This window comes from Collinsella sp. CLA-ER-H9, assembly GCF_040092295.1.
GTDB lineage: Bacteria > Actinomycetota > Coriobacteriia > Coriobacteriales > Coriobacteriaceae > Collinsella.
On sequence record NZ_JBBNLV010000015.1, the window covers coordinates 1 to 45,975 of the forward strand.

Sequence of the window (45,975 nt, forward strand, 5' to 3'; positions counted from 1 at the left end):
GGGCAGGGGCAGACGGCCATCCGGAGGCGCCCGATCGGCGGCCCCTCGGGGCTTGCCCGTATCGTAGGCAATGCGCCGAATGCTCGCCATCGAAATTTATCGGTGGCCCACTTCAGACTGTAATGGGCGGACACCAACTACGGTGCCCGCCCCCTGTATTTGATATGCTAGGTCCACTAACCCGTCAGGCAATTTCAATCACCTCATCGCATGCCGAAATAAGCACAGGGTCGTGCGTAGCGATGACCGTGATATGTCGCCCCTTTCTTTCCTTAAGGATTTCGATAAACGCCTGCTTGCTCTGACTGTCAAGTGCAGATGTCGGCTCATCAAACATCATCACGTCCGGGTTTTTCAGCAGCTGGCGAATTATCGCTATTTTTTGTTTCTCCCCCCCTGAAATGTTGTTCTGCTTATCGTCCAGCTCGACATCAAGTCCACCACTTGAATCGACCATCTTTTTAAGCCCCATTCTCTCAATGAGGCTCTCAAGGTCACGCTCTTCAGTGCTTCTGCAGCAAAGAGTTAAATTGTCCCGTATCGACCCCTCGGTCAGGGGCGGCTCCTGCTCAGTAATCCCGATATTGCGCTTCCGCAGCGCATAACGGTCCAGAGAGCTCAGGGGCTTGTCGTTAATCCAAATATCACCCTTGCAGTTTTCTGGATCGCAACCGCTTATCACATCCAACAGCGTGCTCTTACCGGAACCGTTCGGCCCAACGATTCCGTATACCTTTCCTTTTTCCAAAGAAGCTCGAATGTCTCTGAACGCGGTTTTTTCAGACCCAGGATAGCTATACGCCAGCTCGGAACAGCTCACCTCGTAAACATCGGCGAGGATAATGGCCCCATTTGAGTCCTCTGGCATGTCCAGCAAGCGCCGCAAACGCTCGTAGGATACTTTTGACGTTTGATAGTCCTTGCCCAGCGCAAGGAAGAATTCAATAGCCGAAGAATAATAGGAGTAATAGCTTAGCGCCGTCATAAGATAGCCGGGCAGCAAATTGCCGTCGAGAACTTCCTTTGCGCCCAGGATCAAGATTCCACCCTGTGCCAAAGATGTGACGACAGTGTTGGCAAACGTAAAGGTCGCATTAATTTGCTGGTTCTGATAAACGCAACGATATAGCTCTGCAAAAGAGTGCTCAAGCCTTTGCTTGAAAACCTCGAATAGAACATGTCTGCGGATAAATTGTGCGTTGCTAAGCTGCTTCTCCAGATCGGAAAAGAATCGAGCCTCCTGCTCTTGAGCCTCGAAACTTCTTGCGAACAAACACTTTTTGAAAAGCGAATAGACCGCGCCACCTATTATGCCAAGAGCCATACACAGCATTGCCAGGTGACCGTTTATGGTCGCCAGGACAACAAACACCACAAGCAACGTCACTATATTGCTCACGCTTTGGACACTTGCGTTTATAACAAATATCACCAAATCGTTAGCGTCATGATTAATCTGTTGGTTGTAATATGAGGCATCAAAATTAGAAAAGAAGGCCCGTGGTAGCCTTTGAACGTGACTTATCACCTCTTCATTCAATGCAAATCCCACATGTGTTTGCAGATCGACATAGACCAGCTCACTGACGCAATTCAAACCGGCTCGCACAATACCCAGCGCTGCTATCTCAGCGCCGATGGCGATTGCGCTTTCCCCATCTCGCGCGACACCGACAAAGTTGTTGACCAGTTGTCCCGTCAGAAAAGGAATTGCGAGACCAACCATAAGCGAGAGCAGGCACATTAGAAGATAGGTTATATACTTTGGATTCTTGATTATTGTTCTTGCGCAGAGATTAAACATGAGCTGAATCCAGTTCCGAAAGCAATCGCTGAGCCTTCTCGGTCAAAATCATTCGTTGGCGCACCTGATACCTTTGAGATACGCACTGTTTTGACCCTCCATGAAGAGCGTGATTAGGGCAACCTCCCATACATGAGGGATAGGCAAAACACTCTTCACACTCATGATCGCTCGGCTCATAGTTTAGCCATTGGACCAGCTGAGCATTCATCCTCGGCCCTTCGGCAAGCGTACCGACGCAGCGTTCACGCATCCCGATTTCGTCCCAACATTTATAAAGATAGCCCTCCGGATCCACTACAAACGACCCTGCACAAACGGCGCCACAAATAGCCGGATTAAAGCGCACCGTCAGGTCAACGTAGAACCCCCTATCAACTGCATGACTATAAAAGTCCAGCTCTTCCCGAGAAAACGCCTCCATCGAAAAACAACTACTGTCACTTGGGCACGTATCGTTAATATTGTCGACAGGCGCCAGATAGAATCCAACCTTGTTTTTAAGGCCCTTTTCCTCGAGTGCATCCAGCAAATCGCCAGCACCGGCAATGTTATGGGCATCGACATTGCACCTGATAGAAATATCCAACAGATGCGTGACTTTAGAAACGTTGTCTAGAATCGCATCGTACGTCGGCTGTCCGTTCCGCAAGAACCGTCGAGAATCGTGGTCCTTTCGAGACCCGTCCAAGGTTATTTGAGCCATCTTGACGTCACAAGCCGCGAGAGTCTCGGCCACTTCTGGCGTCAGAAGATATCCATTTGTAACGATGGATGCCGAATAGGAGCACTCTGGATTAAGGATCGCCTTTATACGCTCCGTAAGCCGCTGAATTTTATCGACTTGCAGCAACGGCTCTCCACCATACCAACCGATCTCAAGCTCGCTCAGCCCCCGTGAACGCTCCTTCACGAATGAGACAAGCCGGTCTTCAACCTCCGGAGTCATTGTCGTTTTGCGTTGTCCTTTTTCATAACAGTATGGGCAACAGAAGTTGCACTCCAATGTCGGGGCTATCGTCATGCCTAGAGAGCGATTGGAAAATCAAAGAAGACGGCCTATCGCCTTCATTTCCTCTTTTTCGTCACGATCATCTTCTAACAGCATTCCTCCTTGAAGCAACGCTTCGCGCAATTCATCTGGCTCCCATTCGGTTCCCGATACCATGCGGCACATACTTTCTGCATGTTGTTTATCCAACGAAAGGATCGCACCGGTCTTCGCATTCATCACCAGCGTTCTTTCGCCGTGGTTTTCAATCAAGTTGTATTGAGACGGCCTCATATGATTATCCCTCACAAACAATCAAAGAAATCTCGACCGCAATTGGTCGACGGTAAAGCAAATGGCAAGAACGCTTGTTACGTTAATCAGGCAGTCAATTAAAATCGAGGTGCATTGACTATCCTCCAACGGGGTCACGCCGCAAATCCACATGAGCATCGAGGACGGAAACGGAAGCATGGAATTGGCTCCGACCTGTATGTAGATCGTTACGACGTTGACAAGCAGCAGCATGCCAATAGGACCGAAGCCGGACCCAAAATAGGAAACAACGATCACGCAAGAGACCACATATGCAAGGCAGACGGCACTCGCCAGAAGAAGTCGATCGCAAAACATATTCAGGTTGAAACACTGTTGAGCATCCAAAACGATTGCACAGTTAAGACAGTACAAAACGACACTTGACAGGACAAACGCGCCCAATAGGGCGAAAGAAGACAGCACCGTTCGCGCAACGGTAACGCACGCCCGCTTCCCTCCCCGAGCCTCCGACAGCCCCCACGGTTCCTCGACAAAGCCCGAACTAACAAAGCGCGGCACAATACAAGCCGCGATGAACGGAAAGAACAATGCATGAGCCAACGGGGCCACGTTGAACAGCAAGCCGCGAAAAACCTCTGCATTACCAAATAGAAGGGCGTCCTCTGCCGACAGTTTAAGCGTCGGGTCTGGGAAAAAGCCCAAGAAACTGCCCTCGCGGAGGCTACAGAACCACATCGGGAAAGAATTAAGCTGCAATATCACCATACACGCATAAATTGCCAGGATTAAGACGTACGTCCATTTGCTCACATGCTTCAATTCTGAATGGAGGAACCTTTTAATCTGACGAGCCATTGAGCACACCTCCGACACGACAGGTCACGAGAGCGTAAATCAATACCGATAGACAGCTGGCTGCCACGCCATAGCCCAGAAGCGCCAGGTGCCCCATATCGCTATACCCAAGGGCACATCCGACCCCTAGGTACGGCCCAGGAAGGAAGAAGATCCATCGCAAGGATGGTATAGGTGCCTGAAGGAAGGTTCCGTAGAGCGTCAAGCTCATGACAAATCCAATTATTATTACAGCCCCGCTCAATACAGCGCTGCCTGTAATCCGATAGATGGTCATCGTCTCCAACGCAACCGATATCACCAATACGGCGTTGATTATCATCGCAGGAAAAAATGCAGCCAGCATGCCGTGCGTGTAGTTTTGCTCCCCACGCATTATGGCTATTGCAAACAAAAGAAGGCAAAGTGCGCTATATGCTGCACCGACTATTAAAGCAGACGAAAGCACATGTGCCAGAGCCCCATTAAAGCGGGCGAGACCTCTTGCTGAAGAAATTCGGTATCCCTCTTTATAGCCATGCTCCTGTAAAAGCACCAAACAAACGATGAGTGGAACGAACAGGGATGTACCGGCAAAAGCGCTGCGCGCAAGGGACTCATCAGGCGCAGAAGGATCGATTGCATTCCAGAGGAAACCAATATCCTCCCCACAAACGCCATAGCCAAAGCCTAGCAACGTTGCTCCGTTATTTAAAAAAACACCGAAGAGAAGACCGCACGCCAACATAAGCGTAAGACCAAACTGCGCCGGAAACATCCTGTGTAGACGCATCATATCTGCCTTTATGGGATGGATCGCCCGCTTCATAGCGAGACCGCGTTCATCAAGCGCCTGTAATATTCTTTTAGGGACGACGCCTCATCCCTTATGACATCCATCGATTCCTTTTTCAGCAGTTCACCGTCATGAATAAACACGCAACTTGTTGCAACCGATGCCAACTCATCCAAATCATGGCTAGAGATGAGCATGGTCTTACCCTGTTCTCGATTCAATCGGCCGATAAGGGCCCATATACTCTCGATGCCCAGCGGGTCCAACCCATTTGCCGGCTCATCGAAAATTAGTACGTCGGTGTCACCCAACAAAGCCGTAGCTATATCCAGTCGCCGTTTCATTCCCAGAGAAAAACTGCTCACGCTCTTTTTCTCATCGACGTCCAGCCCGACTAGGCCCAAGACGCGAGGAACCTCACGTGTCTCATCGAGCCCCCATTCCGCACATCGGATCCGAAGATTCTCCACCGCACTGAGGGATTGGTATGCTCCGCTGGAATCTGGCACATAGCCGACACGCGTCCGCATCAGGCTCAGCTCTTTTTTCGACTTGCCTCCAAAGAGCTCCACGCTCCCCGACGATGGCTCACAGAGGCCCAGCACTATTTTAATAAGCGTGCTTTTGCCCGCCCCGTTTGCACCAACAAGGGCGCAAAGTTCAGACTGATTCACCTCGAAGGAAACGTCATGCAACACACGCCGTTTTCCATAGCGCTTTGACACCTTTGATAGCTTTATCGCTGATGCGCTCATTGGCCTCCTATTCTGCTTGATAACAAAACCGCTGCTGCCAGACTGTCGCCTGGCAGCAGCCGCAACTGCTAGAAATTAACAACACACAAGTTTTTGCTGCAGTTATTGACGCAGACGCGTGCTCCACAGAATGCCTTGCAGTAACCGTTGCACCCACCACCGGGGTCCACATAACTCGGCTTTACAATCCAGCTCATATCGTTCCTCCTTTCTTTTATCGTTCGTTCTTGATGTTATTGTTTGCCGATAACTTATATTTGTCAAGATAATTAATAAACAAAGAACCCGTGTTAGACACGGGTTCCGTTACACTGATATTTCGTTATAGTTGTTCTTTTTATGCTACTCGTCGCTCAAATCTACAGCGAAGACCGATGTCGGAAGCGACACCTCATTGCCTCTGCCATCCCGCATCTGCCTCACGGCATTCTTCGCGCGCTCGACAATAAGTTCCTCGAGCTCCTTCTCGCTCACGCGCTGAATAATATCTCCCGGTTGACAATCAAGCTCATCACAGATTTCAAGAAGCGTCTTAAGACGAATAGCTTTAATTTTTCCGTTTCTTAGCTTAGAAATATTAGCCGGAGTATGCCCCGTGGCACGAATCAGATCAGAGCTGGTCTTTCCGGTCTTAAGCAGCTGCGTCTCAAGCTCGATGATGAGATAGCTCATGTTTCCTCCTACACAAGCTCGTCAGACTGCTCCTGGAGCAGCGAGGCATAGCTCCAGATCACCGAGACAAACAAACAGACGGCCGCGCCGATAAGCGACCCCGCGTCAAAGGCAACGCCCTGGCAAATCGCGATAACGAAGGAATGAGGCACGACGCAAAGCTCCAGCCCACCAATGGTAAGATTGACCGATCCATAGGCACCAACAAGCGAAACCGCGGCGTTAACAGCAAAGGCAAGCGCGAGAACACGGATAAGCCGCACATGCGCCCTGGTAAAGGGCGATACGCCCCGCGAAATGTCACGGCTGATTCCGCACAAAACGACAAGCGAAATACCCATGACAAGCGCCATGCACAGTCCGCTTGGGATAACGATGCACCCGCCATTGAGAAGCGTCACAACACCGAAAGAATCGACAGAAGCAGCGTTTGCAACCGCATACCAGATCACGTAAACAACCAACGCGGCGAAAGCGACGAGCATTCCCGCAAAAACGACCGCCATGCAAAAGCCAAGCTTCCTTACAGTCTCGCCCGCCTTGGCCATACGCTGAACGCTGTTGGACATATACTCACCCTCATCGAATCTATCGTTATCGGAATAGTTTATCGAACAACGATATGGATTGCATGTACAAAGCCCAGCCGGTACGCATAGGTTATTTACTAATCCGAAGGGTGAGAGTGGATTTTTGGACACGTATCGAACGAGAGTGGATAATCTCCCACTTTGAGGCCGGGGACTGCGGACAAAAAGTTGGACCGTCAAGGTCCGGTTTGGAGTCCGCATGACATACAGTAGAGCCGTAGTAGAGAGGGCCGGGGAGCTCCGCCGCTCCGGGCTCTCGTGCAGGGAGATAGCCCGGGAGCTCGACGGGCCGAGCAAGAGCGCCGTCGCGCGCTGGACGAGGTCCGTGGCCGCGGGCGGAACCGTCGGGAGGGCGGTCGCGAAGATGGAGCTGCCGAAGGTCGTCGGGGACGGTCCGGTGTACCCCGACATCGACCCGGACGACAAGGACGCCCTGATAGAGCGCCTCGTCCTGGAGAACGCCGTCCTCAGGGCGGTGAACGACGTTTTAAAAGCCGCGAGCCTCGACGGGATGTCGAACAGGGAGAAGACCCTGGTGATAGACCGCCTGAGGCCTGCGGGGAAGTGGTCCTTGAGAGAACTCACCGCTTTCTTGAGGATATCGAGGAGCTCCTATGACTACCAGCGGCGCGCGATCGCCAGGCCGGACCGCCTGGCGCCGCTGAGGGCCCTCGTGCGGCGCGTGTTCCTGGAGGACGGCGACGGCGCGCGCGGCTACCGCTTCGTGGTGCGCAGGCTCCGCGAGCGCGGCGCGACTTCCGCTCGGCCCTGCCGAACTTCCTGTGGCTCACCGACATCACCGAGTTCAGGCTGCCCTCCGGCAGGAAGGTCTACCTGTCGGCCATCAGGGACTGCTTCGACTCCTCGGTCGTGGCGTGGAGGGCCGGCGAGAGCCCGGACGCCGCGCTCGCCAACTCGACGCTCGAGGACGCCTGCGCGCTGCTCGCGCCCGGCGAGGGCCCCGTCATCCACTCCGACCGCGGCGGGCACTACCGCTGGCCCGGCTGGATCTCGATCTGCGAGGGGCACGGCCTCACCAGGAGCATGTCGGCCAAGGGCTGCAGCCCGGACAACGCGGCGATGGAGGGCTTCTTCGGCCTGCTCAAGAGGGAGTTCTGGCACGGCAGGGACTGGGCGGGCTGGGCCCCCGCCCGCTTCATCGAGGAGCTCGGTGGCTGGATCGGCCGCTACAATACGGAGAGGCGCAGCGATGCGCTCGGCGGCCGCACGCCGGCCGAGTTCCGCGCCGCGCTGGGAAGGGCCGCGTGACGGTCCAGGAAATCGTCCGCAGTTCCCCGTCACCGGGCCTAAAACGGGAAATTATCCACTCTCATAGTCATCAAGGCTCACAGCCTCTTACTCGGCCACCTCGCGCAGGGCCGACATCGTAGCTGCATATTGCTGCTGCAGCGCATGCATTCCCTCGCGAGCGCCGTCAACGGAGCCGGCACCGCGCAGCGCTTCGGTCACCACGACCGCCGGCTCGTACAGATTATCGAATCCCAGGTTCTGGCTCACGCCCTTGAGCGTGTGCGCTGCCATAAACGCACCTTCGGCGTCTCCTGCCGCCATGGCGGCCTCCAGCTTGTCCATGCTCTCGTCATCCAAAAACTTGAGGGCAAAGCGGGCAAGCATTTCCTCGCCCATCAGCCGAGCGCACGCGTCATCATAATTAGCGCCGATCTTCTCATACGCCTCACGCATGGAAATCATGGATTAAAACTCCTTTGGTCAAACTAAATCGTGGGAAACGCGACGACGTCAGCGGGGCGTGCCAACGTCTCGGCAATTTGGTCTTGCACCTCGAGCAGACAATCGAGCAGCAGCGGGTTAAAGGTGCCGCACTTACCGTCCAGGATCATCTGAATTGCCTCCTTGTGCGGGATAGCGTCCTTGTACACGCGCACGCTCGTCAGAGCATCGTACACGTCGGCCACCGAAACCACCTGTGCGGCAATGGGAATTTCGTCGCCCTTAAGGCCATCGGGATAACCCTTGCCGTCCCAGCGCTCGTGATGCCAACGCGCAATCTGGTACGCATATTCCATAAGCGCATTGCCGGCGTGATGGCTACCCAGCTCAAGCAGCATGTCGGCGCCGATTGTGGTATGCGTCTTCATAATCTCGAACTCCTCGGGCGTAAGGCGCCCGGGTTTGTTGAGAATCGCATCGTCAATCGACATCTTGCCGATATCGTGCAGCGCCGAAGCCAGGGCAATCGTGGAGCGCTCCTCATTGTCAAGGGAAATGGTGTCGCTACGCTGGACCAGACAGCCAAGCAGCAGCTCGGTCAGCTTTTCGATGTTCGTAACGTGCCTGCCGCTCTCGCCGTTGCGAAGCTCCATGACGCCAGCCATGATGTCGATGAGCATGCGACTGTTCTTGACACGCTCGTTGTACTGCTGGGACAGCAGGCTCGTCAGGCGGCGCTGTTTGGCGTATAGGCGGATGGTGTTGCTTACACGGCGGCGCACGACACGGGAGTCAAACGGGCGGTTGATATAGTCCGAGGCGCCTAGCTCGTACGCGCGCAGAACCATATCATCGGAGTCTTCGCTCGAAATCATGATGACAGGCAGATTGTCACCAACCGATCGGCGCGACAGACCGGCCAGCACCTCAAAGCCGCTTATGCCCGGCATGACAATGTCCAGCAGCACGAGCGACAACTCATCGCCATAGCGGTCGACAATGTCGAGCGCCGCACGACCGTTATCGGCCTCGAGGATGCAATATTCGTCCTTGAGCATCTCGCTGAGAATGACTCGGTTCATCTCGGAGTCATCGACAATAAGCACCAAAGGCCTTTCGCTTTGGAAGGCCTCGATGGAATCGGCATCGGTCACGACCGTACCGGCTTTTGCCTTAGCGCGGCTCAGTAACTGGACAGCGCGGCCAACGCCCTCATCGACCGTCTCGCCATGAATGCGAACGCCACCAACACATGCCGTCAAGCTCACGTACTCATGGCCCGGAATAATCGTGGAACGAACGGCATCGGACACCTGATGCAGGCGACGGGTGAAGTCATCGGAGGGAATATTGGGCATGACAACCACAAACTTGTCGCAGCCATAGCGCACAAGCTCGTCAGTCGAACGGATTCCGCTGCGCATGGCTGTCGCCACAGCACCGAGCGCAAGGTCGCCGGCATGACGGCCACACGTATCGTTGAAGACCCTAAAATCATCAAGGTCGATCATCGCAACGCCGGCATTCATGCGGGCGCTTCGGAGCTTTTCCTCGTAATACCGGCGATTATGCACGCTCGTCAGCACGTCGGTGTAGACAAGGTCCTCTTCTGCAGCCTCTTGCCCATCGATCGGACGCACCATCAGCAGGACATGAGGCTTGCCCTCGACCTTCAGAGGGCGCAGATGGGCACGGTACTCAACGCCATCGTTGAGCAGTTGCTCCGACACCTCATCGGAATCTGTCAAGGCCTCAAGACTTGCCTGGCGCAAACAAGGGCAGCGATCGCCGGCGAGCAGGCAGTTAGGCTCGCTCTTAATCTGATCGGCCGACAGTAAACGTACCACGGGGTAGGTCTTCGCGACACGGGCGACCTCGGCGGCAGCCTCCTCGTCGGTTAGATTGACCTCGTGATTATTGAGCATATGGGGCCCTTTCGATAGTTTCGCATGGTGGCGGTGGGTTCCAAATGTTACAAGGGTAACACCTTGTCGATGCAGGTAAGCACGTGAATGCTGTTACATTTTTATGAGTTGGCAGACGGCGCGATTAAAGCCGCAGACGTGAGGTTTTGAGCACATTTGTTAACACGGCCGAAACGTTTGCGGGTGAAGTCTGCTTTGGCTATTGCGGGTGTTAGAGCCCCAGGATGCCAAGGACAGTCTGGGCAGCCGCTCCCGGGCGATCGCGCAGGCCGTTGTGCGCGCCGGGAACCATTACGAGCGGACAGTCCAAAAGCTCAGCCGCCACCCTCGTGCCCGCCTCGCGAGGCGTGCCAATCGAGAGCTCGCCCAGGAGCACGGCGGCCACCGTTTTCGACGCACGGACGCTATCCCAATCGGGAACGCAGGTCATAGTAATCCCGTATTCGTTCGCCATGAAACTGCGGCCGTTGCGCAGGGCATGCTTGGCTTCCGCCTCGGTTAACTTGGGGGCCTCAGGGTCCGAATCGCCGATGGCGCCCAGGAAGGCCCGTAATGCCCTGGAGACCTTTCCCGCGGCGATCATCTCGAGCAAAACCGGGGCCGCGCCCAGACCGGCGCCCTCATCCGTCACGGCGGGTTCATGCAGAATCGCACGCGAGATTATGGCGGGGTTTGCACGGAGAAGCTCCAGGGCCACCAACGTACCGGCACTGTGCGCGAGCACGTTTGCCGGAGCGCCAATATGCTCGATAACGACCTGCAGGTCGGCGGCTTGGGCGGCGAGGTCGTAGCGTCCGTCTGCAGCGTCGCCGCTCTCGCCGCAACCGCGGCGGTCGTAGGTAATGACGCGATAGTCACAGGCGAGCTCGCGGGCGATGCCGTCAAAAAAGACACCGTCGACGCACGCACCGTGCACGCAAACCAAGGCGGGTGCATCGGACGATACAACCGGGCCGGCATACTCGCGGCAGGCGATCGTAGTGCCCGCATTCTCGACCGTAAAATCCATACTGTGTTCCCATCATCAACGCCCATCCAGTTGCACGTCAGTACGATTGGATGGACCCGCATTGCCTTACGACTTGTTAACAGATTAACTGTACCCGACCCGAGGCTTTTCATGGCACGGCATAATGAGCGACGTGAAAAAACGAAACTTGTAAAGCAAGAGCCCACACCTTGCTTTGGAGCCGATGCTATGCTTAGGCACAATTGTCTTGAGGAGCATATGCCTATGTCTACGTTTTTGAATGCCGGCCCCATCTTTGGGCCCGTTCGCAGCCGTCGCCTGGGCCTTTCGCTCGGCGTCAACATGATGCCGGCCAGCGGCAAAATCTGCACGTTCGACTGCATTTACTGCGAAAACGGTCTCAACGCTGAGCGCCCCTGCCATGAGCCGTACAACACAGCTGCCGTGGTACTCGACGCGCTCGAGGTAAAGCTGCGCGAGATGGCAGCCGAGGGCAAGCTCCCCGATGTAATCACCTTCGCAGGCAACGGCGAGCCCACCGCCGCACCGGAGTTTCCGCAGGCCATCGCCGGCGCCGTCGCGCTGCGCGACGAGCTGGCCCCAAACACCAAGATTGCCGTGCTTTCCAACGGCACGCGCGCCGACCGTCCCCAGGTACACGATGCGCTCATGATGGTCGACGACAACATCCTCAAGCTCGATACGGTCGACCCGGCTTTTATCCAGCTGCTCGACCAGCCCGTTGGCCCCTACGATGTAGAGCACCAGATCGAGACGTTCGCGAGCTTTAACGGCCGCGTCATTATCCAGACGATCTTTTTGACCGGCGAGCACCGGGGCAAGTCTCTCGATAACACCGGCGAGGAGTACGTCGGCCCTTGGCTCGCGGCGCTCGAGCGCATTCGCCCGCAGGAGACGACCATCTACACGGTGGCGCGCGAGACACCGGTCGCCGGCCTTGCCAAAGCAGCGCCCGAGGCACTCGACACGATCGCCGCACGCGTGCGCGCCCTCGGCATCCCCTGCCAGGTGAGCTACTAGCAAAACCACGCAGCAGCCAGTGCCCGCCATCCCGCCCCATCAGTTGCGGTGATATAGTTCCTATTTGTGCTGTTAAACCGCTTAAATCGGAACTATATCACCGCAACTTTTATAGACGCGTGAGTGGGCTATACTAGCTGCGGATGAAAGGAAGTTAGCCATGTTTGACAAAGGACCCGTGCCCGGCCGCAACGACGCTTGCTGGTGCGGCAGCGGCAAAAAATATAAGAAATGCCATAGCACCTTTGATGAGCGCCTCGAGCGCTTGTGGGAAGAGGGCTGGGAGGTTCTGCCCCGCACGCTCTACAAGACGCCCGCCGATATCGAGGGCATCAAGCGCTCGGCCGCCATCAACGTGGGCGTGCTCGATTACGTAGGCGAGCACATCGCCGCGGGCATGACCACCAACCAGATCGACCAGATGATCTACGACTACACCGTCGAGCACGGCGGCACGCCGGCCGACCTCAACTACGAGGGCTACCCCAAGAGCGTATGCACCTCGATCAACGACGTGGTCTGTCACGGTATCCCCTGCGATACGGACGTGCTGCACGAGGGCGACATCATCAACGTCGACTGCTCCACGATCCTGGACGGCTACTTTAGTGATTCGAGCCGCATGTTCTGCATCGGTGAGGTCTCTGCCGAGCGCCAGCGCCTGGTCGAGGTCACCCGCGCCAGCGTGGAAGCGGGCTTGGCAGCCGTCAAGCCATGGTTGCCGCTCTCCGTTATGGCCGAAGCCGTGCAAAAGACGGTCGAGGACGCCGGCTTTAGCGTGGTGCGCGAGTACGGCGGACACGGCATTGGCAAGGAGTTCCACGAGGACCCGTTTGTGGGCTTTACCACCGAGGCGCCCGATGTGGACACCATCATGGCTCCGGGCATGGTCTTTACCATCGAGCCCATGGTCAACGCCGGGGCGCCCGACATTAAGATTAGCAAGGGTGACGGTTGGTGCGTGCGCACCAAGGACGGCAGCGATTCGGCTCAGTGCGAGGTACAGCTCGTGGTGACCGAGGACGGCTACGAGCTGCTGAGCTGGTAGCCGCAGATGCGCCGGATGCTGACGGGCAAACCCGCTTTGCATCCGGCGTTTTATTTGAACGTTTTGCCTGATAAAACCTGCCAAAATAAACCTGTCCTTTTTTGGCAGGCTGAGCGGAGATGACTGCTTGTGAACATCCTGGTTTTGTTGCCTGTCAACGACCGCCATCGTGCGATCCTCGAGTCGAGCGCTCCAGGCGAGGACTTTATCTACACGAGCGCCGACGCCGCCACACGTGAACAGGTCGCCGATGCCGACGTGATCCTGGGCAACATCGACCCTGGCATGCTCACGGCATGCGAGCATCTCCAGCTGTTGCAATTGCAGACCGCCGGCTATGACGATTACTTGGCCGCCGGCACCGTGCCGGCTGAAGCTAAGCTGTCTTGCTCGATCGGCGCCTACGGTCAGGCCGTGAGCGAGCACATGTTTACCATGGTCCTTTCCATGATGAAGCGCCTGCCCGGCTATCACGATTTGCAGCGCGAGCATCGCTGGGAGGATTTGGGGCCGGTTACCTCGCTCAAAAATGCCAACGTGCTGGTGCTGGGCGCGGGCGACATTGGCGGCCACTTTGCCACGCTCTGCCGCAGCATGGGTGCGCACGTCCGCGGCATCAAGCGCCATCCGCTCGTCTACCCCATTGTGTTTGAGGACATGGACGGCATGGACGCCCTACCTGAGCGCTTGGCGGAGGCCGACATCGTCGCATCCTTTATGCCGAGCACACCCGAGACCCGCGGCCTGGCGAACGCCGAGTTCTTCGCCGCGATGAAGCCGGGCGCCTTCTTTGCCAACGGCGGCCGCGGCGACCTTGTGGTCGCCGACGACTTGGTTGCCGCCTTGGAGTCGGGACATCTCGCCGGCGCCGCGGTCGACGTCACCGACCCCGAGCCCCTGCCCGCGACAAGCCCGCTGTGGGATGCGCCCAACATGCTCATCACACCGCATATCTCGGGCTGGTTCCACTTGGAGGCCACGCTCAACAATGTGGTCGACATTGCCGCGGAGAACTTGCGTCATCTGCAAGCGGGTGAGACGCTCCGCCGTTGGATCGAACACTAAGAATTACGCCGTTTTACAAACGGCGTAATGAGCCGACGCTGCGAGCCCGCCGTTTGGCCAACCTGCGGCGCTTTGCTGGCGCGGCCCTACCTGTGGGCTCTCGCTGACCATTATTCGACCAAAGGGGTCTAGCGCTATTTAAGCGTTGTTAGATAGCTTCTTGCGTCTTCTACGCTCATTGCTGCGACAGGCGCGTGTGAACAGAGTTTGACATCGTTGGTGACCAGTAAATCTGCTTGGGAGCGCATCGCTGCCGCAATGATTAAATCGTCTTCGTAATCGCTATGGAGATTACGCTGCTTGCTCGCCATCCATATGTCACTCAGGTCGCAGGGTACCGGCGTGGCAAGTTGCGACAACACGTCGAGGCAATCCCATGCAAGTGATGTCGCCGCCACGGCGGCATCTTGGGATAGTGAGCCATGCTCGCGCCGATACCATGCCTTATGTTCGCTTGAAATCAAATAGAACAGGTCTTTGGACGATGTCGCCGCATACAGCAAATCCACCTGCGCCGTGCATGCATCGCGTAAAAACTCAATCGCCACCGAACGACCACGTCGTGAGGGAATGAAGTAATCGAGCCACACGTTGGTGTCAACCAAGATACGCCTTGGAGCCTCACTCATACAGCCAGCTCATCTCCTCGCCATAGCGATCCGCATAGGCATTCCGTTTGAGCTCTTCGTCGTCCGATGGCTGAGCCCTGACCATATCGATTCCCGACTCACGGCAAGCGGCAGCGAACAGCTTCGACCCCTGATCCATGAGCTCGAGCTTACGTTTGGCGGCCTTTTCGCGCTCGCGCTGTTCCGCCCGGGCACGACTGGGCAGCAGGATATCCTCGAGCGCGCCGGGCCGATCAGCCAGAGATGCCGCAAGTTGCCAGAGCGCACGCACCGCTTGGCTCGGCGTCATACCGGCCCTGGAGAGAGCGGCGTCCCCACTCCTTTTAAGATCGGCATCGAGACGCACGTTGATCTGAGCGGCTGTTGTGGTCATGACCCCTCCTTAATACTTCAAAACTATCATAAAACTCTATGGTAAATACGTAAAGCATGTATAGCATTTATAAGCATTAGCCGTACTCTGTACACAAAAAGCCGCCGAGGCACACTGCACCTCGGCGGCCACGTATCACAGATCTAACTCGGTTTCACCCTTTGCATTTGCCCAGATAAAACCTGCCGAAATCAACATCCCTCTTTGGCAGGTTTTAGAGCTCCGCGCTTTCGGCTCCGTTGATATGGAGGTCGCGCTCGTAGAAGGCGGTGAGGGCGCGGATGGCGTACATCACGTCGCGTACGCCGCCGGTCTCGTAGCTTGAGTGCATGGCCAGCTGCGGCAGGCCCACGTCCACGGCATGCATGCTCGCCTGCATATTGGACAGGTTGCCGAGTGTGGAGCCTCCGGCCATATCGCTCTTGTTGGCGAAGGCCTGTGTGGGTACGTCGGCGTCATCGCAGATGGCCTGGAACACCGCGCGGCTAAAGGCATCGGTGCAGTAGTGCTGGTTGGCGGCTTCCTTAATGACGATGCCGCCGTTGAGCACAACCTGGTTGCGGGCATCGCACTTCTCGGCGTGGTTGGGATGCACGGCATGCGCGTTGTCGCAGCTCACAAGCATCGAGGCGGCAAGTGCGCGATGGTACGACTCGTCGTCAAAGCCCAGCGATCCGTTGATGCGGCGCAGCGCGTCGGCCAAGAACGTCGACATGGCGCCCTGCTTGGTCTCGGAGCCAACCTCCTCGTTATCAAAGCAGCAGAAGACCGAGATGTCATGCGCATTCTCGGCACCCAAAAATGCCTGCAGCGAGGTATAGGCGCAGGCCAGGTCGTCAAGCTTGGGCGTCGAGATAAACTCGTCGGCCCAGCCCCAAATGCGCGCATCCTGACGATTGACCAGGAACAGGTCGCGACCCAGAATCTGCTCGGGCTCAACGTCCAGTTCGTCAGCGATCAGTGCGTCAAAATCTCCCTGTTTAAGCTCGCCGACGCTGATGAGCGGGCACAGGTCGACGGCTCGGTTGGGAGCAAAGCCCTCGTTAACGCCGCGGTTCATGTGGATGGCAAGGCTCGGAATGATAGCGACCTCGCGCTCGGTAGCAAGCAGGCGGCTCTCGATACGGTCGCCCTCGCGCACCAGTACGCGGCCCGCGAGCGCCAGCGGGCGATCGAACCAAGTGTAGTCGATCATGCCGCCGTAGGCCTCGATGTTCAGACGCAGCGTCTCGCCCGCACCGTCAAGTTCGGGCACGGCCTTGACCTTAAACGTCGGAGAATCGCTGTGCGACGCCGTGAGCTGAAAATGATAGTCACCGGCAACACCGTCCTCGCCCCACGTCGCGGCCAGGTCCTCGCCCACCTTAAAGGCAACAACGCTCGAGGTGTTGCGCTGCGTGTAATAACGCCCGCCCGGCTCGATGTCCCACGCCGCATTCTCGGGCAGGTAGGTAAAGCCCGCCTCGTCGAGCTCGGCCATAATGGTCGCCGCCGTATGGAACATGCTGGGGCATGCCTCGATAAAGTCGATAAGGTCGTTGGCGGCCTCGATATCATCGGCCGTCACATGCGCGCGCTCGGGCGTTTCCTGATCCGTCATGCTCTCCCCTTTCGCTGGGTTGATGGTCCCCTCCAGCATACCCCGCCACGCCAGCGCCGCACTCTTCATTCCGTGCTTAATTCCGCGCCACTCACCAAGTTGAGCCATCATGCCCGCGCTCCTTTTGCGACAATTGCGCTAACAGGACGAGAGGAGCCGTCATGAAGCCACGTAACATTGCCATCACCTGCGGTGTCGCGGGAGTCGCCGTCGGCCTTGCCGCTGCCACCGGTATCGTTTATCACAAGCAAATCAAGTCCGCCGCGTCGCTCAAACGCTTGACCGGCTACGCGGATGGCTATGACCTGTACGCAATCGACATCGCCTACGACTACGATCTCGATCGCATCATCGCCGCTGGCGTGCGCGACGACCAGGCCTACATCGATGCCGTGGTGGCGCAGGTGCTGCCCGGTGTGCCGGCACATGTCCAGGCGCCCCAGTTTGCCTGCAGCGCTTTTGTCGCCGTAGATGCCGAAGGCCGCGTGCGCACCGGTCGCAATTACGACTTTAAGGACGACACCTCGGCGCTGCTGGTGCGCAATCACCCACGCGGCGGCTATGCTTCCATCGGGCTTGCCGCCCTTAACAACCTGGGCGATAACACTCCACTTGACTCCGTCGCCGGACGCGCCGCGGCACTCATGGGCCCGTTTGCCCAGCTCGACGGTGTTAACGAATGCGGCGTGTTCATTGCCGTACTCACCCTGGATTCCAAGCCCTGTGACCAGGACACGCAACGGCCCGTCATCAACACCTCGCTCGCCATCCGTCTGGTGCTCGACCGTGCCGCCACCACGCAAGAAGCTGTCGACCTGCTTTTCGCCTACGACATGCACGCCATGGCAGGACGCGATTACCACTTCTTTATCAACGACGCCGCCGGTGACGCGCGCGTAGTAGAATGGGACCCGCGCGATCCGGACCGCGCTTTCAAAGCGACTCCTGTACGCCAGGTTACGAACTTCTACGCCTGCTATGACGACGAAGTGCTGTCCAACCAAAAGAATGGCGAGCTGGGCCATGGTAAAGAGCGCGCCGTCGCAATCGCCGATGTTCTTGACGCCCATGTCGGTGCCCAGGACGAAACGATTGTCTGGGAAGCCCTGCGTGCCGCAGCGCAAGAACCCAATCCGGAAGACATCACCAGCAATACGCAATGGTCGGTCGTCTTTGACAATACCGAACCCGCCGCCGCTATTACGCTGCGCCGCCACTGGGGCGACGTCGACGCCTTCGCACTGTAAGGAGCCAGGCCCGTCAACCTTACGCCCGCCTGACGTTGTTTACATTTCCATACGCTTGAGCTAACACGTTTTACCCCCGCGTCAACAGTGTGCGGGGGTAAACTTATGCGCATGTTATAACTTGCCCGGAAGGATTCATCATGCTTAGGATCGGTCTTCTTACCAGTGGCGGCGACTGCCAGGCGCTCAACGCCACTATGCGCGGCATCGTCAAAACGCTTATGACAAATAGCGAAGAACCTATCGAGATCTATGGTTTTGAGGACGGCTACCAGGGCCTTATCTACAGCAGATTCCGCGTCATGACGCCCGCCGATTTTAGCGGCATCCTCACCCGCGGCGGCACCATCCTGGGCACGAGCCGTACGCCGTTCAAGCGCCTGAATGTTCCCGAGGCCGATGGCGTCGAGAAGGTGCCCGCAATGGTCCACACCTATCATAAACTGCAGCTCGACTGCCTGTTTATGCTGGGTGGCAACGGATCCACCAAGACCGCCAACCGCCTGCGCGAAGAGGGCCTCAACGTTATCGCGCTGCCCAAGACCATCGATAACGACACCTGGGGCACCGAGTTGACGTTTGGCTTTACGAGCGCCATCGACGTCGCTACCAAGTGCATCGACGACATCCACACCACCGCCTCAAGTCACGGCCGCGTGTTCGTTATCGAGATCATGGGTCACAAGGTTGGCTGGATTCCGCTGTATGCCGGCGTCGCGGGCGGCGCAGATGTCATCTTGATTCCCGAGATTCCCTACGACATGGATAACGTCATCAAGACCATCGAGCATCGCATGGAGACCGGCAGCCGCTTTACTATCGTGGCCGTCGCCGAGGGCGCTATCTCCAAGGAGGACGCGGCGCTGCCCAAGAAGGAGTACAAGAAGAAGCTCGCCGAGCGCACGAGCCCGTCAATCGTGTACGACATCGCCAAGGAGATCGAGGCCAAGACCGGTCGCGAGACCCGCGTCGCCATCCCCGGCCACACGCAGCGCGGCGGCCAGCCCGACGCCCAGGACCGCATCTTTGCGACCCAGTGCGGCGTCGAGGCAGCGCTCGGCTGCCTGCGCGGCGAGTTTGGCTACATGATTGCCCTGCGCGACGGCAAGATGTGCCATATGCCGCTCGAGGATGTCGCCGGCAAGCTCAAGTTTGTCGATCCCCAGAGCGATCTGGTGCGCGAGGCCAAGGCGTTGGGCATCAGCTTCGGCGACGAATAGCCTCGGCTGGAACCGCCCCCATCGGAGGCCCCAGGGCTTACCTCCCAAATCGTCCTCGGACATGTCAGGACCCCGCCGTGCGCTTCGCGCGGCGGGGTCCTTCCGTCCTGCGGAAAGATTTGGGAGGTAAGCCCTGGGGCCTCCTACGGTAACTAAGGAGACCGAGGCTATTCGCCTTCTTGCTGCGGGTGCCTAGGGTGGGGTGCAACGTGCATTTTCGGGAGTTTTCAGCAGCCGTGGGTGCCTGCATACTGGATTTTGGGCGAAAAGCAGGCGCCATGGGCCACGTTCTGTAAAAAATGACCAGCTCTTGAGGCATTGGGGGTCCAGGACCAGGGCATTCAACGCGGTTTTGTGCACCCGTTCCCGTACCCGCGGGCTCCGGGATGCTGAATACTCCGGAATTTGCACGCCGCCCCCGGGGGTACCTGTGGGCAAAAAGCAACCACCCAGCCGAAATATGCATTTTGCGGTGCGGTTTATGCAGTACAGCGGCTGTGGATGCGCATGCCGCCCAGCGTTCTTACCGACCGATGCAACGTCGTGCGTAGCCCTTAATGTCTTCGGTGAAACCGTCAAGGTCGTCGAGCGTGATCACGTTATCGGAAAGCAAGTTGGCAATCTCGTAATGCATGGTGCTGCGGCGAATATCGTTCACAAGCACTCCTGAGGACAGCTTGTCCCTATTGATACGCTCTTCTAACGCCCAAAATCTACTGGACGCTTCACTGCCACCGTTCAGTATCTCGATGTACTGGCCGATGAGCATTTCCATATAGCTTTCTTGCCATTTTGGGAGCAGCTCTTTAAACAGCTTCCAGTCGCTTTCAGCTAGCTCGCCCATGCTTCCTCCACTCGACAAGCGGACTTTGCCAAACGACTCTATTCTATTTGGTATTTTGCTCGCAACCGTGGATCAAGGGACCTTCGTTCTTCGAGTATGAACCTGAATGAACCGTTTGCTACAAAATGCGCCTAATTACTACGATGATTCGAATGCCTTCGACCATGCCGAAAAGGGTGAAAGTAAAACCGCAGGTAGATGGCTTGCCGATTTTCGAAAAAGATAAGTGTGGTCAGCCTCATCGAGTTCATCGTAGTAAATCGGCCTTTTTCTTGGCATGCAGTGAGTTAAATGCCAGTTCCCGTGCTGGAATTGCCCGCCCCATTCGTGAGTTGCGGTGAAATAGGGACTGTTAGACACTCCAAGGTCCTCAACGGTCCGTATTTCACCGCAACTTGGAAGGGGCGAGCGGCGTTGGCCAAGCATTGTTGACGGGTTGGAACGGCTTAGGCTTGTTTGCGGCGCTTCCATTGCTTTCGGCACCAGCACATGAGTGCCTCTATGAAGGGAAGCGTGATGAGGATGACCCATGCGGGATGGGGCTGCGCCAAGCAAAGCCACATATAGAGAAACCAGGCAATGGCGGCTGTTGGATAGACGCTGCCGATTAGCTTAGATAGATGACGTCGGTCGATGAAGTCGCCCATCGCATAGTAGACGGGAATCAGAAAGACCAGAAAGAGCCCCATACCCCACGTGCCGCAGATGATGCCGAGCGCGAGATAGGCGAGGACGACAAGTGCAGGAAAGGGAAACTCGTTCCATGCGCGACCGATCTTGGTGTGGAAATGCTTGCCATGATGGTCGAGCTTGTCGTGTGCCTCTTTCCAGCTGGAAAACGTCTCGCCGTCGATGGTGACGGTGCCGTCGTCATTGGTATGTACACTGTGTCCATCATCCTCTAGCGTATCGATATGCAATCCGCCCGGCCCCACATGGACCTCTTCACCCTTGCGCTCGTTAGCCACGTGGATGCCACTCCAACCAACATGAACCTCTTCGCCTTTGTTGGGATCAATAACATGGATACCGCGTGCGAGAGAAATATCGACAAGTGGCTTGCCGTCAGGATCCACGTGCTCGGTAGAAGACTCGGCGCCTTCAGACTCGTCCAAATTGTCTGCGCCAGAGTCACTGTCTGCCGAGTCATCGGTATCACAAACCGCTTCTCCATACAGCAGTTCATCCAGTGACACGCCATACAGCGCGGCGAGTGCAATAAGGTTATCGGTATCGGGCGAGGATTCGCTGCGTTCCCATTTGCTGACAGCTTGGCGGCTTACGCCCAACTGGGCAGCAAGAGCCTCCTGGGAAAGACCGGCAGCTTTGCGGCAATCGACGAGGCGCTGTGCCATCGCAAGATCCATAGTGGTTCCTTTCATGTGGCGACCGTAATCGAATGAGCCGAGTATGCCGAGAATAACCGGTAGCGACCACCATTTCTAGTTAGAATCTGCCCCAACCCTACCGCAACTACGAGTAGCAACCCCCTAATGGCCTGCCCTTTCATGACAAATGTCAGTACGCATAACAGCCAAGAGCCCTCTCAATATGTTGCGGTGGAATAGTTCCTGTTTCATGGCTCTGCTATGCCAAACAGGAACTATTCCACCGCAACTTACTATCAGGCCACGCACCCGCAGAGTAGCTACGGGTGCCTAGGGTAGGATGCGGCGTGCATTTTTGGGAGTATTCAGCAGCCGAGGGTGCCTGCATACTGGATTTTGGGCGAAAGGCAGGCACCATGGGCCGCATCCTGTAAAAAACGAGCGGCTCTAGAGGCGTTGGGGCTCAGAATCGGGGCTTTCAGCGCAGTTTTGCACTCCCGCCCCCGCGCCCGCGGACTCCGGGATGCTGAATACTCCGGAATTTGCACGCCGCCCCCTGGGGCACCAGTGGGCAAAAAGCAACCGCCCCGTCAAAGTATGCATTTGGCGGGGCGGTTTATACAAAAAGGCGGTTGTGGACGCGTCAACGGCTCGCTAGAACTTGAATCCCAGAACAGGCTACTCGGCACTCTTGAGGGCGCCGACCATGTCGATCTTGTTGAGGGTACGATTGGTGGCGAGGTTGACGATAAACGTAAAGCCAAAGGAAAGCACCACGGCGAGCACGTAGCTTAGCGGCTCGACCTCGACATCAAAGTACAGCGACGGCATCTGCAAAATGTACGTAAAACTCTCGGCCAGCAAGCCGCCCAGCGGCACGCCCAGCGCAGCGCCAATCGCCGTGAGGATCAACGTCTCCTTGTTGACGTAATGGTGCACCTCACCGCGGCGGAAGCCCAGTACCTTGATGGTCGCCAGCTCGCGCTCGCGCTCGGAGATATTCGTGTTGGACAGCGTAAACACCACCACAAACGACAGGCACGCTGCCATGAAGGTCACGAGCACCACAACCGAATTGATGATCGTAAAGTTCGCCTCATAGTTTTCCCAATGCTCGGCCGTACTCGAAATCGTAAGCCAACCGTCACTCTTAAGATTCTTGCTAAACGCAATCTGGTCGGCCGACGAACCCTTAAGCAGCACAAAGACGCCGTTAAGACGTGCGCTTCGACCGAACGCGCGCTCATAGGTGCCCTGCGTCATGTAAAGCGTGTTGCCCAGATAGTTAAGCGAAATGTCGCTGACTTTGACCTTGGCAACATTGAGCGACGAATCCTGGACGTGAGCCGTATCGCCCGGCTGAATCCCCAGCACCAGCTGTGAACTTTTGCTCAGATACACGTCTCCGTCACGCAAAGACAGCGGTTCTTTTGACTCATCCTCCAGACGCACGTAATCGCCCAAGTCACTCGTGCGGTTATCGGGCACCACGATCAGCTGCACGGTCTCGCTCTTGCCGCCAAACGTAAAGGTGACGTTGTCGGTCATAATCGGCAGGGTCGAGGTCACGGTCACGTTGAAATCATTGGCCGCGCTGCGCTCATCCAATGCCGCGCACGTCTGCGAAAAATCGTCGGGATTGGCGACCGCCAGCAGGTCGTAGCGCGTGATATGCCCGTACTGTTTGGGCGAAAGCGCCACCGACGTGTCGCGAATGCCCATACCGCAGATCACGAGCGCCGTGCAGCCGGCGATACCGAAGATGGTCATAAAAGCGCGCTTTTTGTAGCGGAACAGGTTACGTGCTGCCACCTTGTTCAAAAAGCCCATGCGGCGCCAGATAAAGCCGATGCGCTCAAGCAAGATGCGAGAGCCGGCGCGCGGGGCCTTGGGACGCATGAGCGAGGCTGGGGTCTCGGCCATCTCGTGGCGGCAGGCGATAATCGTAGCGCCCACCACGCCCACGGCAAACAGCGCCACCGACACGAGTGAAGACACGATATCGTACGAAAGCAGCATCTGGGGCAGCGAGTACATGTCGTCGAACACCGTAAACAAGAACAGTGGCAGGCCCACAAAGCCGATGATGTTGCCGAGCACGCCGCCGATCAGACATGCCCACAGCGCATAGTCCACGTATTTGGACAGAATACGCCCGCTCGAATAGCCGAGTGCCTTGTACAGGCCGATGAGCGTGCGCTCCTCCTCGACCATGCGCGTGGCGGTGGTAAGACTGATGAGCACAGCAACGACAAAGAAGATAAATGGGAAAACCGTGGCGATGGCCTCGATCGAAGAACTGTCGCTCTCGACGCTCGAGTAGCTTGCGATGTTACCGCGGTCCTGAATGTACCAGGTGCATTCGCCCAGATCGGAAAGCTCGGCGCGGGCATCGGCAAAATGCTGGTCGGCGGCGGCGCGGCGCTGGTCCAACTCGGTCTGAGCCTGGACGCGCTCCTCGCTGCCCTCGGCCATACGGTTGATGTTATCCTGCTCGATCCCAAAGAGCATGGCGGTCTGACGCTCGGCCGCATCCAAGCTTGCCGGCGTGTCGACCGTCAGCTCCTGAGCGCGCGCCTTCTCGCGCTCCTCGCGGATCTTCTCGATATTGCCTTTGACCTCGTTGATCTTTGTCGTGTAGGCATCCGAATAGGAGTTGAGGCTCTTGGCTCCCTCGACGATCACGTGGACCGCGGAGTAGGAAGAAGATGTCGCGGCATCCTCGCTCACATAGAACTTATAGTCCGCCGCCGAAGCAGCGCGAAAGGCGTTGACTGTCGAGTCGGAGCTCACATCAGTGGGATCGAGGACCTCGGCCGTAATGGTGTAATCGCCTGCGGCAAACTGATCCTTGGCGCTTTGGTTCGACGAGCTCGCGTCATTGGCGGCAAAGCTCACCGTATCGCCGAGCTTTTTGCCCGAAGCCTTCAGGAACTTCGAAGTCACCGCGACCTCATCGGCGCTCTCGGGCAAATCGCCGTTCACGAGCACCGGCTGATCGATGTTCTCTTTGGAAAGGCTCTGCACGACCACGCGCTCGCGCGTTGTGCCCACGGCGGTGTAGGCGGTCTCGGTGTAGATGCCCTCGGCCGTCTCGACGCCGTCGACCTCTTGGATAGCCGCAAGATCGTCACGCGTAAGACCATAGGTCGACTGCACGTTAATGTCATAGACATTCTGCTGGTCAAAATAGGCGTCGACCGAATCGCACAGGTCCTCGCAACCCGCCTTAAGGCCGCACATCACGCTCACGCCGAGCGCGGTGATGACCACGATAGATAGGAAGCGCTTAAGACTGCCCCGAATCGTGCGGTAGATGCCACGGCGAAATACCGTCGGCACCATATCGTTTGAGCTTTGAGCGGTGCGGTAGGTCGCGAACTCCCGGTCGCGACCCGCGTGCTCCGTATCGTGGTTTTGGCTGTTTTGGCGATCTTGGTCCATGGGCGCTACCACTCGATCGTCTCGATAGACACGGGATTTTGCTGAACCGTCTCGCTCTCCACGCGACCGTTCTTAAAGCGAATCAAGCGATCGGCCATGGGCGCCAGCGCGGAGTTATGGGTGATGATAATGACCGTGATGCCCTGCTTGCGACAGGTATCCTGCAGTAGCTGCAAGATCTGCTTGCCAGTTTTGTAGTCGAGTGCACCCGTGGGCTCGTCGCACAAAAGCAGCTTGGGATTCTTGGCCAGTGCGCGGGCGATGGACACGCGCTGCTGCTCGCCGCCCGAAAGCTGCGCCGGAAAGTTGGCGAGGCGCTCGCCCAGGCCAACCTGGCGAAGCGTCTGTTCGGCATCGAGCGAATCGGGGCAGATCTGAGCTGCGAGCTCGACGTTTTCGAGCGCCGTCAGGTTGGGGACCAGATTGTAGAACTGGAAGACAAAGCCCACGTCGGCGCGGCGGTATTCCACAAGCTGTGCCTCGTTGGCAGCGCTCACGTCACGCCCGTCCACCGTCACGGTGCCGGAGGTTACCGTATCCATGCCGCCCAGGATGTTGAGCGCCGTGGTCTTGCCGGCACCCGAGGCGCCTAGGATAATGGCGAGCTCACCGCGCTCAACGGTAAAGCTCGCGCCGTCGAGCGCGTGAATGCGGGCATCGCCCTCGCCGTATGCTTTGATGACGTCTTTGAATTCGATATAAGCCATCGATTAATTCCAATCTGGTCGGATAACTCTTTAGTATTACCCATTTCCCACCGACCAAAAAGGGACAGGTTTATTTTGGCAGGTTTTAGAAGCGGACGATGAAGGTAATCTGGTTGCTGTGGCCGCAGACAGAAGCACTCCCGCCATGGGCCTCGGCGATGGCTCGCACCACAGATAGGCCCACGCCCGAGCCGCCCGTCTTGGAGTTACGCGAGACATCTGCGCGGTAGAAGCGGTCAAACAGCCGGTCCAGGTCACCCTCGGGCAGCTCATCAACAGCATTCGATACGACAAGATCGGCCGAGCCTTTGCCCGCACCGCGCGAGTCTGCGCGCAGGCTTAGCTCAATCACGCTGCCCTCGCTTGCGTAGCGTGTGGCGTTGTCCAGCAGCAACTCAACCACCTGCGCTACCGCCGCAGCATCGGCATGGGCCCGCACGCCACTCGCAATCGACGTCGACAGACGCTTGCCGCGCGAAACCGCCACCGACTCAAACGGCGCCGCCGCCTTGTCCACGGCCTCCGAAAGATCGATCGATGTCATGGTAAAGCCGGCCGAACCCTCGTCCATACGCGCCAGGAACACCAGACGCTCCGTCAGCGCCGTCAGCCGCGCGACCTGCTCGTGAATGCTCTGCGTCCATTCGCTCTCGCCGCTCTCGATTTCCTGCACCTCGTTGGCGGCGTCGATCACAGCTAGCGGCGTCTTGATCTCGTGGCTTGCATCGGTAATAAAGCGCTTTTGCTTGCTGTAGCTCTCGACCATCGGCCGAATCACCGCACCCGAGGCGCCCGCCACAATTGCCAGCACTGCCAACCAGCCAATGCAACTGATTGCCACGCTCGCGCTCAAAAACGAATGAAAGCTTGCAAGCTCACGCGAGCAGTCCACGAACACATAGGTGGTCTCACCGTCTTGAACGTCAGTCGTATAGCGATAATTGCCAGAAAAACCCGAGACCCAACCCTTGGAATGCAACTTTGCGGCAATACTGGCGGCGCGCTTGGCACCCACCGCGGCAATGCGGGCCGTGTTGACATCGGCAACCTGTCCGGCGGCAATCGTCACCGTAAAGTAGCGCGTGTCAAAGGGAGCTTCCGCCGTCATGCCTTCAAAACGCCCGTCGCGAACAGCCGCCCGGTTACCAGTAGCAACCTTGCCGGCAACCGCATCCTGGCCGGGATCGGCTTTAGGCTCGTTCCCCCAATCGATACCGTCCTTGCCCGCCAGGATATAGTCCAGGCGAGCGTCGGCCATCTTGCAGACATGCGAATAATTGACGATGTTGATGCCGGCGATGATGAGCGTGAGCACCACGGTCACGGCGCCCATGGCAACCAGGATGAACTTGCGACGCAGGCGGCGGCCCAATGCGTCAGCAGAATTTGCCCGCCCCGTACTACTCGAGGCGGCGTGAAACCGCTCCGTCATGCGTTTACACCACGTGCGCACGCTCACGCCTGCTCGCCTTCCTCGACAACCTCAAGCGAATATCCCTGGTTGCGCGACGCGCGGATGGCCACATTGGCACCCAGCGCCGCCAGCTTTTTGCGCAGGTACGAGATGTAGACCCACACCACGTTGGCGCCTTCGGGCGCGTCCTCACCCCAAACCTCGAGCATCAGACGCTCGGTGGGCATGCGCGTGCCAGCGTTGCGCATAAAGAGTTCCATAAGCTGAAACTCGCGATTGGCTAGGTGTTCCTCGCCCAAGGGACCCACAAGCGTGCAAGCCGCCGTATCGAGGCGCACGTTGCCCACACTGAGCGTCGTGGCATCGATCGCAGTCGCGGCGCGCGTCATGGCGCGAATGCGCGCGAGCAGCTCCTTGGCGGCAAACGGCTTGGTCAGATAGTCATTGGCGCCGGCGTCCAGGCCCTCAACCTTATCGGACACCTCGCTTTTGGCCGTGAGCATGATGATGGGCAGTCGCTTACCGGCGGCGCGTGTGCGCTTGAGCACCTCAATGCCATCCATGCCGGGCATCATGATGTCCAGGATTGCGGCGTCATAGTCGTTGGCGAGCAGATATTCGAGCGCCGTCAGACCGTCGAGGGCGGCATCGACCTCGTAGTCGCTATGTTGAAGAATCGCGGTAAGGGCACGGGAGAGGCCGGGTTCGTCCTCGGCAAGCATCAGCTTCATAGTTGTTCCTTTGGCGCACGGCTATACAGGTTTCGATACCGCCGATGATAGTGCACCGCCAGCCGTCTTAGCGCAGCCTTAGCTGCTCAACCTGCGCGTTTTCAAATACGCAGGATATAGCTTAACCAAACTTAAGGCTCAGATGCCGAGCGCTTGGACGCATGCCGGTCGCGAAAAGACAGCGACTCGTCCTTTCGCGACGTCCTAGTTATGCAAAGTGTTCGAGCGTTACGCCTCGTACGCGCCCTCAAGCCGAAGCAGCCACTCCTTGCGATCGAGCCCGCCGGCATATCCGTTAAGCGAGCCGTCGGCGGCAACCACGCGATGGCACGGCACGATAATCGAAATGGGATTGCGAGCGACCGCAGCCCCCACCGCACGGGGAGATACAACAGGGTCCTCATTTCTCGGCACACGATGTCGAGCGGCAACACGCTGGGCGATCTCGCCATACGTAGCGACCTCGCCACGCGGGATAGAAAGCAGCTCAAACCAAACCTCGCGCTGAAACGCCGTACCAATCATATGCAACGGCGGCGTAAACCGAGGCTCCTGCCCCGCAAAATACGCATTCAGCCAAGCCCAAGAACGCTCAAGCACCGAAGAAGCCGCGCCATTTGCCGGACTCACCGAAGACATCCCACCGGTACCAGAAACCGCATCGGCACCTACGACATACTCCGCATCCTCTTTGAGCAGCGTAGAGCCAAAGTGCTCCTGCCCTTCAAACCAAAGCCCCGTCAAACCGCGGCCATCAGCGGCAAGCAGGATTTCGCCCAAAGGCGAAGCAAATGTCGTCGTGACCACCAGCGGCTCCTTTCAAAACTCCGCAAACATAATACCGCGAACTGTGCAGACAACCTGTCAGATACACCTGGGCAGGCTCGTAATTGTTTAAGCGAGGCCGCTTTCCCCAATCAAGCGAAGAAGACGCAGGGCTTCGACGCCAGAGCGGTACCTCTATCAGCTGAGCTCTAATACTTTCCCGAGAAGTGAACGAGTAAAAACGAAGCCCCGGAGCATCCACATCTTTAGACCAGAAAACCGCAGGATTCGCGCTGCAAAACCTCAGGAAATAGCGGTCAAAATATGCCAATGCTTCGGGGGTCCAAATAAGGTCGTTCACTTCTCGGGAAAGTATTAGACCCCGATTCACCCCAACCCCAAAGTCACCCCAGGCAGCAGGCGCAACGCGCCGCAGCTGCCGGCCGCGCTCCGCAGTCCCCCAAGGCGGCAGGCGCGAAGCGCCGAGGCCGCCGCCGGGGCCAGGGCCCGCAACGGCCACGTGCCCTCACATCAGCCCAGCGGCCCCAACCAACAACGGCCCCATCGCAAGCCGCTTACAGCAGCGTCGCCGCAGGCGGGGCCGGGCTTAGTTTTCAGAACACTCCGCAGACCAGTGTGGCGCCTTGTCCGCAGCTCCGAAGGAGCAGGACAAGGCGCCACACATGGTCGAGGACGTTCTGAAAACTAAGCCCGGCCCCCGCCGGACAGGTCAACCGCTACTCGCAGAGCAGCTTAGCGATCTGGACGGCGTTGGTTGCCGCGCCCTTACGGATTTGGTCGCCGCAGCACCAGAAGGTGATGCCACGCGCGGCCTCGGGGTTCGAGATATCGCGGCGCACACGACCGACCCAAATCAGGTCCTGGTCGGAGGTGTCCATCGGCATGGGGAAGCGCTCGTGCGCATCCTCGGCAGCCATATCGTCAACCAGCTTGACGCCGGGAGCGGCAGCCAGCGCAGCACGGGCCTCGTCAACCGTAATGTCGCGCTCAAACTCAAGCGTAATGCTCTCGGAGTGCGAGCGCAGCACAGGCACGCGCACGCAGGTGCAGTTCACGCGCAGCTCGGGCAGGTGCATGATCTTGCGGCCCTCGTTCTGCAGCTTCATCTCCTCGGAGGTAAAGCCCTCCTCCTTGACGCCGCCAATCTGCGGAATCAGGTTGCTCGCGAGCTGGGCGGCAAATGCGCGCGGCTCGGGAATCTCCTCGCCACGGCCCAGGGCGACCAGCTGAGCCTCGAGCTCGGCCATACCGGGAGCGCCGGCGCCCGAAGCCGCCTGATACGTCGAAACAATCATGCGCTTCACGCCGGCGAGCTGATGCAGCGGCCACGTGGGAACCAGGCCGATGATGGTCGCGCAGTTGGGATTGGCGATAAGGCCGTGATGCCACTTGATATCGTCGGCATTGATCTCGGGCACGACCAGCGGTACCTCGGGATCCATGCGGAAGGCATGGCTGTTGTCGACCACGACGGCGCCGCGCTTGACGGCCTCAGGCAGTAGCTCCTTCGCGATATCGTCACCGGCGGCTCCGAGCACAATATCACAGCCCTCAAAGGCCTCGGGGCAAGCCTCTTCGATCACGATCTGCTCACCGCGGAACTCAACGGTCTTACCCGCGGAGCGTGCACTTGCCAACAGCTTGAGCTTGCCGACCGGGAACTCCTGCTCGTTTAGGCACTCGAGCATCTGGGTGCCCACGGCTCCCGTCGCGCCCAAAATAGCAACCGTGTACTGTTTCATGCTTCCCCCTTTAAAGGTTTTGGCTTTTGCCCGCACGCCGAGCAGGCTGATTATTGTTGTCAGTGTATACAAGAACGGGGCGGACACGAAACCCGCCCCGTCGAAACGAAACCGAAACGAAACGCCCCGCCGTAGATTTTTGAGGCGAGTCCCAAAAATCTAGCGAGATAGTAGCTACTTGTGGAGCGCAGCCAGGGCGGGATCGACCGGCGCGGAAGCCTCCAGGTCGGAGACCTTCACAATGCCGTTCTCGTCGGAGAAGGCACGGTAAATGGTCCGAATCGCCAGGTCGAAGTCCTTCTCCTCGACACCGATAATGATGTTGATCTCGTCGCAGCTCTGCGAAATCATACGCACGCTCACGCCCGCCTGGCCAAGCATACCAAACAGATGGCCCGAGATACCTGCGCGGCCGCGCAGGTTACGGCCGACGGTAGCGATGAGCGCCAGGCCCTCGACAACCTCGATCTCGAGCGGCTCGACCTCCTGCTGAATGTCGCTCACAAGCGAGTACAGCGAATCGTGAACGTCCTGCTCCTGCACCACGGCGCCAAAGCGGTCGACACCGGTGGGCATGTGCTCAACGGAAACGTCATAGCGCTCGAAGACCGAAAGCGCGCGGCGCATAAAGCCGACACGGGGCTTGGTGCGGTCGCGGGCCACATTGATGGCGACAAAGCCGCGTTTGCCGGTCACGCCGGTAATGATGGGCTCCGCCTCGCCCTCGTCAGCCGTCTCGCTAATGATGGTGCCGGGGTCCTGCGGCGCATTGGTGTTCTTGATGACCAGCGGAATGCCTGCCTCGCGCACGGGGAACACGGCCTCCTCGTGCAGGACGCTTGCGCCCATGTACGAAAGCTCGCGCAGCTCCTCGTAGGTAACGCGCGCAATGGGCTGAGCCTCGGGAACAATACGCGGATCGGCAGAATAGAAGCCCGAAACGTCGGTCCAGTTCTCGTACAGATCGGCGCCAAGGCACTTGGCCAGAATCGAGCCCGAAATATCGCCACCGCCTCGATCGAGCAGCTTGATCTGGCCCTCACGCGTCGCGCCGTAGAAACCGGGCATAACAAAGCCACCCTGCTGGCCGTACTCCTGCACCAGCTCGGAGGTGCGGTTCATGCTGAGCGTACCATCGTGATGGAACGCCACAACCGTCGCGGCGTCCAGGAACGGCAGGCCCAGATACTCGGACATCAGGCGAGCGGTGAAGTACTCGCCGCGGCTCACAAGCTCCTCGGTGGAGTAGCCGCCCGAGCGGGCGCGCTCGGCAAAGGCTGCGAACTCCTCGCGGATGGGATAGGTGAGCTCCAGCTCGTCAGCGATATCAAAATAGCGCTGACCGATGTCCTCGAGCAGCTCCTCGCACGACACGTGATACTTAACGTGCGCGTTAACCAGGTAGAGCAGGTCGGTCACCTTGGTGTCGCCCTTAAAGCGGCGACCGCAGGCGGAAACCACCACAAAACGGCGGGCAGGGTCGGCATCGACGATGGCCTTGATCTTCTTGAAGTGTTCGGCGTCGGCGACCGACGAGCCGCCAAACTTGGCAATTTTTATCATGGCGTGGAGGTTACCTTTCTAAAAGCCTCTGCAAACCTGTTTTGCGCGCTCTGATACCATGGTTTCACCGATTGGGACCAAGGTATCCGAGGAGCACTGTTATATGGGAACTTATCATAGTACACGAGGACGCACTTTATCATGCTCAAGTAAGGTGGCAATCCGTACCGGCATCGCTCCCGACGGGGGTTTGTTTGTCTCGGACGAGCTTGGCACCCAGCAGGTCGATATCAGCTCGCTTGCTGATAAATCGTACTTTGAAATCGCTCAAAATGTGTTGGGAATGTTACTGAACGATTACACGGACGAAGATATTTCGGCGTGTGTCGACGAGGCATACCGCGGCACGTTCGCGAGTGAAGAGGTCACGCCTCTCGTCAAGCTCGACGCAGCACCGGGCACCGACGCCCCTCAGACCTATGTGATGGAGCTCTTTGGCGGCCCCACGAGCGCCTTCAAGGACGTCGCCCTGCAGATGCTCCCCCGCCTCATGGCCCGCACCTCCGCCCAGGACGGCGGCGCCGAGCGCATCATGATCGTCACCGCCACGTCGGGCGACACGGGCAAGGCAGCACTCGCCGGCTTTGCCGACGCCCCGGGCACGGGCATCACCGTCTTTTATCCCGAGGGCAAAGTCAGCCGCGTACAGAATCTGCAGATGTCCACTCAGGAGGGCGATAACGTCGCCGTCTGCGGCATCCGCGGCAACTTTGACGACGCCCAGAGCGCCGTCAAGCGCATCTTTGCCGATAAGGAGCTTGCCGAGCGTCTGGAGGCCGCAGGCACGGTGCTTTCGAGCGCCAACTCCATCAACGTCGGCCGTCTGGTACCGCAGGTCGTCTACTACTTTGCCGCCTATGCGCAGCTGTTGCGCGCCGGCGCCATCGAGGCCGGCGACGCCGTGGAGTTCTGCGTACCGACCGGCAACTTTGGCGATATCCTGGCCGGTTACTATGCCAAGCGCATGGGTCTGCCCGTCGCCAAGCTCATCGTCGCGAGCGACAAGAACAACGTGCTGGCTGACTTCCTGAGCACCGGCGTCTACGACCGCAACCGCCCGTTCTTCACGACCATCTCGCCTTCGATGGACATCCTCATCAGCTCTAACCTGGAGCGCATGCTCTACTTCCTGTCCGATGGCGACTGTGAGCTCGTTGCCGGCCTTATGGAGCAGCTGGCGCGGACTGGTCGCTACGAAGTTCCCGCCGACCTGCTGGCAAAGATTCAGAGCGTCTTTGGCTGCGGTTGGGCCAGCGAGGACGAGGTACGCACTGCCATCAAGAGCTGCTGGGACGCGAACGGCTACGTGATCGACCCGCACACCGCCTGCGGCTATCACGTCTTTGAGCAGGTCGCTCCCGCCGAGGGCGCCAAGGCCCGCGTGCTGCTTTCGACCGCCAGCCCCTACAAGTTCCCGCGCGCCTGCTGCGACGCCCTGGGCCTCGACGTTCCCGAGGACGACTTTGAGGCCATGCGCGTGCTCGAGCAGGCAACCAACACGGTTGCCCCGGTCCAGCTCGCCGAGCTCGAGTCCAAGCCCGTCCGCTTCGAAGACGTCTGCGACGTAGCCGACATGGCCAACTACGTAGAGCAGGCTGCAAAAAAGATGGCTACCAACTAAACCCTTACTAGGCGCCGGCGAAAGCCGGCGCACCTTCTTTTATCAGATACTCACCGGGATAATGACGAGCTGACATGCGGGTCTGCCTGTTTAGTTCGTCGCGAGTTCCGCACGAGCCGGAAAGCACTTAATGTGCTTTCCGAGCGAGCCAGGACTGCCCGAGCAGCGAACTAAACAGGCAGACCGCCCAGGAGATTCCCATGATCAAAATCACCGTCCCCGCCACCAGCGCGAACCTAGGCATTGGCTACGACACCCTCGGCATGGCCGTCAGCCTCTACTCGCACTTCACCTTCGAGCGCGCCGACAAGCTCACCATCACGGGCTGCCCCGAGGAATTCCAAAACGAGAACAACCTGGTCTACGTTAGCTTTGTCGATGCACTGGCCGCATGGGGCGAGCCGGCCTTCCCCGTCGCCATCGACATTCAGACTGACGTTCCCGTCGCCCGCGGCCTGGGCTCCAGCTCCACCTGTGTCGTCGCCGGCATTATGGCCGCCGCCGCGCTGACAGGCCACACCGTCGACCGTGCCGAGCTCGTCCGCATTGCCACCGAGGTCGAGGGCCATCCCGATAACGTCGCCCCCGCTATCCTGGGCGGCGCCGTCTGCTCCTTTACGCCGACCGATTCGCTCCCCCAGTGCCTGCGCTACGAGGTGAGCGATCGCCTGCGTTTTATTACCGTGATTCCTCCCTACGAGGTGCATACGAGCGAGGCGCGCAAGGTCGTGCCGCAGGAGGTTCCGCTCTCCACCGCCGTATGGCAGATGGGCCGCATCGCCGGCATGACGCGCGGTCTTGAGTCCGGCAACCTCGACCTGATTGCCGCCGCCAATGACGACCGCATCCAGGAACCCTATCGTCGCCGTCTGATTCCCGACTACAACGCCGTGCGCGACACCTGCCTTAACGGCGGCGCCAAGACCATCTGGATCAGCGGATCGGGCTCGACCCTTATGGCTGTGACCGACGACACCATCGTGGCAAAGTTCCTGCAGGTCAAGCTGCGCGAGCAGTTCCCTAAGTGTGATACGCATATTCTGACGTGCGACACGGAAGGCGCTCAAATCGAGTACCTGTAGACATCGCCGATCGGTCTGTCCGGGCCACCCAGGGGCATCCCCTTAAAAACGTCCTCGCACTTGAGGCCCGCTTATCCTGCTCCTTCGGAGCTGCGGATAAGCGGGCCTCGTGCTGCGGAATATTTTTAAGGGGATGCCCCTGGGTGGCCCTATGGCAACGTGGCGAGCGATGTCTACAGGGACCCACGCTTTGAAGGGGCGCCGGGCTGATAATTTGGCTCTTTATTGGGGAGGGCTCTTGCTAGGCTGGGGCACTTATTAGAGGCAGGCTTCGGCGATGCGGCGCTTGAGTTCGTCGATGCCGGTGCCGGTTTGGGAGCTTGTGATGATTACGTTTTCGGCCGGGACGTTGAGTTGCTTTTTGATGGCAGCTGCCTGGCGGGCCTGCTGGGTGCGGCTGAGCTTGTCGGCCTTGGTGAGGCAGACGATAAAGTTGAACTCGTTGCCCTGCAGATAGTCGATCATGTCATGGTCGAGCTTGCTCGGGTCGTGACGAATATCCACCAGCGACACGACCAGGTTAAAGCTGCGCTCGGAGTCGAAGAAGTCGCCGATGAGCTCGGCCCAACGGTCGCGCTCGGCCTTGGAACGACGGGCGAAACCGTAGCCCGGCAGGTCGACAAAGTGAACGTCGTCGGCCTCAAAGAAGTTGATGTTGCTTGTCTTGCCCGGCGTGCTCGAAACCTTCACCAGGTTCTTGCGGCCAAAGAGCTTGTTCATAATGGACGACTTGCCCACGTTGGAGCGGCCAACAAAGCTCACCTCGGGACAGGTGGACTCGGGGATCTGCGAAACCTTGCCGTAGCTGGCGACGAACTTGGCAAGCTGGTAGTTAATGGAATCGGCCATGGACACTCCTTGGTCGTAGGATCTTGCAAAAAACGCGCTATTGCGCAGCGGCAATGCGTCGAACGATATCGAGCGTGATATCGCTTGCGGCACGCGCATACTCGAACAAATCGAACTCGCGGTCGCAAATCGCATCATACGCCTCGTCACAATTATCGCTGATAGCACGCAGCACCAGGCAATCGACACCATTTTTGGTTGCGACATGGGCAATTGCCGCGCCCTCCATGCCGACACAATCGGCATGCGTCGCCTCGATGGCATCATTGCGCATAGCGGCGCCCGTCACAAAGCGGTTACCCGTGGCAATCGTGCCGACCAGGAACTGCTTTGCACCCTCGTTCGAAGCGGTCTCATTTGTCGAAGCATCAACAAACCCACGCTCAGCAAGCACATCGGCGGCAATATCGACCAGCGCGGGCGTCGAGACAAACTCCTCGAGCCCCGGTGCAGACTCGGCGATAAGCGCGGTATCGGTATCTAGATAGCGCAGGCATTTGCCAATGACGACATCGTCGATATGGAGCTTGGGATTCAGGCCACCTGCGATACCAGAAAACACAACTGCCTGTGGAGCATACTTGCTAATGAGGTGCTGTGTTGCGGCGGAAGCGTTTACCGTGCCCATACCCGCCGTCGTGGCGACAATCGACAGGCCGTCGAGCCCGCCGGTCACAACGTTCAAGCCCGCCTCCTGTACCATGCAAACGTTGCTCAACTCTTCCTTAATCTGCATGATCTCTTTTTCGAGCGCACCGATAATCGCGATGGTAGCCATGCCATTCCCCAAACCTATACGAAATTCTCAACCACGGTATGGTACCAGCATTTTGTTTGACCTCGTCAAACGAACACGTTAGGCCAGCGCAGCTCGGGTATCAAAGAATGTCTTAGCAATCGCAGCCACCAGCTCGCTCGAGCGATCGCTCCATGGCATCGATGTCATGATACTCATAATGTAGGTGTCGCCATCGACATCGATGAGGCCCGCATCGCATGTCGAATAGCAACCATCCTCGCTAATCCAGCCGGCCTTGTTGCGCACCAGGGCTTGGTCGTCCGCAATGCCGTCGCGGATAAAGGACCGGGTCGTAGAGGCCAGAAGATCCGATAGCCATTGCGACGTCTCGGTATCACGGCTCAAATACTCGCTCATCTCGCGCCACAACTTGGCCGAGGTGCGCGGGCAATAGGTGGGAAAATCACTCATCGGATCGAGTGCGGTATCGTAATCGATGCCAAGACTGGCAATCCAATCCTCGTAACCGACACGGTCAAACGTCGCGCGTAACGCAATAAACGAATCGTTGTCCGAATTAACGATCGCGGCCTCGATCAGGTCGCGCACCGTCTGCCAACCCATGTTGTAGCCACCATAGGTGCCAAGGGAATCATCGAGTGAAACCTGACCCGTCTCGACCAGAAATTCGCAGATGTACAACGCATAGAGCGCCTTGTAGCTACTCGCGCCGTAAACCTCGACATCGGGGTTATACGTCACGCCCTTGCCGCTTGACAGGTCGTAGAACACCACGCCCACATCGCCTAGCTCCTGCGCCCGACTCAGGGCATCCTGGAGCAAGGCAAGGCTCTCATCCTCCAAGGTAGGAGTCTTGTTATCCACCAACGAGAAGGCCTGAACGGTATCACCCGAAGGGATATCGTTGAAGTCCGCCTTCGAAAGTCTCGTCTTGAGATCTGCCGACGCTTTGGACTTTGAAACCTTCTCGTTTTGCGTCTGTACCGTTGACGCATCTGAGTGTGCCATTCGCTCCGACGCGTAGGTTTTGGCGGTAATTCCGAGGATAATAATCGCCAACGTTAGCATCCCAATGGCGGCAATCTTCGTCACGCGGACGCGAGCGTCGGCAAGGCCACGCGAAGATGTGCCCTTCGTCTCATATCTGCTGCTATGCTGCGGCATATACTCGTCCCGCGATGCGTTATTTCGCACGTGGTCTCCTGACTGCTACCGTTCATATACGAGCAGCATAATACCGAGCAGGCATTTCTTTCCAAAGATATTCAGCGGCGTTTAAGGCGTCTTTAAAGAAACCACAAGCGTATTTATCCAAATGGCGCGATTCTGTTGCGCATCTCCGCCCAAAACGCAGTTGCGGTGGAATAGTTCCTATTTGGGCGGCATAAGCCGAAAAACAAGAACTATTCCACCGCAACTTGACGGAGCTCTTTGGCAATCAACTTGGTGCCCAGGGGCACTCATTTAAGTCTGTCCCCAATGAGTGCCTTTGGGGAGCGAAAATGGCTCGCTAGCCGATAGCGTTTTTGAGTTCCGCGCGACGCTTTTTCATGCCCGTCATGACGGCGTTGCGCAGCTCGGGCATGCGCGCGGTATCCATCTGTGGAACGCCCTCGAGCTTATAGGGAATGCCCAATTGCTCGTACTTGACGACACCCATCGTGTGATACGGCAGCATTTCCAGGCCCACCACGTTGTGCCATGGAGCGATGAGGCGGCCGAGCGCCTCGCACTCCTCAACCGTATCGGTAATGCCGGGCACCACCACGTGGCGGATAACGACCTTAATCTTGCGACGGGCAAGCTCATCACCAAACGCCAGAATGCGTGCGGGATCGCAACCGGTCAGCTTTTTATGCTCAACGGGATCGGCATGCTTGATGTCGAGCAGCACCATGTCGGTCTCGTTGAGAACAGTATCGAACTTCTCGGGATGGTTGGGGTCAAACGCATAGCCGCAGCTGTCGAGGCAGGTATGCACGCGGCCATCGGGGTTGTTGTGCATTGCACGGAACAGGTCGGCTAAAAACGCGGGCTGCAAGAGCGGCTCGCCGCCGGACACCGTAATACCGCCGCTGCGGTAAAACTCATGGTTGCTCTGGAACTCGTCCATCAGGTGCTCGACGGTCACCATGGTGCCGCCGCTAACCGACCAGGTATCGGGGTTGTGGCAATACGCACAGCGCATGGGGCAGCCCTGAACAAACACCACAAAGCGGATGCCGGGTCCATCGACCGTTCCCATCGTCTCAATCGAATGTACGCGGCCCAGGGCAAACGCAGAGTCCTCGGGACGAGCGTCCACACCCTCGAGCGTCATCTCAGCCATTCCCGCTACCTTGCCTCTCATTGGTTTTAGCTACATAAATGCCAGAATCATTCTAGCCCATACGCATGATGGCGAAACGGTTTAGCGGTCAATTGGGTTGTCCTATTTGGCCCTACGCAAGAGCGGCGGGAAGGTTATCGCAACCCGCCCGCCGCTGAGGCAATAGAAATCGATAGACGCCAGACCTTACGCCTTAAGCGTGAGCACCGCACCGAAGGCGGTCGGGCCGCAATGGCTCGAGATGACACCGCCGACCTGAGTCCAGGTAACGTCCTTAAAGCCCAGGTCGTGCGCATAGACTTCCATGTCGTCGCGCAGCTCCTGGGAAAGGCCTACCGAATACGCCAGGCCAATATGCGAGTAGTCAATCTCGCCCTTCGCAACCATGTGGTCAATAAAGGCGCGGGCGCACTTGAGCATAGAGCCGCGGAACTTCTTGGTTGCCACGAACTTGCCGCCCGTTACCTCAATGCAGGGCTTAATCTTGAGCAGATGGGCACCGAGGAATGCCACGTTGGATAGACGACCGCCCGCCTTAAGGAAGGCTAGGTCGGTAGGAACAAAGCCCAGCAGCACACGGTCCATGACGGAATTCGTAAATGCAAAGATTTCGTCGACGGTGGCATCGGGGTGAGCCTCGATGTATTTGGCGGTCTCGACGGCAACAAGCGACTGGCCCACCGAGACAAAACGCGTGTCCATGGAGTAGACGTAGTCGCGACCCTTGGCGGCAATCTTAGAAGACTGGTGTGAGCAGGTCGTGGCCTCGGAATACGCAAGGTGCAGAATAGTCGCATCGGGCTGCTCGGCATGGATGCGATCGTACACGTGCGCAAAATCTGCCGGCGCGCAGCCGCTGGTCTTGGGCATCACGCCAAACTCGTTGCAGCGCGAATAAATCTCGAGCGGATCGATCGAGCCGTCCTCGACGGTCTCGTCACCAATCGTGACATGCATAGGTACGCGCACGATACCGTAGCGTTCGCAGAGCTCCGGCGTCACATCCGAACCAGACTCAACCACGATTACGTACTTGCCCATTATCATCACGACCCATCTCAACATTGGCTTTTCAACACATGGCACGCGCCGCCGCACTGTTGCACAACGGCGGCAGAGCGCCAAAGAGACGCCGCCCCTTGCACACAACAAAGGACAGCGTCTCCCTGGAAAAACTCCGTGCTAATCTGAGATTCTACACGGTTTATTACTAAGTGTTACTTACTCCGCAAACGGTCGCTATACGCGATAAACGGTAGTTCGCTGCGGCAACTGCGACACATTCCGCCCAGCAAGTCCAATCGTGCTCCACACACGGTTAATGCGCGAGGCGGTAGAAATTCATCGATGCCGCGCCCTCGGCGTGCAGCTCCATCGCCGGAACCGCCGGCGAATAGGTACGGCTCGTAAGTGCCGCCTCGCCGCCATTTGCAAAAATCTCGACCATCGTAGTGTCCGAAAGCACGCGCAGGTCGCGAAGCTCGCTGAGCTCAATCGACCTCTGGTCGCGCCCATAGCCTTCGTCACCCATGTCGAGGGTAAGCATCCCGTCTGCATAGCGCACAAAGACACCCTTGCGGATTTCGAGCTCGACCATCTTGGCGCCCTCGCAGGAAACCACAAGATCAAACAGGCGGCCCGGCTCCTCAACGGTTTCACCGCCTATCGCGCGAACGCAGTCACCGCGCATCCTCTCAATCTCGTGCGCCGGCCGCTGGCAGAGCTTACCATCGCGTATGCTCAGCTCTCGCGGCACCGTCAACGCGCACTGCCACCCGCGCGCCACCGTCGGGTTTTCTGCCGTCGCGTCGGGGCAACCCGACCATCCGATCATCAAACGCCGGCCTGCAGTATCCTCAAAGGACTGCGGAGCATAGAAATCAAAACCGGCATCGACCATCGGGGGCATGCCCTGCCCGACGATTTTAAAGCTCGGCGCCTCCCAATCGGCCTCGATGGAGAACCACACGCACTGATGCGGATTGCGGTAATGCCAACCATCGGCAGGCACACCCTGCGGACAGCAAACGAGAATAAGCTCGCCATCGAGCTCAAACAGATCGGGGCACTCCCACATAAAGCCAAACTTCTCGTCCAACTCAATGCGCGTCGCATAGCTCCAGTCCTCAAGATTGCGCGAGGTATAGACAAGCACGCACCCGCGATCGTCTTTCGTACGAGCGCCGAGAACCATGTAGTAGATACCGTCGTGTTCAAGGATCTTGGGGTCGCGCACGTGCGTACCGATATCGTCGGGGTAATCGACCGGCCCAACAGCTATGCGCTTCTCGCCCAATTCGTCGGGATTCTCGGCAACCATATGAATCTGGTTTTGCTCACGGCCCGTCAACACGTAGTCGTAATCATCGCGGTCAAAATGCTTGACGTTGCCGGTATAGAAGTAGTGAATCTTGCCATCGCGTACAAAGGCAGAACCAGAATACGCTCCGCTCGAATCCAAATCGGAATCGGGGAACAGCACGGGGCCGTGATTCTCGTACGTCACAAAATCCTTTGTCGTCAGATGGTTCCAAAGCACTGGACCGCCATGCGCAGCATCGAACGGATCGTATTGATGATAGATGTGATACGTATCACCAATCTGAACCAAACCGTTGGGGTCGTTGAGCCAGCCAAGCTCAGGCTCCACATGGAACAGAAGCCTATCGGGGTCGGACGCGATGCGGGCCGCCGTCTCATCCTGTCCGGCACGCCACTGCTCATAGTCCGCGCGTGTCACCTTGTTTTTTTGATTTAACATCGCCGTTGACTTTCTCGTCTATGGGGAAGGACGCTCGACTCACACGAGTCGAACGCCCTTCCTCAAATGGACTTATCCTCAGATTACACTGAACGGCTCAACTAGAAGCTAACGTCGAAGCCAGCGCCAGCGCCCTCTTCATCGGTGGTCGGCACGCCCTTTGCCTTGTTGTAGGCAAAGATCAAGACGATCGGCACGATAAAGGCGATGAGATTGCCAGCCACATACCACACGAGGGTCTCGGGCGTGACGATGAGCAGGCCAAGCACGCCGGTCAGACCCTGACCGATAGCGCGCACCTCAAAGAGCTTGACGAAGGCACCGCCGCAGCCTGCACCGATGCATGCGCAGATGAACGGAATGATCGAATAGCGCATGTTTGCAGCAAAGATAGCGGGCTCGGAGATTCCGACCAGCGTCGGGATAAAGGACGACATGCAGATGTTGCGCTCTTTGGAGTGCTTCTTGTGAATGAGGTACATACCGATGGCGCCGCCGCCCTGGGCGATGATGGAAACCGACCAGATGGCCTGGATGTAGTTGAAGCCAGTCGTGGCAACAAGGTTTGCCTCGATACCCTGGATGAACTGATGCGTACCGGTAACGACGAGCGGCTGCAGGAACGCGGCGAAGACAAAGGCACCAAAGACGCCCATCCTGTTGTACAGGATATCGATTACGCCGGCGAGGACGTCACCGATCAGGTTACCGAGCGGGCCGAACACGGTGAACAGGGCGACGTTAGCAAGAATCAGGGTAACGGTCGGGACAAAGACGAACGAAACGACCTCGGGGATGTACTTCTGGGCAATCTTTTCGACCTTGGCCATAAACCAGGCGGTCAGAATTGCAGGGAACACGCCGCCCTGGAAAGCAACCATGGGAATGGAGAGCGGACCAAAGTTCCAGTACTCAGCACCCGTCGGGTCCATAACGAACGTGTTGCGGTTCATAAGGCTCGGGTGAACCATGACGATACCGACGAGGATGCCCAGGATCGGGTTACCGCCAAAACGCTTGACTGCGCTGTACATAACCAGGACAGGCAGGTAGTCGAACGTGGTGGCGATAATGGCAAAGAAGCTTGCGAGGTTCTTGAGGAACTCGCTGTGATCGGCGAGGCTGCCCTCCATGCCAAAGAGGCCGTTGGCAACGATCAGCGACTTAAGGCCGATGATGATAGCAGCGCCGACGAAGGCGGGAATGATGGGAATAAAGATGTCCGAGAATACCTTGAGGACCGAGAAGAACTTGCCTTTCTTGTCCGCCTCGGCGCCCTTGACCTCGGAAGCGCTGATCTCCTTAACGCCCGTCAGAGCCATAAACTCATCGTAAACCTTGTTGACGGTACCGGTACCGAAGATGATCATGAGCTGGCCGCTGTTGTACAGCACGCCCTTGACGCCATCGATGTTCTCGAGCTCGGCCTTGTTGTATTTGCTCGTATCCTTGAGCACCAGACGCAGACGGGTCACGCAATGCGTGGCGCCCTCGATGTTCTCCAGTCCGCCGACGTTGTCGACGACTTGCTGGGACACTGTCTTGTAGTCCATGTTCCTCTCCATTCCTTTTCTAAATCATAAAACGGTTCGTTGCCGCTACAGAGACGCGATCGTTGCGCTTGCGCACTTGAGCGCACCGTCGGTGACGGTAAGCGCCACACCCTGGCCCTGCTTGTTGCAGAAGCGAGCGTTGAGCGCAACGTCATCGACAAAGATGGTCGCGATGTCGTCGTCGACGACCAGACGCACATGGTGAGTGCCCTCGCCCTTAAAGAACAACGGACGCTCGAGGCCCATGTTGTTGACCTGGAACCACGGGTACTGGGGAGCCGGCGTGAACTCGAGCTTGCCCTCGCGCAGGTTGGCGCGGAACTCATAGGCAAGACCGGTCTCGGCGTCCTCGGCGAACTTGACCGAGAAGCCGGCAGCGTTACCGCCGAGCTCAATGTCGGCATCGAGCAAGTAGGTGGAGCCGGCATCTGCGGCGAGCACCTGCTCGACCTTGCCCGACTCGCAGGAAAGCTCAAAGGTCTCGACTGCCTTAGCCTCGCCAAAGGCGCCAAGCATGCTGTCGGGGAGCTTGGTGCCGAGCGTTCCGTCGGCACGCTGAACGATCTCGAGGGGCATAAAGGTGCCACCCCATAGGTAAGAGCTGGGGTCGCCGCCCTCGTCACGCGTAGGAACCCAACCAAAGAGAACGCGACGCTCGCCATCGAATGCGGTGCGAGCGGCGTAGTACGCGCGGCCGTCGAAGGAATCGTCAGCGGGGGTAATCCAAGGACCGTTGATGGACTTGGACATGCGGTAACGGGTCTTGTTGCCGTCGCTGTACTCGGAAAAGACGAGGTACCACCAGTCGCCCATCTTAAAGAGATCAGGCATCTCAAACATGGTGTACAGGCCCGGGTTCCACCAGTCGCCCTGGAACTCCCAGTTGGTCAGATCCTTGGAGGTGAACTTGACCAGGCGGCCGGTCATCAGACGCTTGTCCTCGCCCACACGCGTGCCGAGGATGAGCATGTACTCTTCGTTCTCCTCATCCCAAAGCACAAAGGGATCGCGCCAGTTGCGGTCATCGTAACCCTCCTGGGGCGGAAGCAGCGTCTCGGCGATGTTCTTCTCCCACTTGACGGCGTCGTCGCTCGTTGCATGAAGAAGAACCTGCTTCATCAAACGTGCGCGGACCTTATCGCGATTGCAACCAGTGTAGAGCGCATGGTACTTGTCGCCCACCTTAAACACCGTGCCGGCATAAATGTACTGGTCGACTTCCTCGTCGCCGCCGCGCTCAAGGCTCTCGCCAAAGTCCTTGTAGTTGACGAAATCCTTGGTCGTAGCGAGTGCCCAGCCAAACGGCTCGCCGAAAGGTTCGGGGTTACGCGTGTCACGCTGATGATAGAGATAGAACGTGCCGTCCTCGCCGTACGGCATGATGTCGCCTACCCAAATTCCCTCAGGCTGGTAATACACCTTGTGCATCCGAGACTTCCTTTCCACGACATACTAACTCGGTACAATGGCAAGATATGTCAATCGTTTTCATATGTCAAACGTTTTCACACCAATACGTCTTTTCGCAGTTCCAGTCGTCGGCAAACGGTTGACATATGTCGGTGAACGGTCATCAGAGGCGTTTGAGGAATTCTTTTGGCACGGGATGAACTACGCGGTTTTGCCCTCAATGAGTTCGACGGGGAGCTTGATATTCGATTCGGGATTATCGCCGTTAATAAGAGCGATGATGGATTGCGCCGCGAGCTCTCCGATGCGATCGATATCTTGACGTACGGTTGTTAAGTCAGGCATAAACGTCATAGTTCGGCGGGCACCATCCGCGCCCACGACCTTAATATCGTCTGGAGCGCTCAAGCCGCGCTGCTTCATCACGTTGAGACAGATGGCCGCCATCGTATCGTCTCCCGCAAAGATGCCGTCAATATCGGGGTTCTCATCGAGGATCTTCGCAACGACCGCGCCCTTTTCGTCGTCGGGCTTAACGAACTCAACCTCACGGACAAGCGCGGACAAACCGGCCTGCTCAACAACATCGAGGTAGGCATCGGTACGCTTATTGGCAGGCATGCGCATGCGGCTATTGCTGCGCAGGCACAGGATACGCCTGCAGCCGTCATCAATCAGACGGCGCGTGGCGAGCTCGCCAATGCCATAGCTGTCACTTGCAATCTGGACAGAGCCCTCGCCAAGATCGCAGTCGATGCCAACCAGGCTCAAGCCCATCTCGGCATATGCCTCGGCACCGATATTGAGGGAGTTGACGATGACGCCGTCGACCATATTGCGGCGGAGCATGTCAATATAGGAACGCTCAAGATCGGGTCGATTGGCGCTGTTGCACAGCAACATCTTAAAGCCGTTTTCCGCTAACGTGCGCTCGACCGCCTGCACAACCTGAGCATGGAACGGGCTGCTCACAAAGGGAACGATCATACCGATAAGATTCAGGCGACCGTTGAGCATGGCGCGGGCGATATCGTTGGGCGTATAGTTGATGCGCTCCATCGCGGCATGGACCTTATCGCGGGTCTCTTGGCTAATATAGCCGCGATTATTAAGCACGCGAGATACCGTAGTAGGCGAAACCCCCGCCACCGCTGCAACTTCCTTGATGCCAGGCTTAGCAGAATCCTTAGAACGAGCGCCCTCGCGAGCCATAGCACCCTCCCCCATCAACATGTCATACGTTTACATACGAACAAAGCATACCCCAACAACAGCGGGAAGACGGTAACAGTACAAGTAAGTAAACGACTCATCCAAATAATTAGGAGAGTTTCGCCTAAAGGGTGACTACACAGGACCCCGCCGGGGCTGTTTGGGCTACCTCCCAAAACATTCCGCACTGATATTTTCTGTATTGAAGACGTCGATGATGCGCCCGTATACCATTGACGTCGACACCATCAGACGCGGTCCGCGCGGTGACCCCACATTCCGCTGGCGCCCACAGGGCTGCCCTCGTT

The 45,975-nt window shown here is 57.8% G+C and carries 39 protein-coding genes and 1 pseudogene; 8 read left to right on the forward strand and 32 right to left on the reverse strand.

The features are described from left to right. Nucleotides 1–184: 184 nt before the first annotated feature. The 8 genes from AAAX73_RS08055 to AAAX73_RS08090 form a co-directional block, all read right to left on the reverse strand. Complete coding sequence (locus AAAX73_RS08055; RefSeq protein WP_118081108.1) at nucleotides 185–1,804, reverse strand: ABC transporter ATP-binding protein; 1,620 nt, start codon at nucleotides 1,802–1,804, stop codon at nucleotides 185–187. Continuing rightward, nucleotides 1,797–2,828 (reverse strand): radical SAM protein, encoded by a 1,032-nt coding sequence (locus AAAX73_RS08060; protein ID WP_349125597.1) that lies wholly within the window; start codon nucleotides 2,826–2,828, stop codon nucleotides 1,797–1,799. The genes AAAX73_RS08055 and AAAX73_RS08060 overlap by 8 nt, the downstream gene beginning before the upstream one ends. Nucleotides 2,829–2,849: 21 nt before the next feature. After that, on the reverse strand, nucleotides 2,850–3,089 hold the full coding sequence (locus AAAX73_RS08065) for a hypothetical protein (protein WP_349125598.1): 240 nt from the start codon (nucleotides 3,087–3,089) through the stop codon (nucleotides 2,850–2,852). A gap of 21 nt (nucleotides 3,090–3,110) precedes the next feature. Then, entirely contained in the window at nucleotides 3,111–3,929 is an 819-nt protein-coding gene (locus AAAX73_RS08070; RefSeq protein WP_118081112.1) for a hypothetical protein, read from the reverse strand. Beyond that, on the reverse strand, nucleotides 3,913–4,737 hold the full coding sequence (locus AAAX73_RS08075) for a hypothetical protein (RefSeq protein WP_055251648.1): 825 nt from the start codon (nucleotides 4,735–4,737) through the stop codon (nucleotides 3,913–3,915). Before AAAX73_RS08075 ends, AAAX73_RS08070 begins: the two co-directional genes overlap by 17 nt. Then, entirely contained in the window at nucleotides 4,734–5,459 is a 726-nt protein-coding gene (locus AAAX73_RS08080; protein WP_118081114.1) for an ATP-binding cassette domain-containing protein, read from the reverse strand. The genes AAAX73_RS08075 and AAAX73_RS08080 overlap by 4 nt, the downstream gene beginning before the upstream one ends. Before the next feature lie 342 nt (nucleotides 5,460–5,801). After that, nucleotides 5,802–6,131: a helix-turn-helix domain-containing protein gene (locus tag AAAX73_RS08085; RefSeq protein WP_055251651.1), complete on the reverse strand. Its 330-nt coding sequence runs from the start codon at nucleotides 6,129–6,131 to the stop codon at nucleotides 5,802–5,804. 8 nt (nucleotides 6,132–6,139) lie between these two features. After that, nucleotides 6,140–6,700, reverse strand: a complete 561-nt coding sequence (locus AAAX73_RS08090; RefSeq protein WP_055251653.1) for a hypothetical protein — start codon at nucleotides 6,698–6,700, stop codon at nucleotides 6,140–6,142. Between the two features lie 729 nt (nucleotides 6,701–7,429). Between AAAX73_RS08090 and AAAX73_RS08095 the strand changes: the two are divergent. Next, nucleotides 7,430–7,990, forward strand: a pseudogene (locus tag AAAX73_RS08095) (IS3 family transposase); the annotation flags it as partial. Nucleotides 7,991–8,077: 87 nt separating this feature from the next. Here the strand turns inward: AAAX73_RS08095 and AAAX73_RS08100 are convergent. The 3 genes from AAAX73_RS08100 to AAAX73_RS08110 all read right to left on the reverse strand — a co-directional run bounded on the left by AAAX73_RS08100 (nucleotide 8,078) and on the right by AAAX73_RS08110 (nucleotide 11,347). Continuing rightward, nucleotides 8,078–8,434 (reverse strand): Hpt domain-containing protein, encoded by a 357-nt coding sequence (locus AAAX73_RS08100; protein WP_055252489.1) that lies wholly within the window; start codon nucleotides 8,432–8,434, stop codon nucleotides 8,078–8,080. A 23-nt stretch (nucleotides 8,435–8,457) separates the two neighbouring features. Beyond that, nucleotides 8,458–10,338: an HD domain-containing phosphohydrolase gene (locus AAAX73_RS08105; protein WP_118081116.1), complete on the reverse strand. Its 1,881-nt coding sequence runs from the start codon at nucleotides 10,336–10,338 to the stop codon at nucleotides 8,458–8,460. A 211-nt stretch (nucleotides 10,339–10,549) separates the two neighbouring features. Next, nucleotides 10,550–11,347 (reverse strand): alpha/beta hydrolase, encoded by a 798-nt coding sequence (locus AAAX73_RS08110; RefSeq protein ID WP_055252491.1) that lies wholly within the window; start codon nucleotides 11,345–11,347, stop codon nucleotides 10,550–10,552. Nucleotides 11,348–11,572: 225 nt separating this feature from the next. Between AAAX73_RS08110 and AAAX73_RS08115 the strand changes: the two genes are divergently transcribed. The 3 genes from AAAX73_RS08115 to AAAX73_RS08125 all read left to right on the forward strand — a co-directional run bounded on the left by AAAX73_RS08115 (nucleotide 11,573) and on the right by AAAX73_RS08125 (nucleotide 14,462). Next, nucleotides 11,573–12,349 carry a radical SAM protein gene (locus AAAX73_RS08115; protein ID WP_055252492.1) on the forward strand — a complete coding sequence of 259 codons (777 nt, stop codon included), beginning with the start codon at nucleotides 11,573–11,575 and terminating at the stop codon, nucleotides 12,347–12,349. 160 nt (nucleotides 12,350–12,509) lie between these two features. Next, nucleotides 12,510–13,397 carry a type I methionyl aminopeptidase gene (gene map / locus AAAX73_RS08120; RefSeq protein ID WP_118081118.1) on the forward strand — a complete coding sequence of 296 codons (888 nt, stop codon included), beginning with the start codon at nucleotides 12,510–12,512 and terminating at the stop codon, nucleotides 13,395–13,397. 129 nt (nucleotides 13,398–13,526) lie between these two features. Further along, the gene (locus tag AAAX73_RS08125) at nucleotides 13,527–14,462 is read left to right on the forward strand and encodes a D-2-hydroxyacid dehydrogenase (RefSeq protein WP_118081120.1); all 936 of its coding nucleotides are present in this window, start codon (nucleotides 13,527–13,529) and stop codon (nucleotides 14,460–14,462) included. A 134-nt stretch (nucleotides 14,463–14,596) separates the two neighbouring features. Here the strand turns inward: AAAX73_RS08125 and AAAX73_RS08130 are convergent, their stop codons facing one another. The 3 genes from AAAX73_RS08130 to AAAX73_RS08140 all read right to left on the reverse strand — a co-directional run bounded on the left by AAAX73_RS08130 (nucleotide 14,597) and on the right by AAAX73_RS08140 (nucleotide 17,064). After that, nucleotides 14,597–15,067: a PIN domain-containing protein gene (locus tag AAAX73_RS08130; protein ID WP_158567280.1), complete on the reverse strand. Its 471-nt coding sequence runs from the start codon at nucleotides 15,065–15,067 to the stop codon at nucleotides 14,597–14,599. Nucleotides 15,068–15,083: 16 nt separating this feature from the next. Next, nucleotides 15,084–15,464, reverse strand: coding sequence for a translation repressor RelB (locus AAAX73_RS08135; RefSeq protein WP_118081124.1), 381 nt, complete (start codon nucleotides 15,462–15,464; stop codon nucleotides 15,084–15,086). 214 nt (nucleotides 15,465–15,678) lie between these two features. Then, nucleotides 15,679–17,064 (reverse strand): M18 family aminopeptidase, encoded by a 1,386-nt coding sequence (locus tag AAAX73_RS08140; RefSeq protein WP_233543019.1) that lies wholly within the window; start codon nucleotides 17,062–17,064, stop codon nucleotides 15,679–15,681. A 161-nt stretch (nucleotides 17,065–17,225) separates the two neighbouring features. Here AAAX73_RS08140 and AAAX73_RS08145 point away from each other — a divergent pair, with 161 nt between their 5' ends. Together AAAX73_RS08145 and AAAX73_RS08150 are read left to right on the forward strand one after the other, a co-directional pair. Further along, on the forward strand, nucleotides 17,226–18,311 hold the full coding sequence (locus tag AAAX73_RS08145; protein WP_118081126.1) for a carcinine hydrolase/isopenicillin-N N-acyltransferase family protein: 1,086 nt from the start codon (nucleotides 17,226–17,228) through the stop codon (nucleotides 18,309–18,311). Between the two features lie 140 nt (nucleotides 18,312–18,451). Continuing rightward, nucleotides 18,452–19,531: an ATP-dependent 6-phosphofructokinase gene (locus AAAX73_RS08150; protein ID WP_118081128.1), complete on the forward strand. Its 1,080-nt coding sequence runs from the start codon at nucleotides 18,452–18,454 to the stop codon at nucleotides 19,529–19,531. A 523-nt stretch (nucleotides 19,532–20,054) separates the two neighbouring features. On the opposite strand, the gene AAAX73_RS08155 is transcribed toward AAAX73_RS08150, so the two are convergent. From AAAX73_RS08155 to AAAX73_RS08195, 9 genes are all read right to left on the reverse strand, one after another. Next, a complete protein-coding gene (locus AAAX73_RS08155) occupies nucleotides 20,055–20,375 on the reverse strand; it encodes a multidrug transporter (protein ID WP_118081130.1) in 321 nt (106 codons plus the stop codon). A gap of 446 nt (nucleotides 20,376–20,821) precedes the next feature. Then, complete coding sequence (locus AAAX73_RS08160) at nucleotides 20,822–21,742, reverse strand: helix-turn-helix domain-containing protein (RefSeq protein ID WP_349125599.1); 921 nt, start codon at nucleotides 21,740–21,742, stop codon at nucleotides 20,822–20,824. Nucleotides 21,743–22,381: 639 nt separating this feature from the next. Further along, nucleotides 22,382–25,147 (reverse strand): FtsX-like permease family protein, encoded by a 2,766-nt coding sequence (locus AAAX73_RS08165; RefSeq protein WP_233543020.1) that lies wholly within the window; start codon nucleotides 25,145–25,147, stop codon nucleotides 22,382–22,384. Nucleotides 25,148–25,152: 5 nt separating this feature from the next. After that, nucleotides 25,153–25,854: an ABC transporter ATP-binding protein gene (locus AAAX73_RS08170; RefSeq protein WP_118081134.1), complete on the reverse strand. Its 702-nt coding sequence runs from the start codon at nucleotides 25,852–25,854 to the stop codon at nucleotides 25,153–25,155. An 85-nt stretch (nucleotides 25,855–25,939) separates the two neighbouring features. After that, complete coding sequence (locus tag AAAX73_RS08175; protein WP_349125600.1) at nucleotides 25,940–27,286, reverse strand: ATP-binding protein; 1,347 nt, start codon at nucleotides 27,284–27,286, stop codon at nucleotides 25,940–25,942. A 23-nt stretch (nucleotides 27,287–27,309) separates the two neighbouring features. Further along, nucleotides 27,310–27,999, reverse strand: a complete 690-nt coding sequence (locus AAAX73_RS08180; RefSeq protein WP_118081138.1) for a response regulator transcription factor — start codon at nucleotides 27,997–27,999, stop codon at nucleotides 27,310–27,312. A 228-nt stretch (nucleotides 28,000–28,227) separates the two neighbouring features. Next, nucleotides 28,228–28,806 (reverse strand): methylated-DNA--[protein]-cysteine S-methyltransferase, encoded by a 579-nt coding sequence (locus AAAX73_RS08185; RefSeq protein WP_233543022.1) that lies wholly within the window; start codon nucleotides 28,804–28,806, stop codon nucleotides 28,228–28,230. 695 nt (nucleotides 28,807–29,501) lie between these two features. Then, complete coding sequence (locus AAAX73_RS08190) at nucleotides 29,502–30,527, reverse strand: aspartate-semialdehyde dehydrogenase (RefSeq protein WP_118081142.1); 1,026 nt, start codon at nucleotides 30,525–30,527, stop codon at nucleotides 29,502–29,504. Nucleotides 30,528–30,701: 174 nt separating this feature from the next. Next, nucleotides 30,702–32,090, reverse strand: coding sequence for an aspartate kinase (locus AAAX73_RS08195; protein WP_118081144.1), 1,389 nt, complete (start codon nucleotides 32,088–32,090; stop codon nucleotides 30,702–30,704). 103 nt (nucleotides 32,091–32,193) lie between these two features. Here AAAX73_RS08195 and thrC point away from each other — a divergent pair, with 103 nt between their 5' ends. Both thrC and thrB read left to right on the forward strand, forming a co-directional pair. Next, nucleotides 32,194–33,711, forward strand: a complete 1,518-nt coding sequence (gene thrC, locus AAAX73_RS08200) for a threonine synthase (RefSeq protein ID WP_349125601.1) — start codon at nucleotides 32,194–32,196, stop codon at nucleotides 33,709–33,711. Nucleotides 33,712–33,911: 200 nt separating this feature from the next. Beyond that, complete coding sequence (thrB, locus tag AAAX73_RS08205; protein WP_118081148.1) at nucleotides 33,912–34,793, forward strand: homoserine kinase; 882 nt, start codon at nucleotides 33,912–33,914, stop codon at nucleotides 34,791–34,793. A 258-nt stretch (nucleotides 34,794–35,051) separates the two neighbouring features. On the opposite strand, the gene yihA is transcribed toward thrB, so the two are convergent. The 9 genes from yihA to AAAX73_RS08250 form a co-directional block, all read right to left on the reverse strand. After that, nucleotides 35,052–35,642, reverse strand: a complete 591-nt coding sequence (gene yihA / locus AAAX73_RS08210; protein WP_055252447.1) for a ribosome biogenesis GTP-binding protein YihA/YsxC — start codon at nucleotides 35,640–35,642, stop codon at nucleotides 35,052–35,054. Nucleotides 35,643–35,679: 37 nt separating this feature from the next. Next, nucleotides 35,680–36,420: a 5'-methylthioadenosine/S-adenosylhomocysteine nucleosidase gene (mtnN, locus tag AAAX73_RS08215; RefSeq protein ID WP_117821047.1), complete on the reverse strand. Its 741-nt coding sequence runs from the start codon at nucleotides 36,418–36,420 to the stop codon at nucleotides 35,680–35,682. Between the two features lie 78 nt (nucleotides 36,421–36,498). Further along, nucleotides 36,499–37,410 carry a serine hydrolase gene (locus tag AAAX73_RS08220; RefSeq protein WP_349125602.1) on the reverse strand — a complete coding sequence of 304 codons (912 nt, stop codon included), beginning with the start codon at nucleotides 37,408–37,410 and terminating at the stop codon, nucleotides 36,499–36,501. Between the two features lie 502 nt (nucleotides 37,411–37,912). Continuing rightward, entirely contained in the window at nucleotides 37,913–38,731 is an 819-nt protein-coding gene (gene pflA, locus AAAX73_RS08225) for a pyruvate formate-lyase-activating protein (RefSeq protein WP_117821045.1), read from the reverse strand. Nucleotides 38,732–38,917: 186 nt separating this feature from the next. Continuing rightward, nucleotides 38,918–39,772, reverse strand: a complete 855-nt coding sequence (locus AAAX73_RS08230; RefSeq protein ID WP_117821044.1) for a DegV family protein — start codon at nucleotides 39,770–39,772, stop codon at nucleotides 38,918–38,920. A 277-nt stretch (nucleotides 39,773–40,049) separates the two neighbouring features. After that, on the reverse strand, nucleotides 40,050–41,492 hold the full coding sequence (locus tag AAAX73_RS08235) for a glycoside hydrolase family 32 protein (protein WP_349125603.1): 1,443 nt from the start codon (nucleotides 41,490–41,492) through the stop codon (nucleotides 40,050–40,052). Between the two features lie 101 nt (nucleotides 41,493–41,593). Next, on the reverse strand, nucleotides 41,594–43,045 hold the full coding sequence (locus AAAX73_RS08240) for a PTS transporter subunit EIIC (protein ID WP_349125604.1): 1,452 nt from the start codon (nucleotides 43,043–43,045) through the stop codon (nucleotides 41,594–41,596). Nucleotides 43,046–43,090: 45 nt separating this feature from the next. Beyond that, nucleotides 43,091–44,473 carry a family 43 glycosylhydrolase gene (locus AAAX73_RS08245; RefSeq protein ID WP_349125605.1) on the reverse strand — a complete coding sequence of 461 codons (1,383 nt, stop codon included), beginning with the start codon at nucleotides 44,471–44,473 and terminating at the stop codon, nucleotides 43,091–43,093. Nucleotides 44,474–44,656: 183 nt separating this feature from the next. Beyond that, a complete protein-coding gene (locus AAAX73_RS08250; protein ID WP_022094949.1) occupies nucleotides 44,657–45,667 on the reverse strand; it encodes a LacI family DNA-binding transcriptional regulator in 1,011 nt (336 codons plus the stop codon). Nucleotides 45,668–45,975: the final 308 nt, after the last annotated feature.

Bases quoted from the DNA above. Each gene is read 5' to 3' on its own strand.
- AAAX73_RS08055 (WP_118081108.1), bottom strand. From the start codon at position 1,804: ATGTTTAATCTCTGCGCAAGAACAATAATCAAGAATCCAAAGTATATA.
- AAAX73_RS08060 (WP_349125597.1), bottom strand. From the start codon at position 2,828: ATGACGATAGCCCCGACATTGGAGTGCAACTTCTGTTGCCCATACTGT.
- AAAX73_RS08065 (WP_349125598.1), bottom strand. From the start codon at position 3,089: ATGAGGCCGTCTCAATACAACTTGATTGAAAACCACGGCGAAAGAACG.
- AAAX73_RS08070 (WP_118081112.1), bottom strand. From the start codon at position 3,929: ATGGCTCGTCAGATTAAAAGGTTCCTCCATTCAGAATTGAAGCATGTG.
- AAAX73_RS08075 (WP_055251648.1), bottom strand. From the start codon at position 4,737: ATGAAGCGGGCGATCCATCCCATAAAGGCAGATATGATGCGTCTACAC.
- AAAX73_RS08080 (WP_118081114.1), bottom strand. From the start codon at position 5,459: ATGAGCGCATCAGCGATAAAGCTATCAAAGGTGTCAAAGCGCTATGGA.
- AAAX73_RS08085 (WP_055251651.1), bottom strand. From the start codon at position 6,131: ATGAGCTATCTCATCATCGAGCTTGAGACGCAGCTGCTTAAGACCGGA.
- AAAX73_RS08090 (WP_055251653.1), bottom strand. From the start codon at position 6,700: ATGTCCAACAGCGTTCAGCGTATGGCCAAGGCGGGCGAGACTGTAAGG.
- AAAX73_RS08100 (WP_055252489.1), bottom strand. From the start codon at position 8,434: ATGATTTCCATGCGTGAGGCGTATGAGAAGATCGGCGCTAATTATGAT.
- AAAX73_RS08105 (WP_118081116.1), bottom strand. From the start codon at position 10,338: ATGCTCAATAATCACGAGGTCAATCTAACCGACGAGGAGGCTGCCGCC.
- AAAX73_RS08110 (WP_055252491.1), bottom strand. From the start codon at position 11,347: ATGGATTTTACGGTCGAGAATGCGGGCACTACGATCGCCTGCCGCGAG.
- AAAX73_RS08115 (WP_055252492.1), top strand. From the start codon at position 11,573: ATGTCTACGTTTTTGAATGCCGGCCCCATCTTTGGGCCCGTTCGCAGC.
- map (WP_118081118.1), top strand. From the start codon at position 12,510: ATGTTTGACAAAGGACCCGTGCCCGGCCGCAACGACGCTTGCTGGTGC.
- AAAX73_RS08135 (WP_118081124.1), bottom strand. From the start codon at position 15,464: ATGACCACAACAGCCGCTCAGATCAACGTGCGTCTCGATGCCGATCTT.
- AAAX73_RS08140 (WP_233543019.1), bottom strand. From the start codon at position 17,064: ATGACGGATCAGGAAACGCCCGAGCGCGCGCATGTGACGGCCGATGAT.
- AAAX73_RS08145 (WP_118081126.1), top strand. From the start codon at position 17,226: ATGAAGCCACGTAACATTGCCATCACCTGCGGTGTCGCGGGAGTCGCC.
- AAAX73_RS08150 (WP_118081128.1), top strand. From the start codon at position 18,452: ATGCTTAGGATCGGTCTTCTTACCAGTGGCGGCGACTGCCAGGCGCTC.
- AAAX73_RS08155 (WP_118081130.1), bottom strand. From the start codon at position 20,375: ATGGGCGAGCTAGCTGAAAGCGACTGGAAGCTGTTTAAAGAGCTGCTC.
- AAAX73_RS08160 (WP_349125599.1), bottom strand. From the start codon at position 21,742: ATGGATCTTGCGATGGCACAGCGCCTCGTCGATTGCCGCAAAGCTGCC.
- AAAX73_RS08165 (WP_233543020.1), bottom strand. From the start codon at position 25,147: ATGGACCAAGATCGCCAAAACAGCCAAAACCACGATACGGAGCACGCG.
- AAAX73_RS08170 (WP_118081134.1), bottom strand. From the start codon at position 25,854: ATGGCTTATATCGAATTCAAAGACGTCATCAAAGCATACGGCGAGGGC.
- AAAX73_RS08175 (WP_349125600.1), bottom strand. From the start codon at position 27,286: ATGACGGAGCGGTTTCACGCCGCCTCGAGTAGTACGGGGCGGGCAAAT.
- AAAX73_RS08180 (WP_118081138.1), bottom strand. From the start codon at position 27,999: ATGAAGCTGATGCTTGCCGAGGACGAACCCGGCCTCTCCCGTGCCCTT.
- AAAX73_RS08190 (WP_118081142.1), bottom strand. From the start codon at position 30,527: ATGAAACAGTACACGGTTGCTATTTTGGGCGCGACGGGAGCCGTGGGC.
- AAAX73_RS08195 (WP_118081144.1), bottom strand. From the start codon at position 32,090: ATGATAAAAATTGCCAAGTTTGGCGGCTCGTCGGTCGCCGACGCCGAA.
- thrC (WP_349125601.1), top strand. From the start codon at position 32,194: ATGGGAACTTATCATAGTACACGAGGACGCACTTTATCATGCTCAAGT.
- thrB (WP_118081148.1), top strand. From the start codon at position 33,912: ATGATCAAAATCACCGTCCCCGCCACCAGCGCGAACCTAGGCATTGGC.
- yihA (WP_055252447.1), bottom strand. From the start codon at position 35,642: ATGGCCGATTCCATTAACTACCAGCTTGCCAAGTTCGTCGCCAGCTAC.
- mtnN (WP_117821047.1), bottom strand. From the start codon at position 36,420: ATGGCTACCATCGCGATTATCGGTGCGCTCGAAAAAGAGATCATGCAG.
- AAAX73_RS08220 (WP_349125602.1), bottom strand. From the start codon at position 37,410: ATGGCACACTCAGATGCGTCAACGGTACAGACGCAAAACGAGAAGGTT.
- pflA (WP_117821045.1), bottom strand. From the start codon at position 38,731: ATGGCTGAGATGACGCTCGAGGGTGTGGACGCTCGTCCCGAGGACTCT.
- AAAX73_RS08230 (WP_117821044.1), bottom strand. From the start codon at position 39,772: ATGGGCAAGTACGTAATCGTGGTTGAGTCTGGTTCGGATGTGACGCCG.
- AAAX73_RS08235 (WP_349125603.1), bottom strand. From the start codon at position 41,492: ATGTTAAATCAAAAAAACAAGGTGACACGCGCGGACTATGAGCAGTGG.
- AAAX73_RS08240 (WP_349125604.1), bottom strand. From the start codon at position 43,045: ATGGACTACAAGACAGTGTCCCAGCAAGTCGTCGACAACGTCGGCGGA.
- AAAX73_RS08245 (WP_349125605.1), bottom strand. From the start codon at position 44,473: ATGCACAAGGTGTATTACCAGCCTGAGGGAATTTGGGTAGGCGACATC.
- AAAX73_RS08250 (WP_022094949.1), bottom strand. From the start codon at position 45,667: ATGGCTCGCGAGGGCGCTCGTTCTAAGGATTCTGCTAAGCCTGGCATC.